The sequence below is a fragment of the Chlorogloeopsis sp. ULAP02 genome, from assembly GCF_038404745.2.
Taxonomy (GTDB): domain Bacteria; phylum Cyanobacteriota; class Cyanobacteriia; order Cyanobacteriales; family Nostocaceae; genus Chlorogloeopsis.
Genome location: NZ_JAYKTT020000070.1, coordinates 1 through 57,671, shown reverse-complemented (window position 1 = coordinate 57,671; position 57,671 = coordinate 1). Strand labels below are relative to the sequence as shown.

Below are 57,671 nucleotides of genomic sequence, written 5' to 3'. Positions count from 1 at the left end.
TTAAATAAGAGCATATGTGGTCGAACTGGATTGGCGCCAGTGTTAGCTGAACATATCTGTGCAGTTTTTCCTGCCAAGTCAATCACGCTAGTGGGCTTCACAGATGAGAGATGCTCGCCCATCAATTCGGAACCCTCATAAATATAAATCTTGCCTCCGTAGGAAACTCCAGGAGAATTAGATTGATCCACTAACCAAACTTCAAAATTATCCTTTGCGATCGCCTGCCCATTCCATCCCGACACTACCAAAACTAGCAAGAATCCAAAAATTAACCAATTTTTCATCTTGAACATGGCTTCAATGATTTTATTCAACATTAGGAACTGATGCCAAAGATTTGACACCACAGTTCACATCATTAATCCTTAGATGTGATGTTGTGGAAGTATAATCTTGGCAATAAAAACTTTGAATAATTTGTCAATTAATCCAGTAAACTTCTTGAATATCAATTCAGATATAAAATTTATTTTGATATTCTTTAATATGCAGCTTTTTACGCAGTTTATTCAAAGATATGATTTTACCAGATTAAGATACAAAATTCTCTCTATAGCTTTTATATCTTAGAGTAAATAACTTTATTTTTTAGGAAAATTATATATCAGTAAATCCATATTTAATCAGCCAATAATTGATGTTAAAAGTCAGTTAAACCCTTTTTTTGCTTTGATATAGTATGTATTTTAGTTATTGAATATGTTTGCGCTAAGTATGTCTAACTTGGGCGAGTTAAGTTATCTTAGGTTAAGTCTTACCTTATTTTGAATATCAATTTCCTATTTTTTCACAATTCTTGATGTTAATTTGCTTTTTTATATAAAAATTTAGACACATGAGAGCGTGTATTTTCATCAAGCCTATGTAACACTTTATAAACAATGTTAGTGATTATTATTTTATTTCCTAAATCAAACATTGTCTGTGATTCATTTCCAAAATAGGAAATTTCATTACATACATTACATAAAGATTGTATTATTTTAGAAAGCTTATCTTGGGGAATTTTATTCTCAGTGTAATTTTCAAGCTGTTCTAGAAATACTCTAAATTGCGTAATACCGTCAGCTCGTTTTTGATGAGTCAGTTCTATAAGTTTGTTGCTAAATGCTTTAGTATCATCAACTAAAGCAAGAATGTATTGAAACTGATTATCGGCTAATTCACCTGTTGTTAAATTCAGCCGAAAATAGATAGGAAATATTTCTGGACAACATATACGACGTTGATTACAGCATTCTAATTGTTGTTGTCTATCGTCACGATTAATATTACCCCAAACATCTTCTAGTTTTGGAAAAAGTTGCATAAGCAAATATTGAATAGGTTGTTTATCTCGTTCGTTAAGTTGAGCTATCCAAGTATTTACTAAACTTTTAATTTTTTCCCCTGAATAGTTATCTTCCTCTATGAAAACAGGAAAATTATTATAGATTGCTTCATAGATGATGGGGCAAAATAAATGCAGTGATTCTATAGCAAGAAAATCAATTGCATTAACTTCTCCTTTCACGACTGGATAGGTTACTGTCAGCGCGTTGGTAAAACTAACAATGTCACTAATATTAGTAATAAAGTGGTCTATACCTCGCAAGTAAATATTACCCCAGCGATTTGATTCAAATAGTTCCTTCGGTGTATCAGCCATGATGGAATTCAGTTTTTCAAACAGTAATCTACGTAGCGAGGTTTTATCTGGAGTAGGAATTTCAAAAGCAAATTGGATGATTTTTTCTAATGATTCTCCAGTTTCTGCAAGTACTTTGACAACGACATCTTTATTGAAAAATAAAAGATAGACAACATTCGTAAAGTGGGGAATTGCTTTGAAAATACGAAAGAGTGTTCTGATATCATCAGCTCTAAGTCTATCAATATCATCGATGGCGATAACTATTCGTCGTGGTTGTTGTGCAACTGTCTGTTCAACTTCTTCTTTGATTTCAGAGGCTTCTTTCTCTTCCTCATCAAATAATTTAGCGACTGCCTTTGTAGCTTTAGTATAAGGAAGCGGAATTTCTGAAATTACATTCGCAATATCTGCTATTCTCTCTTTCAAGCCTTTCGGCACACTTGTGACTTTGCTTAAAACATCTTGTAATTGGTCAAAAAATTGCCTTGTAATGTTTTCATTGCCAGAAAATAACCAAGGATTAAAGCGGACTATGATTGGTTGCTCGTTTTCTGGCTTTTGTTGGAGATAGTTGATGACAAAATGCAGTAATGTAGATTTGCCAGAATTCCAACCACCATACACGGCGATCGCAAATCCTCCCGAAAAGTTCATTTTACAGATACTATCTGCAAGATATTGGGCAAAGGGTGCATATCCCAGCTTGTCTTGTTCGGGAGTAATCAAGGGATTATCGATTGATTGGGAATTTATTTGTGTCTGTGCCATGAGAAACTTCTCCTACTCGTAACGCAATCGTGGCACAGTTAATAGGTGGTGTATTCCCTATCCTAAGATACAATTTTCAACTCTAAGTAGCATTCCACAGTTATGCAAATTGACTGGCAAACTGCCAAAACCTACGAAGACATTCTCTATCACAAAGCCGATGGCATCGCTAAAATCACCATTAACCGTCCGCACAAACGCAATGCCTTTCGTCCTAAAACAGTTTTTGAACTTTACGACGCCTTCTGTGATGCCCGCGAAGATACTAATATAGGTGTAATTTTGTTTACAGGAAGTGGCCCGCATATCGACGGCAAATATGCTTTTTGTGCGGGAGGCGACCAAAGTGTAAGGGGTAATGCAGGTTATCTAGATGACGACGGCATTCCCCGGTTGAATGTGCTAGATTTACAACGCCTAATCCGATCAATGCCGAAAGTAGTAATTGCTTTGGTAGCTGGCTATGCGATCGGTGGTGGACACGTTCTTCACTTGATTTGCGATCTCACCATTGCTGCTGACAATGCCATTTTCGGACAGACTGGCCCTAAAGTTGGCAGTTTTGATGGTGGTTTTGGAGCAAGTTATCTCGCTCGCATTGTTGGACAAAAAAAGGCACGAGAAATTTGGTTTCTCTGTCGTCAGTACGACGCCAAACAAGCACTGGAAATGGGCTTAGTTAACTGCGTTGTGCCAGTAGAACAATTAGAGGCAGAAGGTATCCAATGGGGAAAAGAGATATTAGAAAAAAGCCCAATTGCAATTCGTTGTCTGAAAGCAGCATTTAATGCTGATTGTGACGGGCAAGCTGGTTTACAAGAGCTTGCTGGTAATGCCACGTTACTTTATTACATGACAGAGGAAGGAGCCGAGGGGAAACAAGCGTTTTTGGAAAAACGTCCACCTAATTTTCGTCAGTATCCTTGGTTACCCTAAAATTACAAAAATCGCTCCTTGATATCATGGAGCGATTGATTAAATATTAAGGTCATTTATTGACTTAATACAATTCGACACTTACTCAGGGGAGAGTATTCACGCTTATGTTAATAAAAGTTAAAAGTAAATTTTATCTTAGACTGCCTGCAAAGCAATTTTTTAATAACTAAAAACTCTCTGTGCTGCTTCGCTTTCCAAATGTCAAATTTAAAAAGTTGTCTCTCAAAAATTCTTTGTTTCATTTTTTTGGTTTAGATGTAATTCACCCTGATGATGCATTTAGACACTATACAAATTTGATTTTTGTAACTTAACTGCCCTTGGTCTAACCCCACACAGCTAACTTATTACTACTTTTGCTTTCGGCTGTTCAGTAGTATTGCTAACTGTTCCTTCAATTGAAGTAATAGCTACTTTCTTAATCTCTGAAGGGATCGCTGGTGTGGCATCTGGCAAATTCCAAACATCTTCCAAACTTTCCCATGAAGGAGCAAAGGGCGGAAGTGATAAAGAACAAGCCTTCCAATTAGCTTGAACTGGTGCTCCTAACTGCTGACACATACCACCACGACGACCCTCTGGCTGATAGTAACGACAATATCTACAGGCAGAAGTTAAGTCTTTAATATTTTTCATAATATAGTGCCTTTTACGGCTCACTTACATATCTAATTTTGCATCTAGATATAAATACTGATAAGAGCCAAAAAGCATATTTTTATCTAGGTTATAGCGATCCCTAAGAAATAATTTGCTTTAGAATCTTTTTAGCTTTGTGTTATATATTTCAATTATTTTAGTTAACATTACTATACATACAGTCCAAAAGTTAGACCCTACTTGCTTTTGACTCAAAATTGCTAGGGATCAAGGTTAAAGAGTAAGCTCTCAATTATTTTAATCTTCTAATTTTAGCAAAAAATACACATAAGAGCATTAAGCCAATTGTATATTCTGCCATATTAGTCTTAGAAAAAAAGGTAGCCTGTGTAACGTTTGGATAGACAAAAATTTCTATCCTATGGGAGAAGAACTTGCTTGAGAATAAATTAGCTAATTAAAGTTTTGTTCAACTATTTAGCTAAACTCGGAATGAAGAAGTAATTTACCAACCTTCTGCTTGTAAATAAATTCTTTTAGGAACAAGCTTACGATCAGCCTATTGCAGTTACATAGATTGTGGATGCCTTGCACTATTTTAGTAGTCTTGTTGGCACTAAGCTTAAGTTAATTACATGTAAATCCAAAAAATCAACAATTATAGTTGTAACAAAAATTACAGTTAAGAGTCAAAAGTATTGGAAAACTTTTTAGCAGCACATAGACAACAAACTTGCCAACGTTGGAGTTCACCAGGAGGAGTAGGACACTGGCATTGGGGACACAAGGGTAAGTGGTGCGATCGCGCTTGTACAGTTTTTGCCCAATCAGCAAACGCTGTATTTGCGGTTTTGGCAGTCAACGAAACCTCAGAAAGCAAGGTGATGTCTTCATCCAAGTGACTTGGATGCTGTTGTGGAGGAAGTATTTGTTGTTTATTGGTTTCTGTTTTAGAGTGCCAATAAGCTGTAGAAAAACGAATATCTAACAAAGGAGTAGGCAGCACCCCATTTACTTTAACAAGCAGGCGCTGACGCTCAAAAGTTAAGTTTTGCGCCCAAGCAGCACTAGAAGCAGCCACATACAAAACATCACGTTGTATCGATAGTGGACGAGTATGGGCGGCGATCGCAACTCCGACAATTTCAGCCCAGCAGGAAAGCAAACTTTGAAATGGCTGCTGTTGTAATTTTGCCTGTATTTCTAGACTACCTAAAATATTATTAACTGAGTTCAAAGACATCCTGGTATGGGCGTGTCAAAATAGCATCTAGATAATGGAATAACCTTATGCTAATTTCGCTAGCATTAGTACAACTGTATTTTGAAATTTAAATTAAATTATCAGCGATTAGCTAACAGTTTTTAGCTAGCCGTTTTCAACTTTACTATTATTTCTAATTTTCGGCAGTCTAAGTTTGAGGCAGATAGGCAATGAGTCAAAATCACCTGGAAGACTCGGGTGTACAGTCGTCTAAAACACCTGGCTTGAAGCCAGTTCTAGCAGCAGCACTGGCAAGTTTAGAAGTACAACTAGATCAAGAGTTAACCCGATATCGACGAACGCGGTTAGCTGCATATAGAACACTCAATCAACCCCGGATGCGTGCTTCGATGAGCAATCAAGCTCAGAAGATAGCTGCTGTGAGCGGGGGGGTGACAATTCAACCACCACCCATTGCAGAAGGTGTTAACGAAATTTCCTTGCCTCAAGTTTCATCTGCCATACCGCCAACAGTTGTAGCAGATATTCATGAGGAATCGCCAAAGCTCGAAAAGGAAAACTTGCCAAGACAGCATACTCTTCAAATCTCCTCTGCATCAGTCACAGATGAAAAACCAACATTGCCAACACCAAATTCTGCCAATATTGTTCCTGCGGCGATCAGGGAAAATAAAAGTGATGATATTGTCAAGCCACAGGCTACTCCCAAACCACCAGATGACTATTTAGAATCATCAGAAGCACTGCTGCGGAGTTTGGCACAAGAACAACCCCAAACAACTAAAAGTCGCACTTCCAGCGATAGTCTGCTCTCACCCATAGGTATCGGCTCGATGCTATTGCTATTACTGTCGAGTCTTACCCTTGGTTATGTAATGTTTAATCCAAAAACTTTGCCCCAGTTTAGTTTCAACAATTTGTTTCAACGAAACGCCTCCAACTCAGGGGTAAAAACTGAAAACGTCAGCAGCAATACTAAAGCACAGACGCAAGCACCACTCACCCCCATCCCAAAGTATCCTAATTTAGCTAACAATGAATTTTCAGAAGTGAAAACCCCTGATGATGTAGTTGGTTTAGCGCCTACAGCCACACCAACATTAATATCAACACCTAGCCCAGTTGTTACTCAAAACCCCGTAGTTCCTCCCACAAATACTGCTCAGGCACCACAGTTGCCGATCGCAACACCCAGCCCAGTTATTACTCCTACAACTACAGCCCAAGTACCACAGCCGACTGCTACAGCCACACCCTCTGTCCAACCAACTCCTACTCCACAAAAGTTGGATGATGCAGAAATTAAACCGTTGGCGGATGGCTTCTATCATGTGGTCGTTGATAATCAAGGTAACAATACTTTGACCAAAGCACGGCTAGCAGTTCCTGATGCTTATTTGTCACCTGAGAAAAAATTTATTTATCTAGGAGCTTTTAAGACAAAAGAGCAAGTCAAACAACATTTGCAAATGTTAGAGACAAAAGGAATTAAAGCTAGGGTGCAGCAGCCATAACGAGTCAGACGATAAGATACCATGAGGTAAATATCTACTCACAACTTTGCTGCTGACTAGCAAAATATCAATGGAGGGCCGACATGGGACTGATAGACCGTATCGGGCGGGCAATTCGTGCTAACATCAACAGTTTAATTGGGGCTGCCGAAGATCCAGAAAAAGTCCTAGAACAAGCTGTGATTGAAATGCAGGACAATTTGGTGCAGTTACGACAAGCAGTAGCAGCGGCGATCGCCAGCCAAAAACGCACCGAACGACAGGCGGCTCAAGCTCAGTCTGCGGCTGAGGAATGGTATCGTCGCGCCCAACTAGCACTACAGCAAGGCAACGAAGCTCTAGCACGGGAAGCTCTTACCAAACGTCAAGCTTATCAAAAAACTGCTACAGATCTCTCAAACCAGATTGAAGAGCAAAACAGCGTTGTGGCTAGATTAAAAAAAGATATGCGGGAACTCGAACTCAAAATTACTGAGCTGAGAACCAGAAAAGATATATATATTGCCCGCGCTCGTTCTGCTGAAGCTTCGGTACGGTTGCGAGAAATGCTGGATGGAGTTTCGGGTACAAGCAGCTTGAGTGCCTTTGAGCGTATGGAAGACAAAGTTTTACAACTCGAAGCTCAAAAAGATGCCATTGCCGTTACGGGTACGGATGAACTAGAGAAAAAATTTGCAGTCCTAGAGTCTAGTGTTGATGATGATTTGGCGCAGATGAAGGCACAACTTCCTAGTAGTAGAGAAAATACTCAATCTTCATAGCAGCAAGAGAAAAAATTGGGCAATGACCAATTGAAAAGCATATCTTAATCAATAAAGACTAATACAGGGGAGGACTGAACCAGTCTAGAAAGATTAAATTTAAATAAGTAGGCATTAAATAGTAAAAAAGTAGCGCGTAAATCTCAAAAGGAAAAACAAAGTTATGGGATTATTTGATCGCATTAAGAGAGTAGTCAGCGCCAACCTCAACGACATGGTCTCTAAAGCCGAAGACCCTGAAAAGATGTTGGAACAAGCCATTCTGGAAATGCAGGAAGACTTGGTACAACTGCGTCAGGGAGTTGCTCAGGCGATCGCTGCTCAAAAACGTACCGAAAAACAATACAATGACGCTCAAAATGAAATCAATAAGTGGCAGCGCAATGCCCAGCTAGCTCTGCAAAAAGGTGACGAAAATCTAGCCAGGCAAGCACTAGAGCGCAAAAAGACTTTTACAGAATCAGGAACTGCCCTCAAAGCTAGCTTAGAGCAGCAAACCGTTCAGGTAGAATCTCTCAAGCGCAACTTAATTCAGCTCGAAAGCAAGATTTCTGAGGCCAAAACCAAGAAAGAAATGCTCAAAGCTCGGATCACTGCTGCTAAAGCCCAAGAACAACTCCAAGGCATGGTACGTGGCATGAATACCAGCAGTGCGATGGCAGCATTCGAGCGCATGGAAGAAAAAGTCATGATCCAAGAAGCTCGCGCTCAATCATCGGCTGAGTTGGCTGGAGCAGACTTAGAACAGCAATTTGCTCGTTTGGAGGCTAGTAGTGATATTGATGATGAACTGGCAGCTTTGAAAGCTCAAATTTCTCTACCAGGTGCTACGCCCAATCAACAGCAATTACCACCAGAAACCTCTGCGCCAAAATCTAATCAACAATCTGAAGTGGTTGATGCCGAGTTGGATTCCCTACGCAAGCAACTGGATCAAATGTAAAACTTATAGTTCCTTATTCAAGTTAATCCCACGCCTGTTGGTAGTGGGATTTTGCGTCCGTAAGTGACCATCATAAAAGTTAATAGCTGATCGTAAAAATCACTATTGACTATTGGCTATGGATGATTGACTACTTTGGGATAGAGTAATTTGTGTGTCAATTTATAACGATAAAACGATATCACCTGATGGAGACTGGAATGAATAAGGGTGTAAAAGCCATAACTGATGCTGAGTTTGAAAACGAAGTCATGCAAGCCTCCGGCCCGGTGTTAATTTACTTTTGGGCTTCCTGGTGCGGCCCTTGTCGATTGATGTCGCCATTGATAAACTTAGCTGCTGATACCTATAGCGAACGCTTGAAAGTGGTAAAAATGGAAGTTGATCCCAACCCAGCCACCGTTAAGCAATACCAGGTAGAGGGAGTGCCAGCTTTACGACTCATTCAAGGGGAACAACTCTTAGCATCCACCGAGGGTGTCATTGCCAAAGATAAATTACTTGATTTGTTAGATACTCACTTAAATTAGTCATTGGTCATTAGTCATTGTTAATGACTAATGACAAAGGACAAGTAACACATGCTGTTCGCACAACGTTTACAATTCCTCCAATCAAATGTATTTGCCGATATGGATAAAGCCAAGGCAAAAGCTTTGGCTGCGGGACGGCAATTAATTGATTTGTCTCTAGGATCTTCGGATTTGCCAGCCGAAGCACACGCAATTGAAGCGATCGCTCAATCTCTCTACGATCCAAGTACCCACGGCTACCTACTATTTCACGGTACGCAAGCATTTCGCCACGCTGCTGCTGTTTGGTACGAGCAAAGATTTGGCATTCCCATCAATCCAGAAACCGAAGTTATACCGCTCATTGGTTCCCAGGAAGGAACGGCTCATTTACCCCTGGCTGTACTCAATCCTGGAGATTTTGCTCTATTACTCGATCCGGGTTATCCTTCCCATGCAGGGGGAGTTTACTTAGCTAGCGGTCAAATTTACCCGATGCCGCTACGGGAAGAAAACGGTTTTTTACCAGTATTTGCCGATATTCCCACACCCGTTCTGGCACAGTCACGGATGATGGTGTTAAGTTATCCACATAATCCTACCAGCGCGATCGCACCGTTATCCTTCTTCCAAGAAGCCGTTGCCTTTTGTCAGCAACACAATCTCGTTTTGGTTCACGATTTTCCCTACGTCGATTTAGTATTTGATGATACTAAAGAAGATGCGGAGAGTTCTTTAAATACATCCCCGCGTCTGGGTGTTCCCGCGTCCCCGCGTCCTTCTTCTCTAGCTCCCTCCATTCTTCAAGCCGATCCAGAAAAAAGTGTCTCGATTGAATTTTTCACTTTGTCCAAGTCCTATAATATGGGCGGTTTCCGGATTGGTTTTGGTATTGGCAATGCCGAGTTCATTCGGGCTTTGCGGCAAGTAAAAGCAGCAGTTGATTTTAATCAGTATCGCGGGATTTTGAATGGTGCGATCGCTGCTCTAACTGGTAGCCAAGATGGAGTGAAAAAAACTGTTGCTACCTTCCGCCAACGTCGGGATGCGTTTGTAAATGCGCTACACAGAATTGGTTGGCAAGTTCCCACTCCCAAAGCGACGATGTATGTTTGGGCAAAGTTACCGGAACCTTGGAGCCAAGATTCGATAGAGTTTTGTACTCAACTAGTTGAGAAGACAGGAGTAGCAGCTTCGCCTGGTGCAGGCTTTGGTAAATTTGGCGAAGGTTATGTTCGTTTTGCTTTAGTGCATGAACCAGATATTTTGGAAACTGCGGTGCAAAGAATTGCGGAGTTTTTGTAGGAAAATTATTCGCAAAGTGAAAATCTGGGGGTACACGAATAAAGGCTGTAGTGGATTAAGCTTACGCACGAGTTACTGAAGAATAAAACCGCTCCAGGCGCAGAGGGCACGGAGGAAGAAGAGTTAGAGAGGTATTTGGCGTTAGTTCTGTGGATAAGGGATTAATGTGATCGTGTTTGTAGTTAGTAGGAGTTAGGTTAAATAACGATCGCTAATTCCATCACTAAGACTGCAAAAGCGATCGCAACCTACAGATGCATCATTCCTGTACGATTTAAACGGAAAGCTTTATCTCCACAAGACTGATGATGCCTGTACGCCAAACCTTATCAAAGCCTGATATTCAACTTTCTTATTTAGAGTGGAATCAAGGTCAAGAACCTTTATTATTACTGCATGGTTTAGCCGATCATGCCTTGGTGTGGTCGAGTTTGGGAGATTATCTGGCAGCAGAATATCATATAGTTGCGCCCGATATGCGCGGTCATGGGGAAAGTAGTAAACCTGAGCAAGATTATAGTTTTGAGAGCGCGATCACTGATTTGGAAGCACTGATGGAGCGCTTAGGATGGGCAAGCACTCATGTTGTTGCTCACTCATGGTCTGGTAAACTAGCTTGTATCTGGGCAAGGCAATATCCACAGAGGCTGCGGAGCATGGTTTTAGTCGATCCCATTTTCATCTGGAAAATGCCCGGCTTTTTGAAGGTAACGTTTCCACTGTTGTACCGTGTTTTGCCGTTTCTAAAAGCAATGGGGCCTTTTAATAATTATGAAGCAGCACAACAGCAAGCCCGCCAGTTAAACCAATATCAAGGATGGAGTCTTTTACAGCAGCAAGTTTTCCAAGCTAGTGTAGAACAAAAATCTGATGGTAGCTGGGGTAGTAAATTCACCATTGCCGCCCGTGATGGAATATTTGATGAAGTTATGCGGGTTCCTGGTTTAACAGTTCCTATTCACATCCCTACTCTCTTCGTACAGCCAGAAAAAGGTGTGAACCGCCAAGATTGGCAATTGAAACCTTACAAAACATACTTGAAAAATCTACAATTGTGTCAGGTTCCTGGAAATCATTGGCCTTTTTTGACACAACCAGAAGTATTTAACCAAACAGTGGAAAGTTTTTTGAAAAAAAATAGATAGATGCGCAACTTTTACCTTTTAACATCTGTCTAAAGAGGTATTAGCAAACTACTCACTTGTACTATTCTGGATCGGTTATGAGCTTTTGTAAGAATCCCAACTGCCCTCAACCAAATCATCCAGATCACGATAAAAACTGTTGTCAAAGTTGCGTTTCTTCGTTGGAGTTGGCGGAGAATGGGAATAGAGAAAATTCAGCACCGCCAAATACTACAACTTTACCACCACAACAAATGCCGCGAAAAAAAGTACCGCTATCGGCATTAGTTACCGCGCTGTTAGTCTCACTGGGGTTAATTAGCGTCGCAGCGTTAGCAGCGCGATCGCCTCAATTTGCTGCCTATCCTCCAGATTACGGACAAATTCCCCAAAAAAAAGGTAAAGTTGCTTACTTTCCCTATCAAGAAGGAAAGGATAGTAAGGGCAGAACAGCAGAATTTAATATCGCTATTTTGTCAAAATATAAATGGCTCTTGGGCAGTGAAGAACAAATTAAACATAAGAATAAAATTATTAATATTGACGACTTAAGAGCAAATCTCGAACAAGAGGGAATCCAAACTATTATGGAAAACCCTACTGAAATAATTTCAGTAGGTACAGCGGCTTGTGAAGGAACACCAGAGATTGATGAACGTAAAGCTTTTGAACGTGCGAAACAAACTCAAGTTCTAGTCAAAAAATTATTTTTTCATGTATCTAGTGTCAAAGATTATCGGCTCTTAAATCTCGGCCAATTTCATCGTCAAGATTGTCAATCAAAACGTGATTTAACGGCATATCAAAGGAGTATTATTATTATTGGCGTGCGAAAAGAATCAGAGGGTGTGATATTAGATGAGGCACTAAGAAATAGGCTCAAGAAAAAACCCTTTGCCGATTTTAAGTTAAAGGATTATTCGTTAGGTTCTGCTGAGAAATTTAAAACCATACCCAGCAATTTTTAATCTCCCTTTCTCCTTCTCCAAGTCTTCCCTTCTGCCATCTGCCTTCTACCCATTTGCTTGGGGTTGTTTAAACGCATAGATATCTTTGATAACTTGCACCCAACCATCAGATACAGATTCGAGGATGCGATCGCCTTTTTCTTTTGTTGCAGTTGTAGGATCGCCGACAACCCCGCTTTTACTTAAATCCCGTGTTGCCCAAGCAAAGCTTAATTTACCTTCTACACTCAACAAACTATCTTCTGGCTGCTGTGGAGGATACTCAGCTACAGCTTTTTCCATCTTGACTTGGTTTGGCAAAATCGACAGCATGATGCTAGTTTCGGCATCTCCGGCATGAATACCCAATTGTTTTTCTTGAGGCGAGAGTAATTCCCAAGTAATGTGTGGAACTCGCCAAGTAAACAGCGGAAATACCAAAAAGTCGCTGTAGTTAATGTGCAAGTCTCTAGCGGCAATTTCCATTACCTGTGGTTGCCCTCCGTGGGAGTTCATTAACACCAGTTTTCTAAACCCAGCCCGGTAAACACTTTCTCCTATTGCCACGATTGTTGCCAAAAGAGTTTCAGCACTCAGGGTAATCGTACCGGGAAAGTGCCAATGCTCGTTAGATTTGCCGTAATAAAGAGTTGGTAAGGCATAGGCAGGAATTCTTACATCAAGTTTTTCTAAAGCTCTTCCCAGTACAGCCACACCAATGGCAGCATCTACTATCAACGGTAAATGAGGCCCATGTTGCTCTATTGCCCCTACTGGTTGAATTAATACCACATTTTCCTTGTTTGGCATTGCCTGAATATCAATCCAACTTAAGTAGGGGAAAAAGCGCTCTGGAGGAATAAAGCTGTGCATATTCAAAAAGAATTAAAAATTACGTCTAATCTAAATTAGCCAAACTCACCTTGAGTCGTATCAAATAATAGATTGATTGCAATATCCAATTTTATGGTAGTAACGACCACAGATGCACACAGATAAACACAGATAAATTATCCGTGTGCATCTGTGTTTATCTGTGGTCGATTTCTAAAAATTTCTTCCCTACCAACGGATACGCTGCTGTTGCGTCTACCGCGTCTAGTGCCTCTTTGAAGTTTGGATCGCCGTGCAACGACGCTCCAACTTCTCTGTGACTTTTTCAAGTTAGAAAAATAATCTTTAATTCTAGGTTAACTTAAGGTTAATATCAGGTTATGCTAAATTAGAGGTTTTACTTCTACTAATGTTTGAAGAGGGCGATTGCACACCCCAGAAGAAATTCAAATCGGAGCTAAGGTATTGATTTTAAGTCCGGCTTATGTTGCTGGAAAAATTGGAGTAGTTTGTGGGCGAGAAGTACTCTCAGATAATCTACCAAGCGATCGCTGGCTGATCCAAGTGAATTCCGAAAATATTGTGGTGTCGCTTACCCGAAATGATTTCCAGGTACTACCTCAGTGGGAAAAGGATCTTTAATATTTTTCTATCGACGTGTTCCAATTCCCAAATTTTTTTTGCTCAGTTTTAAATCTTTCCACAGAGTTTTCATTTGAGTATAAGCTTCTTCAGGCGAGAGTTTTCCTGAAGTCGCAAAATTAGTAATATAGCCGACTTGATGAGCAAATTCTTGCAGTTTGGTATTAAAAGCCAAGTTTTCAGGTTGAGGTTTACCGTAGTAGCGACTGCGAGGATAGAAAAAGCTGTGTTTATCTTTTTGATGAAACTGTGACATCGATTTACTGCTTCATGCTTGTGTTTGATTATTTCATACGTTTAACTTTGCAATCATACAAGTCATATTTTTTACAATTTAATCTTATTTAAATCAGTCGCAACCTTCATGTGGTGAGCAATTTTTGTAGGGTGGGCACTGCTTAAATTTCCTCAAATCCTGATTTTACTTTATGGACAGTGCCCACCTTACGGTTATGGAGAGTGGTGCAAGACATTAATGAGCAGAGTTCCAAGCAAAAAATGAAAGTGAATCTATCCCTTATGCCTACTGCCCGGTTGGTGAGCGGAACCGAACCACTGCCCTCTGCCTTTAAAGCTAGTAGTCAGCTGATTAACGTGAAATGGTATTAAATCATCTATTTTGAGTATGAAGCTACAGGTAGATGGGATTTGACATTTGCCAGTCTTATGAAAGATGGATTTACTCTTAATAAAAATTAATACATAGAAAGGAAGAGTGGAAATGATAAACAATGCAATTAAAACCAATTAATCAACAGGTAGTGGCGATCATCGGGGCTTCTAGTGGAATTGGGCGTTTGGCAGCCTTAAAGTTTGCCCAGCGCGGAGCAAAAGTGGTGGTTGCGGCTCGCAGCGAACCTGGATTAAAGTCCTTAGTAGAGGAGATTAGAAGCGCTGGTGGTGAGGCGATATCTGTAGTTGTAGATGTAAGTGAGTTCGAGCAAGTTAAGGCAGTTGCCGAGAAAGCTGTGGCAGAATACGGACGGCTAGATACTTGGGTGCATACTGCAGCGACAGGTATACTAGCACCTTTTGAGAAAATTACGCCAGAGGAATTTGCACGAGTTGTTGATGTTACCTTAATGGGACAAGTATACGGCGCAATGGTTGCGTTACCTTATTTAAAGCGCGAGGGACGCGGGGCATTAATTCATATATCCTCAGTGGAAGGTAGGCGGAGTCTGCCACTGCAAAGCCCCTACTCTACCGCCAAGCATGGTTTGGAAGGTTTCTTAGAAGCCTTACGCGTCGAGTTGCAACATGAACAATTACCCATCAGCGTTACTTCTATACTGCCTTCAGTCATCAATACACCTTACTACAACAAAGTTCGTACCAAACTAGGGGTAAAACCTACAGGAATTCCTCCATACTATCAGCCTGATATTGTTGTTGACGCCATTCTTTATGCCGCCGAACATCCCACACGTGATTTTATTGTTGGGGATGTGGGTAAAATTTTAGATTTGCTACAAAAAGTTTCGCCTTCTTTAGTAGATTCACTGTTGCTACTTGTGGGCTTTGCCGGGCAGCGCACAACTGAACCAAAGTCAGAGGATGCACCAGACAATGTTTTTGCTCCTATCTCAGGCTATGACAGAGTTGAAGGAGATTTTAGTAATCTTGCAATTCCAACTTTCCTGGATTGGTTGGATATGAATCCCTACCTAAAGTGGAGTGCTTTAGCATTCACAGCATTTGCAGTATTTGGTACTGCCATGTTTCTGGATGGATGGCATCCCAGAAATGAAGTTTGATTGTTTCTGCTTTCGCGATCGCACGCTCAATTTCATACCATTTCACAAAAAATCTGATACAAACACAGAGAGTGTACAGACGCTAAATTACCCTACGGCAACCCCTGCGGTGTACGCGTCTCTACAAAATTTATATGTATCCTAATTAACGTGAAATTGTATCAGTTTATGAATAAAATGAATAACCTCCTTAGCATTAGCCCAAGGAGGTTATCGTTAAATTACGTCTGATCAAATTGCAAAGAATAGAATTAAAGTTTTGTTTTATTATATTGTCGGTGTTCTGGTCTATTCTTGGGTAATCCCCGTAAGGGCAATACCTCAGCTTCACTACTCTCCCGTGCTACCCGAATCAATAACCCAGCTGCTACTAGACTAGCCATCATAGAATTACCACCATAACTAAACATCGGTAATGGCAAACCAGTAGTCGGTAAGGCACCTGTAGCAACACCAATATGGAGTAATGATTGTCCTACGATCAAAATTGTCACACCGATCGCCACAAGTCGGTTGATGGGATGAGTTGTTTTGAGAGCAACAATTAGTCCTAAGGTGGCAAACATCGCTAAAATAAACAACAACACCATACTGCCAACAAAACCAAATTCTTCTGCAAACACCGCAAAAATAAAATCGGTGTCTTGAATTGGTAAGTAAAATAGCTTTTGTTGAGAAAGCCCAAATCCAGCACCCCAAGTACCACCAGAAGCTACTGCTAGCAAACTTTGCACTAGCTGATAGCCATCTCCGGTAGCATCAGCCCAAGGATTGAGGAATGACATCACCCGTTTGCGCTGGTACTCTTTGATGCTGATACTGAGTACTGCTAAGGCTACTCCCCCAATTGCTGTTCCTCCCAAGTATTTGTAGGGCAAACCAGCGGCTAAGGCGATTAGCCAAATAGTCATGCCGCAAAGCGCGGTTGTACTCAAGTTAGGTTGCGCTAAAATTCCCAAAATGACAAGACAAAAAATACCCAACCAAGTGAAGCGAACATGCCAACTTAGTCTATCCCATTGACCAAAAAGTCTTGCGCTTTGTAGCACCAAAAATGGTTTAATCAGTTCAGAAGGCTGAATTGGAATTGGCCCAAGGGCAATCCAACGAGAGGCATCAAAAGCTTTTTTTCCTAGCCCTGGCACTAGGGTAAGAAAAATAAATCCCAATAGCAAAAAGACAAACCAATGGGATACACCCAAAAGTTTACGTAGGGGTAAGTTGACTGTGATGTTGAATAATATTAGGGCGACTAAAACCCAAACCAGTTGGCGTTTAAAGTAATACAGCCCATCATCATGACGAGCATCAGCAACAGGATAGGATGCTGAAAATAGTATCACTAAGCCAAAGAATAACCAAACTAATGTTAACCAGCGTAATAGGCGTGCCTCTAATGCCCAGCTGGACACGGTATTATCAAACAATGGAATCAAGCGGCGTAGATTCACAATCTGTACGGATTTAAGTGTGATGTTCCCAATCGACGTTTAATAATAGTACGCTCTAGAGCGATCGCGCTCCTCAAACTTGATCGACATTCAGAATTCCTGCAATTAACCGCACTGCTTGTACAGCACCGTTAATATAATCAGGTACAGACAGAACAACCTTGGTATTTATCCTGTCTAAAATCTTCCTGACTATCTCTACAGCATCTGCGATATTCCGTGCAGGGTATACCACAGAAACCCTTTGATACTGAAGAACGTACAATCGTTTAAAAGCGAATGCTACCAAAGGTACACCTACTGCTGCACATTCGTAAACCGTGTTATAATCACCACCTGCCACTACCACATTTTCCTGCTTCTTTAACAGTGATTGGGCAAGCAAGAAACTATCAAATTAAAACTTTACAGAAATTAGCCTTTAAACTGGAAGTGGCAGACAAACTAATTATTCTAGAACCAATGTCGCAAAGCCAATTGGTAGAATATATTCACGCTTCAAATTTAGTTTTGGCACCACAGCATCGCGCTGCGTGCGAATCCTTGTCAAGGCATTGAGTAGAAACTGCTCTGCTGTCCTTTTTTTTCCGTAATTCTCTACAAAACCCAATATCACTTCCTGTGGAGCAATTCCTAAAGACTCTCTTGCATCACATAACTCAGTGATTCAGCATTATTCACTGTTTGGCTATCAACTGATAGAGGAATTGTGATCCAAAACTCGGTTCCTTGATCTGGTTGTGAAACACAACTAAGTTGTCCCTTGTGTTTTTCTACTACTATTTTATAACTGATTGACAAACCCAATCCTGTACCTTTCCCAACAGGTTTAGTTGTGAAAAACGGATCAAAAATTTGTGATTTAATAGCCTCAGGTATACCTGAACCATTATCAGCAATTCTGATTAAGACCGAGTTATTTTCTAATAATTCTGTGGCGATAGTGATTTTACTTTGAGGAGCATGGTTGTCTCCCATAGAGTTTTTACCTTTATGGCTATCCAGCGCATCAATCGCATTACTAATAATATTCATAAATACTTGATTAAGTTGTCCGGGGTAGCACTCTACTAAAGGCAATTTTTCATATTTTTTCACAATTTCTATACCAGAACGATTTGATTGAGTTTTGAGTCGATGTTGTAAAATTAGTAAAGTACTATCTATTCCTTCATGAATATCAACTCTTTTCATCTCGGCTTCATCCAAGCGGGAGAAGTTACGAAGAGATAAAACTATCTCAGTAATACGTTCTGCACCTATTTTTATAGAATTGATGATTTGTGGTAAATCATCAGTTAAGTATTCTAAATCAATATTTTTAAGATAGTCTTGAATTTCTGATATTTGATTAAAATTAAATTTCTGATATATTTTCACTAAGTTTAATAAGTCTCGTGCATACTCCTCAACATAGTTTATATTGCCATAAATAAAATTAATAGGATTATTAATTTCATGAGCTATTCCTGCCACCATTTGCCCAAGACTAGACATTTTTTCTGCTTGAACCAATTGAGCTTGGGCATCTTGCAATTCCACTAAAGATTTTTTTAATCTTTCAGCCTGCGATTTAGCAATTTTAGCTAAATTTTCCTTGATTTGCAATGCACTTTTTAATTCTATTTGTTGTTGAGTTAGTTCTGCTGTTAACTTTTCAGTATCAGCTAAAGCTATATTCTTAGCTTGTAGTAAAAAGATAAAATCAACAATGGGGTCGTGAATTGCAAAATCTTTGAGTTTAAGACCAAAAGGAGCAAGACTATTAGTATCAGTTAGCCAGGGAGAACCAATAAAAAATACTACGTTCTGCTCTAATTGATAGATCATTTGTCCCTTAAGTTGCATTCCATTGTGGAGAAATTCCAAGATGAAAAGAGCGCGAGACTGTTTAATAACAACATCAAAATCAATAGGAATATTTGGACGATTAATTTGAAAATGCTCTTCAAAAGAGTTACCAATTATTTCTTTATGACAAATCCTTTGTAGAACAGAACCAACCTGTATAATTTCCAATTTGTGGTTAATTACAAAATGAAATGGAAACACTTTTGCAAATGAATCAAACGAAAGACTCAACTGAGTAAGAATCATGTTGTTCTCATTGTGGTTTATATTTCACCAAAAATTCATCATGTTCAGCCCCTTCTTCCCGACTTTGGGTTTGGGTAATATCAACTTCTGTATCGAATCTTGTTCCCAATCCCTTAACTAAACCAATCACCATTGGAGCTAGTCCTTCTCTATTTGAACGATAGTGTAAGCTTAAAGTCTCTTCTTCTGTATCTGTACACTCAAAAGATGGAGGTTGCAGTTTAGGAAAACTAATTCCTACGCGAGCATGAAGGTTATCAAGATTTTCTAGAAATTCAACTAAGTTATCCCCACTCATATCCATCAGTTCACCATAACCTTCCTGTGCTGTATACTGCACCCAATATTCTCCGAAAGCTTGCATAACTGCTTGAGGTGACAGATTAAGTACAGCACTAGCAGCTTTTACTAACCTATGAGTTATGTCATCAGGATAAGCTTCCATTCTGATAAAAACATCTACTTCTATCTCTGCTTTTTGCTTAATTTCTTCCCAAATCTTTTCGTCAAAGCGGCTACACACCATATCTTGAATTGCTTTATTGACTAACCCGTACATTCAGCCTCCTGATTTTTATGTCTAATTTAAATTTTTTACTTGCAATCCGACTTAAGAATAAATTTTACACATCTATTTTGAAAGCTTTTGTCATAGCCAAACTTTGCTTTTACACTATCGTTGGATGACAGAGAAAAATAAAGTAGGCTGGATGCTATTTTAGTTGCTAAATCCAGCACACTTACAACAGTATTTTTACTTTTTATTGCTATACATTCATAAGCATCAATGAATTAACAATCAAGCTAGACTCGTTTATTTGACGCTGAACCCCATTAAAGAATTGCACGCGAGCATTCATTGCTTCTAAAATGGCAAGTTTTATCTTTTCTAATTCTTCATTTGTGGTTAGCCGAGGTTCAATCAATGCTGCTAACTTTGCTGCATGGCTATCATCCACATCAATATGGACTTCAAAAAATATCAGAGATTCTTGTGGTAAAGGTGCAGCGCCAATGATGCCTTGATAAAGTTGAGTATATAGTGTACTTACAATACCTTCTGAAGCGTAACACACTGCACCAACTGCACCTAAAAAACCATACTGGTGTGGTATTTGTAGATAGGTATTAACTAAGGCTTGAGTTTCAAGAGTTGGAGTCTGGATGGCAAGAATTTCATCGTCAATGCCAAGTGCACGTGTGAAGCGGCGAAATAATTCTGGATGAGATTGATTTAAATCTCCCTGCCCCATTTCGTCAAATAGATTTTCTAGGATGACTAACTGAGCACTTTCATCTTTACAGCAAGATAAAATGCTAGCTAGGATACGATTAAATTCTTTGGAGAATTTGTACATTTGAACAGCCAGTACTTGTACCTCTTGCAAGGATAATTGTCTAGCACGACAACGGCTTAAAAACTCATGATTCCAAAGGGGATGATTAGCCGTAATTCCACGTAAAGATTCCTGAACGTTAGCAAAAGAAGATAAGTTTTTCATCGTGATACCTGTATAGCGAGATGAAGTGGTAAATCAATCAAAGGACGGAAAAATAATTCATCGAGTGCTATATGTTCTGGAGTAACTCGTAATTCTCTTAAGATTGGCATCGTATTGAAGCCTGCTTTTTTGAGAGCATCAAAATAGTCTTCTAAGGTTTTATGAACCAATTGCACATTTAGCCAAGAACCGTCTCTTTTCCATATCCGCCCTGGAAATTGCCAATCTCGTTTACTGAAGTAGCCTCTACCTTCAACTTCAAAATAGAAGGGATAAGCAGCTTCTCGCATATAGGGAAAAGATGGATGGGGAACACTGAAAACAAATTTACCCCCACAGCAAAGTACGCGTGCGACTTCTGCTATGCATTGCTGGGTTTGAGCAGTTGTTAAGTAATTAAAAAGGAAAACTGCAACTACCAAGTCAAATGTGCGATCGCCAAATCGTTTGAGTTCGGTAGCACACCCTACTTGATATTGAATACCTAAGGAATCTTCTGCTTCCTGCAAGCTTGCTGCGGCAATCATGCCTTCGGAAATATCCATGCCAAATACTTGTGCTGCACCTCTTTTGCGTAACTCTCGGCTGCAATAACCTTCGCCACAACCAAGATCAAGTACCCGCAAGCCATTAACAGGCTCGCAAAGTTCTAGCACAAACGGGCGTGCTGTAAAGTCAGATAGTGAAGCAGGTTCTCCTCTAACCCACTGTGAGGCTGTACTGTTATAAAGGTTTTTAGTGGAATTTTTATTATTTGAGATTGTCATTTTTTTCAGTTTTTTATTAGTTCAATTCAAGAAATCTATTTGGTTAAGATCCTGACGTTTGCATAAATAGTTGGTTTTAAATCATTCTCAAAAGTTATACAGCATAATTCAGAAACAAAACTGTCTTTATGCTCGTTTTTAATACCTAGATTGTGTACTTAACTAAATTACAATCCTTTGGCATTAAGAATATACAATCTGTCAAATCCGAGAAGAACAGAAACAAACAAGTTTGAGTCCTAAGCCTGAAAAAGCTTATAAGTCATACTTCAACTTAATTACTGATAATCAATCGACTCTTTCTCAAAAGAATAAGCTTTTACCAGCTACCTATAGTTTTAGCAATTGTATATTTTGTTGATAATGTTGATTTTACTGATTTTTATTACTTCGATATCAAGAAGTTGCTAGAGTCAGCCAAAACTATAATGTTCACACTATCTTCTATTTATTTACTAGTAAATTCATACAAAGCTAGATAATACCTCAAGAAAATTTCATCTTTATTCGATTAAGCTTCATAATTAAATATGCTTTAAAATTTTTAAATGATTCTCCTCATACTCTTTATTTATGATTTACAGAATTCATCCGAGTTATTACTCTTTTAAATTCATTTATATTCATTCAATATAAGATTATTGGTTTTCATTAGATTAGATTAGTAAGAACTTTATTATTAATCTATAAAACCAGTAGAATTTATCAGTTAGAAATTATATTTCTCTATTTCTAAACCCAACTGTATTCAATCACAAAAATTGAGTGAGGATAATCATGAAAGGATTGTTAGCTAGAGCAGAACTGAACAAGCATTCAGAATATGAGCGTGCGATCGCATTCTCTCAACTAGGCGATCAACTATTTGATGAACTGAGCGATCGCATTGCTACCAAGCGGCAGTATCGACTACTGTTTGAACACAAGTTAAAGCCTGAACTCTTCCAGCAAATCAAAATTGCAGCAGCAACTTACATTTCAGCTTGTTTAAATAGCCCCATCATTCTCTCAGAAGCACAAATGCTCCAGAGATTGCTAGAAGCAAGAAATACTTTGCCTAACTATACCGGAACTGGACTTTTGATGCCAAAGCGAGAACACACTCTGGTTTTTAACCTTTTTCAAAAGAGCGTTGCTGAAGCTTTTTACCAATTAGGAGCAAATGACTTAATCGATGCAGTAGATTTGCCAGTAAATCTCCGCCTGGTATACGGCAAAACCGATCCAGAAAAATCTCGTTTACCCTTTGCTAGCTCAAAATGCCATAGCGATGTTTGGGCAGGAGTTCCAGCAGATGCAACAGTTGTAATTTTGCCGCTGTTTGGTGACATAGACAATATAACTATTGAAGCTGGTGAAATGCACCGTGAAATGGAACTACAAGCCATGCGGATAATGTCCGACTTTGATGAAGGTAGAGATATTCCAATGGTTGTCTCCTATCCAGAAGCACAACTACAACATGGTACAATGTACTTCAACGATGCCCGCGGTTTGCACCAAACAGTTAGACGTAAAGCAGAAGGATTAAGAATTTCAGTAGATTTTAGATTTCGCAGAAAATTCAACGAAGCATACCGGGCAATGTTACCACCAAGTATTGGTGGTGTAGAAGAAGATATGAGCGTACCTTATCAAGAGTGGTTGAAGGTGGGTAAGGAAACACTAATTATATTTGATGAAACTGTTGAGGAGGCAAAGGCAAGGCAGAAAGTAGGAAGCCCAGTTCCACTGTATACGCGTGGATATCGTCTCTTGAAAATGTTTAATTGAACCTTTTGTACTCTTCCTATTTTCAAACAAACTGATTTTTACAAGAAGGCTATCAAATTTAGTCAGTCAATATAAATGAACTAAAAACACTGATCCCCGACTTTTTAGAAAAGTCGGGGATCTCACATTATTAATAGCTCCTTTTTATACCAAATTGGCATAGGGAGTCTTGTTTCAAAATGTTTTAATCCAAAATCGGTATTAGCTATTATCTCTATCAGTAGTACATGTATATTACCAAATCGGCAAGATGCTTGTACTTTTGATTAATAATACGAAAAAGAGGTCTGTTTGACCTCTTACAACTCCCTACAATAATTTGGTCTATAGCAATTACATTAAGCTAAACCAGTATTTGTTCCTTGCTTACCAGTAGCTAATTCTACTTTAACGATTTTGCCGCCCATTTTTTGAATACGTTGCTGTTCGCGGAACCAGTTTTCATAAGGAACTAACTTAGTGAAGTAAGTATTTTGCAATTCCCGTTGAGTGCGAATTCTAGTTTGGCTGGGAACGCAAGCAGTAATTTTAAATAAGCGCGACATTGTCGTAAATCTCCTGTAGCGAAAGTGAAAACTTTATTTATTTCAAAATCTTGTCTTTTTTGTCTTTATTCATTCCAAGGCTGGAAATCAAGCGTCAATACTAGACAGTTATCACTCATCATTCATTTATTTAGCTTGATAAGCGACATAACACCCTAGCACTCACGACTGATTTCCAGACCTTAATTTAAAGTCGCACCTAAACTCTTAAGCGCAAACTATCTCCTAGCTCAAACCAGAGCTGATATAGTCAAAGTAAACACCCATTTCTTTACCAGCGTCAGGGCCTACCAAACTAGCGGTTACTTCCTTCATTGATTGGATAGCTTGTACAGTAGCACCGATGGGTACACCCAGAGAGTTGTAGGTTTCCTTCAAGCCATTGAGTACGCGCTCGTCCAAAATGGAAGGATCACCAGCCAGCATAGCATAGGTAGCATAGCGGAGGTAGTAATCCAAATCGCGGATGCAAGCAGCATAGCGGCGAGTGGTATACATGTTACCGCCGGGACGGGTGATATCAGAGTACAGGAGGGACTTAGCCACAGCTTCTTTCACGATCGCAGCAGCATTAGCAGCGATTGTGGTAGCAGCACGTACACGTAGTTCTCCAGTTGAGAAGTAGCCCTTGAGCTTCTCTAGAGCAGCAGTGTCCAAGTACTTACCTTGAACGTCTGAAGAATTAATAACAGCGGTAATTGCGTCTTGCATGTTGTTATTTCCTTATTTCCAACTTTATTGCAATACTTCTGTTTAGCACAGAAACAGCTTTACCTACGCCAAAGCACCAGCGACGTAATCGAAGTAAGCGCCTGCTTCAGAAGCATCATCAGCAGACAACAGGGAAGCAGCAACATTCTTCATTGCGCTTACACCAGCTGCAACGGCATCGATGGGAGTACCGAGAGACTTGTACATTTCACGAACACCCACAATACCAATTTCTTCAATTGGGGTGACATCACCAGCTACAACACCGTAGGTAACAAGGCGGAGGTAGTAATCTAGGTCGCGTAAGCAGGTAGCGGTCATTTCTTGACCGTAAGCGTTGCCACCAGGAGAAACAACATCAGGGCGCTTTTGGAAGAGCTGATCGCCAGCTTGCTTAACAATCCGCTCACGGTTATCTGTCAAAACCTGAGCAATCCGTAGGCGCTTTTCACCACCAGAAACAAAGCTCTTAATCCGATCCAGTTCGCCAGGGCTGAGATAGCGGGCTTCTGCATCTGCATTCACGATGGACTTCGTGACGATACTCATTAATGGATTCCTCCAATACGAATAAAACCAGAATTTGATTATACTGGTGCGACTTTTCAGTGGCTGATTTAACTTGTCTTCACTTTTGTTAGACTCAGCAGTTATTTTAAGATGCTTGAGTAATTAAGAGTAAACAAGCTTTATAAATTCAGCTACCTTCCGGAATTATTTTCGGGCATTATGTTGAGCATTTATGACTGCTTTTAACAGTTTGTAACATTACTTTTCATGTTTAAAGTCGCACCACTATTCTGAAAGCAATGTTACGAAAAGTTGCAACAAGAGCCAAAACAAGCTAGAGGAGCCGAGGGAGTGTGCAACTCCCCTCGTTTCCTCTGCTATACAAAAGTTGTTCTGGATCTTTATCCCGACCAAAAGATAGCCAAAGAAAATGACCAGTCTTTAACTTTGGCTATAGCGCCCAGTTAATACAGATGGAGACAAGCTAGACCAAGACTGCTTGACTAGATCTGCTGCTGCCTTGACACTGCCGAGGTAGTTACCCGCAGGTAGGGACGGATAGCGCTGATAAGGCACTACATCCTCACCAAAGTAACGGGTATACTCTGGACTATTCACCATCGCCTCTACAGCTGCTTTCAAGCCGCCATCAGCCAGTAGTTTGTTGTACTGGCGAATTTCTGCCTGAGTAGCTGGTGCACGTCCCAACAGGTGACGGAAGAGGAATTCGATCACCTTGGTGTTGGGATAGGGGGTGTAGAAGCGCTTGCGATAAATTTCGGAGCTAGCTAGATCGCGCACAAACTCGCGTACAGAAATTTCTCCGTTCCGCAGTTTGCTTTCTAAATCAGAACGGCGGAAATACTGAGGAATCTGACCACTAAATACGTCCATTACCTGAACGTAAATGGCGTTCATCACCTGTTGCATTTCTGCTTGGTTTGCCCCTACAGTCATGCGGTAAATACGTGCCGGTTTGCGGCGGGTAGTACCTACACCCACTTCTACCGACTGTCCGCGACCATCGTTAAAGGAACGACCTAGTTCAACAAACAATGGCTTGCTCTTATCGATCACCTTTGCTTGTGCCGCCATGTCTGCGATCGCCTTTGCCATAATTGGCATTTGGGCTACATTCATCCGCGACTTGGTTGGCTCAAAGCTGGGGATGACAATATCCTTGCTTTGCTTGGTCAGCTGGTTGTATAGCTTCTGAGTATTCGGGAAGTTTGCCGCTGGTAAAGTTGCAAAGCGGTTAAAAGGTACGGTGTCTTCACCAAATGCTTGCAGGTATTCTGGAGTATTTAGCATTGCTCGAATAAAGGCGCGAATACCCTGAGTTGCAAGAATCTGATTATACTTCCTTATTTCCGCCTGATCTGCTGGTGCTCTTCCCAAGAAATGCTTGGTACCAAGCTCAATCACCTTAGTATTAGGATAAGGCGCATAGAATTCTTTTAGGTATAAGCCAGAACAACCTAAACCTTCAATGAATTCCTTAACAGTGATTTCACCGTTACTAAGCTTACTTTCCAATACTTTGAATTCTCTGGAAGAAGCAACATAAGGTGCAATATCCCGCTCGAAAATCTGGCGATAGGCAGCGCTAATTACAGTTTGTACGGCGACTTTGTCGTTTGTACCCGCCACCAACTTAAAGATTTTCCTTTGTTCGCGCTTTTTGCTAACGCCTTGGTTGATACGGAATTGAACATCAGGTTCTGTCCGGCTTTCTTTGACAGTACCCAGTTCTACAAAGCGTGGTGTTTCTTCCTTCTCAACTTTCGCACCCACATCTTCGCGGATGCTACCAACGCGGAGTTTCCGCAAAGCCACACCAGATGGGGTCAAATACCGTTCGTATGGAACTGTATCTTCACCAAAGGCCTCACTGTACTCTTGTGAGTCAATGATGGCGTCCACTAAGGCATAAAAGCCTTTCTTGGAGCAAATATCAAAGTACTTATTGTTTTCTTGACGACCATAGGTTGGACGTCCCAACAAGCGACGGTGGATGTACTCGATCGCCTTACACACATATAGCGGCGTCCAGTACAGCTTGCGGAACAGATCTGACTTCGCCAAAGCCCGAATAAACTCACGTACAGAAATTTCGCCGTTTTCTAGCTTAATTTCTTGCACTTTTAGTCGCTGTCCTTCGTAGACATCGCGACCGAAAACTTGCAGGTAAGCTGCCCGAATTAACGCTTGAGTGGAGCTTTCGGAGTATTTAACGCTTGCACCCTTGCCAGTTCCCTTGCTCAGTGTTCTGGGAATTTGATCCAAGCGGAAAACTTTTGCACCCAAAGTGCCAGGAAACTCACCACGAGCGCTGGGGTTGCCAGTCTGGTTGTTAGTCGCTGGCCCCTGGTGAATGAGGATGCGTCTTGTATCTTTACCAAAAGGAGCAGGACGGCTGCTGGGGTTGCGAGTTTCTTTCGGGAAGATTGCTCCGAACTGAATTTCTAGCGGATCGTTACCGGAACCGTAGGGATGTTGATCGGGCAGAGGCTGTTCGTAGTCAGCAAAGGTCGTGATAAACTGAGGTATTTTGCGGAAAGGCGCACTGTATTTAAACAGATCTTGCTGTGGCCCCCAGTTACGACATTCTTGAGCTTCTTGACCCAAACCGCGGATGTAAGGTACTGTTTCTTCGCCAAAGTAGTCAGAGTATTCCTCAGAATCTACCAAAGCATCAATTAATGCTGCTAGACCACCTTTGGAAACAATATCAAAGTATTTTTGTACCTCTTCTCGGCTGCTAGGCCCTCTTCCCAAAATATGACGAAAAGCAAGTTCTAGAGCACGGCTGTTAATAAAGGGTTCGTAAAATTGTTTGCGATAAAGTGGAGATTTGCCAAGGCGGCGAACAAACTCTTTCATTGAGATGTCGCCATTCTTAACCTGGGATTCTAAATAAGATATGGACAAGCTGTAAGCGCGAGTAATGTCACGCTCAAAGATTTGCCTATATGCTGCCTTGACAACCTCAGTTTTTTCGGCTGCAGATAGCCCAGGCTTCATCACAAACTTTTGACGCCTTTCAGCTGCATTGAAGTAAACCTGGGGCAGTTGTAAACCTTGTTGATCACCAGAAGGACGCTGCCGCAGTTTATTAGAAGGGCTGGGTGCTTTGAATTCTGAAATCAAAACATCCATGTACTGAGACACAATGTCTGCTGCCTCAGAATCTTGGCGGAAATAAGAAAGCGCAGCTGCTTTCATTTCCTGCAAAGCCACAATTGTTGCTTCACCAGAGCAGGCGTTTTCAATTATTTCCCGTAGACCACGCGTATTTACAGCGATGATGTTAGGGTCACCAGCAACGATCGCATAAGTGGCATAGCGCAGGAACCAGGATAAGTCCCGCAAGCTCTTCGCCATGTTAGCTGGGCCATAACGGGCAATATTAATTGGCCGGAATCCTGGAGGAGTCGGGCCGCTAGGTGAAGAATTAAAGATGGAACGTAAATTTTCTAGGAAGCCACCACGAGTTTCCACATAGGTGACAGTTCCCAATTTCATTGCATCTCTAACATCCGAGGAAGATGCAGCAGCTGCTACTGCCATCGCTACTTCTGGTTGCCTGGGCTTTTCTAAGAAAGCCATAGGTGAGCCCCCAACAAAAATTCTGTTGGCAGCACGAGAAACAATTATCTCGGAATTGTCAGTTAGAATCTGGGCAATTTCTAAACGTCTTGCACCAGATGCAAAATAATTAGCCAGTTCACTCAGTTCACCAGCTCCCAGAAAGCGATCTTGCTGCTCTGCCTGAGAAATGGTTGATACTGCTAGGGTTTGGTATAGTTGCGGACGCGCAACTGAGCTTCCACCACTTGCCTTAACACTCATCGGATTTGTAAAACTCCCATCATATGCGTTTATGTGTTAAGTCTGGGCCAGTTTTGGGCTTGACACACGGATATAGTTATGCATTCCCGTGCCGCCTTCTCATCTGCCAGAAAAAAATTAACCCAATCAGCTTTTAGATTAGAACGTTTTGCGATTTATCTGGGGCTTTATTAAGAAGTGTGTAGAAACTGTAGTGTTAATGTGTCGGCTCTTTAAGATGATTGCTACAGTTTTCTGAGAGAAAACCTAAGTTTTGTATCTATAGCGAAAAAAGCCTCATGCAAGGACTTGACCAAAAGGGTATTAGCTAACTTAATTTTATCTGACAGCCATAACATCCATGCGATTGAATGTGTCGATGTTTTTGAGGCGATCGCATTTCCTAAGCCATGGTTTAACATCACAAGCTACTGCCAACTCAACAATTCCCTAAATAGCAACTACAAGCGATAAACTCAAAAATACTGCGATTTCAGCTCCAGATATGTCTGACTCACAAACAATTAGCGCTGCTGTTGCCAATTTATACAACACCTACCCTTTTCCCCCTGAACCACTGCTAGACGAACCGCCCCCAGGTTATAACTGGCGTTGGAATTGGCTAGCTGCCTACAACTTCTGCATAGGAAAAAAACCTCAAAAGCAAGACATCCGCATTTTGGATGCTGGTTGTGGTACAGGGGTAGGAACAGAGTACCTAGTCCACCTTAATCCTGAAGCTAGTGTTGTGGGCATTGACCTCAGTGCAGGTGCTTTAGAAGTAGCAAAAGAGCGTTGTCAGCGTTCTGGAGCCAACCGCGTTGAGTTTCATCACCTCAGCTTGTACGACGTAGAACAGCTTCCGGGTGAGTTTGACTTTATTAATTGCGTAGGAGTGCTGCACCACTTACCCGATCCGATTCGTGGTATTCAAGCCTTAGCAACAAAGTTAGCCCCTGGCGGCTTGATGCACATCTTTGTTTATGGGGAATTGGGACGCTGGGAAATTCAACTGATGCAAAAAGCGATCGCTCTCCTCCAAGGGGAAAAACAGGGTGACTACCGCGATGGTGTTCAGGTAGGACGAAAGATATTTGCCTCACTTCCAGAAACTAATCGACTTGTCAAGCGAGAAAGGGAACGTTGGTCGCTAGAAAATCAGCGTGACGAGTGCTTTGCCGATATGTATGTCCATCCCCAGGAGATAGACTACAATATTGAGACTTTATTTGAATTAATTGATGCATCGGGATTAAAATTTATTGGTTTCTCTAATCCTGGTTTTTGGGATTTAGACAGACTTTTGAGCAAAGCACCAGAGTTGGTTGAACGAGCAAAAAAATTAAGTGATCGCCAACGCTACCGTCTTATAGAATTACTTGATCCAGAAGTTACCCATTACGAGTTTTTCCTCGGTCGCCCTCCGCTTGCTAAAGCTGATTGGTCAGACAATAAAATTCTTTTGGCAGCCATTCCTGAACTTAATCCCTGTATTGATGGCTTTCCTAGTCAATGTATATTTAATTACGATTACCAAATAGTCAACTTGTCACCAGTCGAGCTGGAGTTTTTGCAAAAGTGTAATAGTCACTCAACAGTGGCTGAGATTTTGGCAAATTTGCAGCTTAGTTTAGATGAAGTCAGAAAATTCCTCAAGCAGCAGCTAATTTTATTAACACCTGCTTAATTGGTTATTGGTCATTGGTAGGGGCTGGTTTTACTGACTATCTTTACGGTTGAAAAAGACAATTTATGTTTTAAACCCGCCCTATAGTGGTTAGTTGTTCTCCCTATCTCCTGAAGCCCCTCTGCTTACAACAGCCACTAAGCAGAGCCACTAAACCCTCGTTACCAGGTTGAACCTGGTAACAAGAACCAGAAATGGTGCTGCCATTACTTGAGAAAAACACACAGTCCAAAGAAGCATGAGATAGCATAGTAAAGGTACCAGAGGAGAAATAGTTTTCTTCCTCGCTCATTCCAGCTTGCTATCTTGCACTCTCCACACTCCGTTCCCATTGGTTAACAGTTAAGTGAATTGTTTTTTTCTAAAGTATTGTTACTCAATCGTGATATGATTTAGCTGGCTGAATGTGCAGTCAACATAATTAGCTGTACTGGTTTCGAGTCCCGTGAGCTTGTCTGATGAATCAACTGATCCCACACCAACAACACGACAAGATACTCAATCTGGTTTTGAGGACACAGAACCAGTAGACTCCATGCAGGAGTTTTATAAACTCTATCAGGAGTTTTTGGTAATTACACTTGTCTTGACGGGGATTATTTTTATCTCTGTGTGGATTTTTTATTCCCTAAACATTGCCCTAAATTATCTTCTTGGGGCAGCTACTGGCATGGTTTATGTAAGGATGTTGGCAAAAGATGTTGAGCGATTGGGTCAAGAAAAACGGCAGCTGAGTAAAAATCGGTTTGCTTTACTAGTAATCATAATTCTAGTGGCATCTCGGTGGAATCAGCTACAAATATTGCCCATATTTTTGGGTTTTCTCACTTATAAAGCAACGCTCATCTTCTACGTCATCAGGGAGGGATTTCTCTCTGCTTTACCGAATCCTCGACAACCTTGAAATAGCTCAATGTGAGGTTTTTGGAAAGAAAATCCACACCAGGCTCCTGTTCCTGCTCTCCAGCTAAGATTGGAGAAATAATTGATATGGGAAGGAAATGCTGAATTTTCTGAACTTCTTCAATTCTGTTCCCCTTGCCGAATTAGAAGTCGGTCAACATTTCTACTGGCAATTGGGCAATCTAAAAATACACGGGCAAGTTTTTCTCACCTCTTGGTTTGTGATTGCCGTTCTAGTAGTGGCTTCACTTGCTGCGACTCGGAACATCCAGAAAATTCCTAGTGGCATACAAAACTTGATGGAATATGCCTTGGAATTTATTCGCGATCTGACAAAAAACCAACTTGGTGAGAAAGAGTACCGTCCTTGGGTGCCATTTATTGGCACACTGTTTTTGTTTATCTTCATCTCAAATTGGTCGGGTGCTTTGGTACCGTGGAAGATCATCAAACTCCCATCGGGTGAGTTAGCTGCTCCGACCAATGACATCAATACGACAGTAGCACTAGCGTTGCTGACATCTTTGGCTTACTTTTACGCCGGTTTTAGCAAGCGCGGTCTGGGATACTTTAAAAAGTATATCGAGCCGACACCGATCCTGCTACCGATCGCGATTCTAGAAGATTTCACCAAGCCTCTGTCCCTAAGCTTCCGACTTTTTGGTAACATCTTGGCGGATGAACTAGTGGTGGCAGTGCTGGTTCTTTTAGTTCCTCTATTCGTGCCTCTGCCGGTAATGGCTTTGGGGTTATTTACTAGTGCCATTCAAGCCCTGGTTTTTGCCACATTAGCAGGCGCGTATATTCATGAGGCGATGGAGGGACATGGTGGTGAAGAGCATGAGGAACATTAGATACAGTGAACAGTGAACAGTAAAGAAAAACTGATAACTGATCACTGAATAACTGGTAAAGTCCTCAGTTGATGTAATTTTAGATTTTGGCAGCTCGAATTTTGAGTTTGATTCAAAATCTAAAATCTCAAATCAAAAACCGTTCGTTTTGTAGTCGAAGTAAGGAAAATCAAAATGGATCCATTAATTTCTGCTGCTTCAGTTCTTGCTGCCGCTTTGGCAATTGGTTTAGCTGCAATCGGCCCTGGTATTGGTCAAGGGAATGCTGCTGGTCAAGCAGTAGAAGGTATTGCCCGTCAGCCAGAAGCAGAAGGAAAAATTCGCGGTACTCTACTGTTAACCCTAGCTTTCATGGAATCACTGACAATTTATGGTCTAGTGATTGCGCTGGTGTTATTGTTTGCTAACCCATTTTCCTAAGACTTAAAACTCTTTTGTTGATGAACAGACGTGAACAATCACGTCTGTTGTCTAGAGTGACCCTTTATATTTATTGGGTCTCTAGTCACATAATCAAGGGTTAACTGAAATATTGCCATGAAAACTGCTGTCCCAGCCAAAGAGGAGAGAAATGTTTGATTTCGATGCTACCTTGCCCTTGATGGCATTGCAGTTCCTGCTGTTGGCAGCTGTATTGAATGTGATTTTCTATAAGCCACTGACCAAGGCATTGGACGATCGCGATAACTACATCCGAACGAATAACCTTGAAGCTCGCGAACGCTTGGCTAAAACTGAGCGATTGACAAAGGAATATGAGCAGCAGCTTGCGGATGCTCGTAAGCAAGCCCAAGCAGTTGTAACTCATGCTCAGGAAGATGCTCAGAAAATTACTGCTGAGAAAATCGCCCAAGCGCAAAGAGAAGCTCAAGCTCAACGAGAACAAGTGGCTCAAGAAATAGAACAGCAAAAGCAGGAAGCTTTACGTTCTTTAGAACAACAGGTAGATGCCTTTAGCAGGCAAATTCTAGAAAAACTATTGGAACCAAGTTTAGTTGGGAAGTAGAGCTATTTTGATCAAGCTCGCAAAATCGGTTCCAAAAAAGGCATACGCGCAGCGGGGCGTAGTCTCTGTAAGCGCTGAATTAAGTGTCACGCATTGACACTTTTTTCCCTTTTTTCCTTTGGGGAAAGTTCTAAACTTACTAGCAAGGGAGCAGCGCAGTTGTAGATGGGTATCATAGGAACTGTCTTATTACTAGCCACAGAAGCATTGGCAGAAGCAGAATCAGCAGAAGGCGGTTTCGGTCTCAACTTAGACATTTTAGAAACCAACATCATTAACCTAGCGATTCTGATTGGCGTATTATTTTACTTTGGGCGTAAAGTTGTAGGCAACACTTTGAGCGAGCGGCGCTCAAATATTGAAACAGCAATTCGGGAAGCAGAAGAGCGCTTAAAACAAGCTGCTGAACAGCTTTCCGACGCACAGCAGAAGTTGACTAAGGCACAAGCAGAGGCACAACAAATTCGTAAATCTGCTGAAGAAAACGCTCAGGCAACTCGTGAAGCAATTTTGGCACGAGCAGCAGAAGATGTGCAACGTTTGAAAGAAACCGCTGCCCGTGATTTAAGTGCGGAAAGAGAGCGAGCGATCGCTCAACTACGGCAGCAGGTAGTCGCGATGGCATTGCAAAAAGCGGAGTCAGAACTCAAAAGTGGAATTTCTGACAATGCCCAACAAACATTAATTGATCGCAGCATCGCGCTACTGGGAGGCAAGGGATGAAAACTAATATCGCAACAGCCGAAATAGCCCAGCCTTACGCACAGGCTTTAATGTCGGTAGCGCAATCAAAAAACCAGACAGAAGAGTTTGGTGAGGATATACGCTCTTTGCTGAACTTGTTGTCTGAAAGCGAGCAACTGCGGAACTTTTTTGGCAATCCTTTTATTCCACCAGAGGATAAAAAGGCAGTCATCAATCGTATCTTCGGTGAAGGTACTAACACTTATCTCCGTAACTTTTTGATGCTGCTGGTAGATAGACGGCGCATTCTTTTGCTGGAAGATATTTGCCAGCAATATTTGGTGCTGTTGCGGCAACTCAAACAAACAGTGTTAGCAGAAGTAATATCTGCCGTACCTCTGACCGAAGCGCAGTCCTCAGCAGTGAAAGAAAAGGTCATTGCTATGACCAAGGCTCGCGAAGTAGAACTAGACACCAAAATTGATCGTGACATCATCGGTGGTGTCATTATAAAAGTGGGTTCTCAGGTAATTGACGCAAGTTTGCGAGGTCAACTGCGTCGCCTTTCTTTGCGCCTAACCAGTGCCTAGAAAGTTATGAGTGATGAGTTATGAATTCTGGGTTATGAGTAACAGATTTTGGTTCTGAACTTGTAACTCTCAACTACTAAGTAGAAGGCAGAGAGAAGTTTGTAGACGCCTCCGGCGTCTTCCCGTAAGGGTGCGGAGGTTTCCTCCGTTAGCAAAGCTCCTCCGAAGGAGGCTCAAAGCTTCAAAGAGGCAGAAGGCAGTAGGCAGAAGGTAAAAAGCTTCTCCTATTTAGTTTCTGACAATAAGCATTTTACGTTTAGCTCTGTCCACCTACTAAAATTTAATTCTTAACTCCTAACTCTAAACTCCTAACTTTTGAATCTTTCCGTCTCGACAGCAAGAAAATAGACAAATGGCAATTAGCATCAGACCTGACGAAATCAGCAGCATTATCCAACAACAAATCGAGCAATACGACCAACAAGTCAAAGTTGCTAACGTTGGTACGGTTTTGCAAGTAGGTGATGGTATCGCCCGCGTTTACGGCCTAGAAAAAGCGATGGCGGGTGAGCTATTAGAATTTGAAGATGGCACCATTGGTCTCGCCCTCAACTTAGAAGAAGACAACGTGGGTGCGGTGTTGATGGGTGAAGGTCATGAAATTCAAGAAGGTAGCACCGTTACCGCTACTGGCAAAATTGCTCAAGTGCCAGTAGGAGAAGCCTTAATTGGACGCGTTGTTGATGCTTTGGGTCGTCCCATTGATGGCAAGGGAGAACTCAAAACCAATGAAAACCGTTTGATTGAATCTCCAGCACCTGGTATTGTAGCGCGCCGCTCCGTACACGAACCCATGCAAACCGGAATCACTGCTATTGACGCGATGATTCCCATCGGTCGTGGTCAGCGAGAGTTGATTATTGGTGACCGTCAAACTGGTAAAACAGCGATCGCAATTGACACCATCCTCAATCAAAAAGAAGAAGATGTAATTTGTGTCTACGTAGCGATCGGTCAAAAAGCCTCTACTGTGGCAAACGTCGTCCAAACACTGCAAGACAGAGGCGCGATGGACTACACCATCGTTGTTGCTGCCAATGCCAGTGACCCTGCCACCCTACAATACCTTGCTCCTTATACAGGTGCGACACTAGCTGAGTACTTTATGTACAAAGGCAAAGCCACCCTAATTATTTACGATGACCTTTCTAAGCAAGCCGCAGCTTATCGACAAATGTCCTTGCTGCTGCGTCGTCCTCCCGGACGGGAAGCTTATCCTGGAGACGTGTTCTACATCCACTCTCGCTTATTAGAGCGAGCAGCTAAACTGAGTGACGAATTGGGTAAAGGTAGCATGACTGCCCTGCCAATCATCGAAACTCAAGCAGGTGACGTATCTGCTTACATTCCCACCAATGTAATTTCGATTACCGACGGTCAGATCTTCCTTTCTGCTGACTTATTTAACGCTGGTATTCGTCCTGCGATTAACCCCGGTATTTCCGTCTCACGGGTAGGTTCTGCCGCTCAAACCAAGGCAATGAAAAAAGTTGCCGGTAAGTTGAAGTTGGAGTTGGCACAGTTTGATGAACTGCAAGCCTTCGCACAATTCGCTTCTGACTTAGATAAAGCCACCCAAGACCAGTTAGCACGGGGTCAGCGTTTGCGGGAACTCTTGAAGCAACCGCAAAACTCACCTCTAGCAGTGTATGAGCAAGTGGCTATTCTTTATGCTGGTATTAACGGTTATTTGGACGATATCCCCGCCGATAAAATTACTGTTTTCTCTAAGGGTTTACGCGAGTACTTAAAGACTAGCAAACCTCAGTATGTTCAAGGTGTGCAATCACAGAAAGTACTGGGTGATAGCGAAGAAGCTGCCCTGAAGGAAGCAATTAATGAATACAAGAAGACCTTCTTGGCAACAGCATAATTAGGGGATAGGGGTTAGGGACTAGGGGCTAGGGTTGTAGATTAAATCCCCTAAATTCTGGTAATACTCATCTTCCCAATCCCTAACCTCTAATTCTTAATCTCTCTAGTCCCTAGCCTCTAATCCCTAGTCTCTAATCAAAGATTATGGCTAACCTCAAAGCAATACGCGATCGCATTCAATCGGTTAAAAATACCAAAAAAATTACAGAAGCTATGCGGCTAGTGGCGGCAGCGAGGGTACGTCGCGCCCAAGAACAGGTACTATCCACTCGCCCCTTTGCCGATCGCCTCGCCCAAGTACTCTACGGTTTGCAAGCCCGTCTGCGGTTTGAAGAAGCAAACCTGCCCTTGCTCAGAAAGCGGGAAATTAAGTCAGTGGGGCTGTTGGTAATTTCAGGCGATCGGGGTTTGTGCGGTGGTTATAACACCAACGTCATCAAGCGTGCGGAAAATCGTGCCAAGGAACTCAAAGCAGAAGGTGTAGATTACAAATTTGTGATCGTAGGGCGCAAAGCCACACAGTACTTCCAACGTCGCGATCAACCAATTGATGCTGTCTATACCGGCTTAGAGCAAATTCCCACCGCAGCTGAAGCTTCCAACATTGCTAACGAACTCCTTTCTTTATTCCTTTCAGAAAGCGTAGACAGAATCGAGTTAATTTACACTCGCTTTGTCTCTCTAGTTAGCTCTCGTCCGGTAGTACAAACTCTGCTTCCCCTTGACACTCAAGGTTTAGAAACCGCAGATGACGAAATCTTTCGTCTGACAACTCGCGGTGGTCAGTTTGAAGTAGAAAGGCAGAAAGTAACTGCTCAAGTTCGGTCTCTTCCCAATGACATGATTTTCGAGCAAGATCCGGTGCAAATTCTGGATTCTTTGCTACCTCTTTACTTAACTAACCAGCTATTGCGAGCGCTGCAAGAATCAGCAGCAAGTGAACTGGCAGCGCGGATGACAGCCATGAGCAATGCCAGTGACAACGCAGCTGAGTTAATTAACACCCTTACTCTGTCTTACAACAAAGCCCGTCAAGCTTCAATCACTCAAGAAATTCTTGAGGTTGTTGGCGGTGCTCAAGCCTTAAGCTAGGACAGGGATACGACGAAGACATGGAGAGGCAAAGACACGGAGACGCGAAGACAAATTTCGCCTCCCTCCCTCTTCATCTCCTTACTAAAAATCGAGAAAATTTCTCAATATAGTGTCTAAGTTTAAAACTGCACACTATAATGAGAATATAAGAACCTCATGGGTCCGCACCGGTTTCGACAGGCTGGCGAAAGCTACTCTGTGATTCAGGTCGAGAGTGAGTCATCTCTCGCAAATACAAGGCTCAAAAAAAAGTAAATGCGAACAACATCGTAAAATTTGCTCGTAAGGAAGCTGCTGTAGCAGTTGCCTAAATACCTCTAACGGTTCGAGCGCTTCTAGTCTGACTCCGTTAAGGGCTAGGGGCAAACCCCAACGGATGCGTTAACAAGTTTCCTCTGGTAGGCTTGTTGACAAAGACTTCACCAGAGAATCCTACCGTTCGGGATAATGAACGTTCCCCGCCTTGAGGGTAAGAAAGGCTAAACCTGTGAATGAGCGGGGGGTCAATACCCAGTTTGGACAGCAGTTCGACTCTGCTCGGATCCACTAAGAATCATCAAGTCCACCTGACACTGAGATGTGTAGGTGGATTTTGTTTTATGGTAGGAACGTAAACTCTACGATAGGTATCATCGATTATAATGAGAAGCCTTTAGGTGAAACTAGGGGCGGTGACAGAAAAAGTAAAAATAATCATTCCTAACTAACAATGAAAAGTGAACAAGAACGCGAACAATTAATTAAAGATATTAACGTACTGCTAAACCAAGCTTACGACAGCACTTTAGATGAAATTTATGCTTTCTTGAAAAAAATTGAAGATGAAGAGGATGAAGAAGATTTAAAAGCCTACGAGCAAGCTAAAAAATCTGCTGAGATTGACGGCTCGATGTCATGGGAAGAAGCTAAAAAAGAACTGGAAACAGAAAGAAAAAAGGAAGTAGCGTGAGTTATAAAGTTGAAATCTTAAAGGGGGCATTAAAACAACTAAAAAAATTATCGCCAGAACTTCAAGAACGTATACAAGTTAAAATTGATGATTTAGCCATAGAACCCCGCCCCAACGGGGTAAAAAAGCTAAAATGTCAAGAAAATGCTTATAGGATTAGAGTAGGTGATTATCGCGTTATCTACGAGATTTTTGATGATGTTTTACTAGTAAATGTTGTGGAAATAGGTCATCGAAGTAAAGTTTATAAGGATGAAAGTTGACTAGAAGAAATTCTACAACTTCAGTGATACCCTTTTTTTGACTTAATCCATTCGATTTTGCACTAAATTGGCTCTGTTGCTAGAGCAAGACGGTTATAAATGCTCTTTAGAGAAAATATCCAAGGCAAACATCAAGCTTGATAAAACCATTTGTGTTTAAACGTTATTGAAACTCTTTAGTTCAAACCTTTGTTTTTGGCTAAGTGCAAGATTTTAATTAATCGATGAACGTAAATCAATACTAATAAACACGAGAACGTGATACAAATCAAGCCCGTCCGCACGGGTTATTCAAAAAGGGGGTTTATACTCGGATTTCGTATTCAATGAAATCAATGCAATCTCAAAATTTTTCGACCCACAAACAATAAGTTGTGGGTATAAGTGTTGTTATTTACAGATTTCTATGCTTGTTATGTATGGTTTTTCCAAGGGATTGCGGTGAAAAAATTTGCCAGTTCCCTAAGTACGGATAAAATGTACTCAACATATTCTCTAGAAGCTTTATCATCATTTGAGCATAGCTCGCGAAGGTGTTGAATATAATCTTGAAAGCTTTTTTCTACAGCATCCGCCCCCTTATCAAAGGCTTTACCAGTGTCCTGCCAGTACTCATCAACTCCTTGAAGAAACTTGTTGAGTACTTGTTGTTCTTCAAAATGACTAACAATTTTCCTGGCTAGACGACGCTGCCATGATTCTCCAAAAAGTGACAATCCAATCATTGTAGCAGCTGCAATTAATCCTATTCCTAACGTTATAGGGCCTCCAATGCCAGCAACAAAAGATACGACAGTTGCTACGCCTCCGCTAATACTAATTCCTAAAGCAGAAAGAAGACTGACAAATTTGGCAACCAAGATATAAGCACCAAGATTTCCTAATGAAGTTGCCCACAAAGCAAGCGCACCAACTCCACCAGCACCTGCTAAACCACCAAGAAATGCTCCCTTTGAGTCAAAAGGAATAGAGACAGAACCAACGTTGAGTTTAGGTAATTTGAGAAACACCTCTTCATAAGTTTCCAGGAATTTATCGATTTCTGCCTTCAAATCTTCAGAATTTTGTTTAATAGTATTTTTTAGCTCACCTTGAAGTTGTTCTACTAAGTAACCTGCTGCATATTCCTTTGCATCTCTCTTATTGTTGTAGCGATTCCGTATCATAGTCTCAACAGCAGCAAGATGAACCATATTGTTGTAAGTTTGCCGAAACGAGTCTTTAGTCTGACTATGCAAATTAGAAATTTTTTGATAGACTCTATCTCTTCCCTGTTTTACCTGAGATACACGCTTTGATTCTTCTTGTTCTAATTGCTGAAGTTCTTTTTGTCGCTGCTCAATTTCTGATTTTGTTTGTTCGTAGGCTTTAATTTTGTCTGCTATCTGCTGAGGAACTTCATGCTTTAAATTACAAATGTCTTTATCAATTTGGTATTGACGTGTATTTGGAAGATTTTCTCCCAAAACAGCTAGAAGTTCATCCTTCAACCTTTTCCAACGTAATGGTGTTTCTTCCCAAAAAGCAAAGAAACGTTGTTGTAAGTCTTGTTGAGTAATTGGGCGATTAATTTGCTTACTGCGTTCTTTCAAAACTGTAGAACTTATATGTTCGTATAATCTGACTGCTCCAATCCTTACAAGAGACTCAAGTTGTGGATCTGTAATATGAGGAGCAGCATGAGTTGCTACTACAAAAAGGTTGCCAAGCTTAGGAAACTCATGATAATAAGCTTCGGGTATCGGCAATACCTCTATTAAATAGCTAAGGCGGCTTAAGTCCTCAGCATTCATAAAACCATTTGCTGGTGAAGTGTATAAAATAATATCTGCAATTTGAACTGCACTATTGGCTTTTTTTACATCTTCAGATGTCTGGTCAGATTTGTCTGAATAACCAGGAAAATCTACGATGTTACAAGACCTAAGTAAAGGAGCATCTACATAGACAACTGCTGAGTGTCCTTCAACATTATTCTGTCGCAGATAGTCATGTACCCCATGCTGTCGTAAAACTTCTAGAGAACCAGCTTGAATACAATGTCTTTTGCACCATCCTTCTGAATTTAGTAATGTCAAGTCAAAGATTTGATTTCCTTTCTCATCCTTGGGCCAAAATTCTTCAGATAAAATACAGACTTGCTCATAAAACCATGCTGGTCGGTCATCTATGTGGCGCACGAATGTGATAACTCTTGTCGCAGGTTGATACTGAGAAGGCAAAAATTTCCCGCCTATAAGAATGTTTGCTAGGTGAGACTTGCCTGAATCGAACCGCCCTACCAATACCAAGTTAGGTTTTTGACGATACCGCTCTAGTTGTTTCCTTAAATTATCAGGTGTAGGGGGTTTACTTGGAATATCTAATTCTTCCAACGAAGCAGCATTATCAATATATTGTTCCAGTAAGTTTAAGTTGCAACGCAACTGCGCGTATGGGTCACCTGCATTAAGCGGAGGAGGTGCTGGAACTGCACTTGCCATGAGAGTAGCGATATCAGTTCCTAAAGCCTGTGCCCATCTCACTAAGAGTTCAGCAGGAATAGACCCTGGTTCCTGTTCATAGCGACTTACTTGCGCCTGAGACAAACCAAGGATAGCACCTAATTCTACTTGGCTCAAACCTGCTTTTTCCCGAAGGCTTTGTAAATTAATTTGCATAGAAAAATTTTCTGATACTTTTATTTTGATTATGCAGGTAGTGCATAATATCCATATTTAAAAACGATAAAAACATATTCGTTTTATGCATAAATTGCACAAAATTTTCTTAATCAAATCTTCATACTTTTAGATAAAACTTTATACCCGATAAAGCTAACTTTCTTGGAAAAAGTATTCCTTACTGTATTTATCCGGTTTTGTTCGTTGCAACAGTACTACAGGAAACAGGGATATAAATCTACTCTCTCATTTTGCAAATTTCTTTGGCGGAGTAGCAGTAAAAACTTGAAAATCAGAAGAAGTTCCTATTATCTGATTTTCTATGTTTATTTTGTGACAAACTCACTCTAGTTAATAACAATTAAAATTAGATACAACGGTTGCAAAATTTATGCTTTTCGTTACAAAATCATTAGCAGCAATAACATTGCTATGATTTTACTGTTGTAATTTTTTATAGAATTAGCCGTCAATTTTTGCTATAATTCGCAACTTAAAAAACGAGCATTAACTACACTTTTTCAGTAACAGTGTATGCCAAACAATAGACATTTTGGCTACATATTGACTTTTGAAAAAATAGAGTTTTGAACAACTTTACAAAAATAATTATGAGCAAAATAAGAAGTGAAAAGCAGACTGATGATTTGTGCTCGGAGACTCCTAATGGCAGCGCTCACAGAGAACGTCCAAAAACGACTTACTATACAAACTGTTGAAATTGCTCCCAACACGACGGCAATCCGTTCTCTTGATTGGGATCGCGATCGCTTCGATATAGAATTCGGGCTACAAAATGGTACAACCTACAATTCATATTTAATTAAAGGCGATCGCATTGCTTTGGTCGATACTTCTCATACGAAGTTTCGCGACTTGTATTTAGAGACTTTGAAAAAACTGGTCAATCCAAAAGCGATTGATTACATTATTGTCAGCCACACAGAGCCAGATCATAGCGGCTTGGTGGAAGACGTTCTCCAATTAGCACCCAGAGCTACTGTTTTAGCGTCTAAAGTTGCACTCCAGTTTCTGGAAAATTTGGTACACGATCCGTTCTCAAAGCGGATTGTCAAAAGTGGCGATCGCGTCGATTTAGGACAAGGACACGAAATCGAATTCGTTAGCGCCCCAAATTTACACTGGCCGGATACTATCTTCAGTTTCGACCATAAATCCCAAACTCTGTTCACCTGTGATGCCTTTGGGATGCACTATTGCAGCGATGACACCTTCGATGTCAACCTAGAGGCAATCGAACCTGATTTTAGATTTTACTACGATTGCTTAATGGGGCCGAACGCTCGTTCGTTGCTGAATGCAATGAAGAAAATGGGCGAACTCGGAAACATTAAAATCATTGCTAACGGACACGGCCCTTTACTTTATCATCATCTTGATGTTCTGAAAGAGTGTTACCAGAGTTGGAGCCAAAAACAAGCGAAATCAGAAACGATAGTTGGCTTGTTTTATGTCTCTGACTATGGATGTAGCGATCGCCTCGCCCAAGCCATTTCCCAAGGTATCCAGAAAACTGGTATCGGTGTGGAAATGATGGATTTGACTACTGGGGAAATTCAAGAAATCCAAGAACTAGCGAGTAGATCATCTGGCATTGTGATCGGTATGCCTCCAACGGCAAACGTTGCGGCTCAGGCTGCAATAAGTGCACTATTGGGCGTTACCAAAGAAAAGCAAGTCATTGGATTTTTTGAATGTTACGGCGGCGATGATGAACCAATCGATCCGCTACGCAGAAGATTTGTTGACTTCGGTGTTAAAGAAGCCTTCCCAGCAATTCGTATTAAAGAAACACCCACCCCAGCCACATACCAACTGTGTGAAGAAGCGGGTACTGACTTGGGACAATTGCTAGTCCGCGAGCGCAACATTAAGCAAATTAAGTCTATCGACGTTAATTTGGAAAAAGCCTTAGGTAGGATTAGCAGTGGGCTTTACATCATTACCGCCAAAAAGAATGAAGTCAAAGGAGCGATGCTTGCTTCATGGGTAGCACAAGCGAGCATCCAACCTTTAGGATTTACAATCGCCGTTGCTAAAGATCGTGCCATTGATTCATTGTTGCAAGTCGGCGATAAGTTTGTCCTTAACGTTCTAGAAGAAGGAAATTACCACGAACTGAAGAAACATTTCCTCAAGCGTTTACTTCCTGGAAGCGATCGCTTTGCCGGAGTGAAAACTCAAACAGCTAAAAACGGTGCTCCAATCCTCACAGACGCTCTTGCTTATATGGAATGCGAAGTCAAGAGCAGCATGGAATGTAGTGACCACTGGATTTTATACTGCAACGTCACTGATGGTCGAGTTGCCAAAGCCGACGGCTTGACAGCTGTTCGCCATCGCAAGGTAGGCAACTACTACTAAAGAAGGCAGGGGACAGGTGACAGGTGATAGGGAACAGGGGATAGGGGATAGGAGTATATTCTAAATACTTCTTCCACCCTCCCACTCCCCCATCTTCCCTATCTCTCCCTCTCCCCATCTTCCCCCTATCTCTGGAAATTCCCTCTCCTCACACAAAGCCTATGAATAATCCCAATCCTCGTGACGTGCAGGTTTTACCAATCGCCACAAATACGACTGTACTGAGAGCGCGTAGTTGGACACGTCTGCGCTTTGAAATTGAATACGCACTTGCTAGAGGTACTACCTCGAATTGCTACTTAATCAAAGCTGATAAAACTGCTATTATCGACCCGCCGCCGGAAACTTTTACTCAAATTTACCTAGATGCATTGCGGCAATGTCTCAATGATTGGGAAGGTTTGGATTATGTAATTTTAGGTCATTTTAATCCTAACCGTGTCGCTACCCTCAAAGGACTTTTAGATTTAATTCCAAAACTCACTTTTGTTTGTTCAGTTCCCTGCGCTACCAATTTACGTGCTACTTTTCCTAACCGTGAGTTGAAAATTATCACAATGCGGGGGAAAGAAACTCTGGATTTGGGACAAGGCCATGTTTTGAAATTTATTCCTATTCCCAGTCCGCGATGGCCGACAGGACTTTGTACTTACGACGAGCAAACCCAAATACTTTACTCTAATAAATTATTTGGTACGCATTTGTGTGGCGATGAAGTTTTTGATGAAGACTGGGATTTGTTAAAGGAAGATCAGCGCTACTACTTTGACTGCTTGATGGCTCCTCACGCAACTCAGGTGCAAGCAGCTCTGGAGAAAATATCAGAAGTGCCGGTGAGAATGTATGCTCCTGCTCATGGGCCTTTAATTCGCTATGGCTTGTTAGAGCTTACTAAAGACTATGAGATATGGAGCCGATCGCAAACCGATCGCGAGATTAGGGTTGCCTTACTTTATGCTTCAGCTTACGGCAATACGGCAACTCTCGCCCAAGCTTTTGCTTTAGGACTCACTAAAGGAGGAGTGGCTTTAGAGACTATCAACTGCGAATTTGCTGAACCTGATGAAATTCGCTCTGCCATCGAAAAGTGCGATGGCTTTATCATGGGTTCTCCCACGATTGGTGGTAATGCGCCTACTCCCATCCACACAGCCCTTGGTATTGTTCTATCCGTTGGTGATAACACTAAACTAGCTGGTGTCTTTGGTTCCTATGGTTGGAGTGGTGAAGCATTTGACTTAATAGAAGGAAAACTCAAAGATGCTGGTTTTAAGTTTGGGTTTGAAACCTTGAAGGCAAGGTTTAAACCTACAGATATTACTCTCAAAGAGTGTGAAGAAATGGGTACAGACTTTGCCCAAACACTGAAAAAAGCTAAAAAACAGCGAATCCCTCAACCAGCTGCTACTCCTGTTGAACAGGCGATCGGTAGAATAATTGGTTCAGTTTGCGTTGTCACTGCCAAGCTTGGTGATGTCTGTACCGGAATGCTTGGAGCTTGGGTATCACAAGCAACTTTTAACCCTCCAGGTATTACAGTTGCGATCGCCAAAGACCGTGCTGTTGAATCTTTAATGTATCCAGGGGGTAAGTTTGTTCTAAATATTCTGGGTGAAGAAAATTATCAAGATTACATGAAGCACTTCCGTAAATCTTTTGCCCCAGGAGAAAATAGATTTGCAAGTTTTCCCACAGCAATTGCAGATAACGGCTGTACAATTCTCACCGATGCTCTAGCATATCTTGAATGTTCGGTCAACAAACGTATGGAATGTGGCGACCATTGGGTTGTATATGCAATTGTTGACAATGGAAAATTACTCAAACCAGAAGGCATTACTGCTGTCCATCATCGCAAAGCGGGTAATCACTATTAATCATTACCTTAAGTCGTGTCGCCTTGCTGTATGATGTAGAGACTGAGAAAAATTTTACTTGATCGAAAAGGTTCAATAGTTCCTCAAGCCCACAGAAGTGGGTTTTTTTTATAATGAATCGCGTAGTAACAAGTGTTGATTTCACCGATTTGATAACTAAGCTTGCGAACTTTGTTTGATAGTAATTTCACTGGCTCTTAAAATAGCGATCGCCCTGCAATCTATAAGCAATTTTCGCATGATTTGGAGATTGATCACGTTTAAATATTTGAAATTCCGGATTGAATTTCCCAAACCAGAATAATCACTCAGTTCATTTAATTTTTCTATTCTTTAGGATGTTATATTCTATGCTTTTTTGGAGTTTTATACATTTAAATCGTTACTTTAAATACCGATAAAAAGATAACATAAAATATTGAGCAATAGAGTTACTCAATTTTCCGCAATTGCCCTAAGGACAATTGAATATATATTGTGTACGGTTTAACTAGGGAATCAGTAACAGGCACCTTGAATATCAGATGCCGTCTACTGCTACGACAGTTTTATAGTTTTTCATGCTCTTATGACTCCAAAACACACCAAAATCAGATTTCCTCTCTGGCAGTATCTGAATCAGCCCCTTTTTAGTAGTGATACTAAATTAGTATTAGATCCTCGTCGCTTCGCATATCTTTACAGGATTGAACTTCTTAAAAGGTGCTGGACTAAGGAATGTGACGCAAAAGGGCCTTTTTAAAACTAATATAGCCGCGATTTTAAATTGACGATTTTCATTGTCATAACATTAATGCCCCTAGTACAAACTTTGGGGTGTTAAGCAAAAATTTTAAATTTTATAAACCTGTAGCGTTGGCAAAGGCATCAATATATTTAACCTCGTCCAGAGAACGAGGTTTTTTGCTGTCGAGCACGGCACTCACAGTTATATCTCCCATCACATTAACTGCTGAGTGAGATTGAGATGCAATCCCAGTTTTGAGCCACAAATAATGCAGACATGGCTTCATGCAGAGTACGCAATATATTGTGTATAAAATTTTGCAGACTTAAACTAATCTTTAAATTTTTTCCTTAATAATCTTAGTGTTTATTATAGATATTACGCAATAATACGTATAATTTATAAAATTTTTATACAAAAATTTATATTTAACCTTTATATCATTTTTATTTACTTTTTAATAACCTTCTGTTAACCTAATTTTTATGTATTTTAACAAAATGGTTAGCAATCGGCTTAGATACAACATTTAAGAATAATATATCAATCATGACTAATATAGAGAGTAGACAAGACAAGCAAAAATTTCTAGGAAAGTGTTTAGTTAAGGCAGGATTGATAACACCAGACCAATTAAAAACGGCACTTAGTGAGCAAGTTTCATCTGACAGAAAGCTACAAGAAATTCTCACAATGCGTGGCTGGGTTGAGCAGCAAACTATAGATTTTTTTATGGAAAATTTGGTATTTACCAACCTATTAATAGCCAAGGAAAAACAGTTATTTCAAAATCGAGATAATAGGCAAGATAACAATTTTTTAGAACAAACTAAAAGTAGATATATTGATTCAGTGAATAGTGGTTTAACATTGCAGAAAGTTTTATTGTGTCTCTCTCCTCAAAACACCTTGCGATTGCTGTTTTTGTTGATAATATTTCTTTGCACAATTAATCTTGCTGGACAGTTTTCTTTATACTTCCTACCTGACTATCCTTTGAGGGATTTATTAGTATATTTATTTAATGTCGATCAAGAGAGAAATTTTCCTAGCCTGTATTCAGGGATTGCTTTGTTATTTTGTTCTATTCTTCTGTTTTTAATCACCTCTGCCAAAAAAATAGCTGGTGAAGCCCATATCTCTCACTGGAGAGCATTAACAATTATTTTTGTATGTTTGTCCATAGACGAACTTATGAGCTTTCATGAACTTCTGATTGCGCCAACGCAAAAGTTATTCAATACTAGTGGCTTTCTTTACTTTGCTTGGGTGATACCTGGTGCTATATTCGTACTCATGTTCCTATTAGCGTTTTTAAAATTTATCACTGCTCTTCCCAAAAAAATAAAACGCTTATTTTTAATAGCTGGGACAATCTACATAAGTGGTACTATTGGGATAGAAATGTTGGGTGGCTACCAAGCAAATTTGTATGGTCAGGACAATATAATTTATGCTGTCATCACAACTATTGAAGAGTTTTTAGAGATGCTGGGTATAGTTATTTTTATTTATGCCTTAATGTCGTATATTAGTACACACATTAAAGGTATATCTCTAAATATTATTATTAATCACAATCAGAAAATAGTTAATAATTAAACTACTAATTTGAAACCTATAATGGGTGAAGCAGATGTTAAAGTTATACATCTAAACAGTAATTTATCGCTTGTTATTTGTTGACTCTGTCATCAATACTTCATGAGCAACCACCTCAATCTGCTATCTGGCAGTCATAGCGAGGTGGTTTGAACTTTGAGATAAAAGTGCGATCGCTTACCTACAATCAGCAAAATTTGCTTGCTAGTATACATAGAGGCTGCACAGCTGTAGTTTAATGGAAAACACTTGTGTTGTTCGCTCACTGTAGGGAAAACGTATGTCCTTTGTTCCTTTGCACATTCACAGTGATTACAGCCTTCTAGATGGTGCGAGTCAATTACCAAATTTAGTTGATCGCGCGATCGAGTTAGGCATGAAAGCGATCGCCCTAACAGATCATGGGGTGATGTACGGGGCGATCGAACTAATTAAAATCTGTCGCAGCAAGAATATTAAGCCAATTATCGGCAATGAGATGTATGTTATTAACGGCGATATTACCAAACAAGAACGCCGTCCGCGTTATCATCAAGTTGTTTTAGCGAAAAATACAAAAGGTTATAAAAATTTAGTAAAATTAACGTCACTTTCTCACCTCCAAGGTGTACAAGGCAAAGGAATTTTTTCCCGCCCTTGTATTAATAAAGAATTACTCAAAGAATATCGCGAAGGCTTAATAGTTACTAGTGCTTGTCTGGGCGGTGAAGTACCTCAAGCAATTCTTGCTGGCAAACCAGATATTGCTAGAAGAGTAGCACAGTGGTATAAAGATGTATTTGGTGAAGATTATTATTTAGAAATTCAAGATCACGGCTCTCCAGAAGACCGAATTGTAAATGTAGAAATTATCAAAATTGCACAGGAGTTAGGGATTAAATTTGTCGCGACAAATGATTCTCATTACATTTCTTGTTATGACGTAGAAGCACACGATGCTTTGTTATGTATTCAAACTGGTAAATTAATTATTGAAGATAACCGAATGCGTTACAGCGGCACAGAATATCTAAAATCCGCTGAAGAAATGAAGCAGTTATTTCGCGATCACCTACCAGATGAAGTCATTGAAGAAGCAGTAAGTACTACTTTAGAAGTAGCCGATAAAGTCGAACCTTATAATATTCTGGGTGAGCCTCGCATTCCTAACTATCCTATTCCATCAGGACATACAGCAGATACCTATGTAGAAGAAATTGCTTGGCAAGGACTTTTAGAAAGACTGAATCGCAAATCTCGTAATGAAATCGATTCAGTTTACAAAGAAAGGCTGGAATACGAATTAAAAATGATTCAGCAAATGGGTTTTTCTACATATTTTTTAGTTGTGTGGGATTATATCAAATTTGCTAGAGATAATGATATACCTGTGGGGCCTGGGCGTGGTTCAGCGGCAGGTTCTTTGGTTGCCTATACGATGGGAATCACCAATATTGATCCGGTACATCATGGCTTACTCTTTGAAAGATTTCTTAACCCAGAACGGAAATCCATGCCTGATATTGATACGGATTTCTGTATTGAAAAACGAGATAAAGTCATTGAGTATGTTAATGAAAAATACGGTACAGAAAGAGTTGCCCAAATCATCACTTTTAACCGCATGACTTCCAAGGCGGTGTTAAAAGACGTCGCCAGAGTTTTAAATATTCCCTACGGTGAAGCAGATAAGATGGCGAAGATGATTCCTGTATCGCGTGGGAAGCCAGCGCCACTCAAAAAGATGATTTCTGATGAAACGCCAGAACCAGAATTTAAAGCAAAATACGACAACGATCCAAAAGTTCGTCATTGGTTAGATATGGCGATTCGCATTGAAGGAACTAACAAAACTTTTGGTGTCCATGCAGCAGGTGTGGTGATTTCTGCTGAACCTTTGGATCAAATTGTGCCGTTACAAAGAAATAATGATGGTTCTGTAATTACTCAGTATTTCATGGAAGACCTAGAATTGCTAGGTTTGTTAAAGATGGATTTTCTGGGTTTAAAGAACTTGACTATGATCCAGAAAACTATTGAATTAATTGAAGAAAATCATGGATTTAAAATTGATCCTTATGTAATTACTGCTCAGGAGAGAAAAGCTCAAAAAATATTAGCTAAGGGTGGAGAAAGCGCCAAACTTCCTCATGACGTGAGAAAAACTTATGAACTGTTAGAAGCAGGTGAACTAGAAGGTGTATTCCAGTTAGAATCTTCTGGTATGCGCCAGATAGTGAGAGATTTAAAACCTTCTAATATAGAGGATATTTCTTCAATTTTAGCGCTTTACCGACCTGGGCCGTTAGATGCTGGATTAATTCCTAAATTTATTAACCGTAAACACGGTCGTGAGAATATTGATTATGAACATAATATTTTAGAACCAATACTAGATGAGACTTATGGAATCATGGTCTATCAAGAGCAAATTATGAAAATTGCTCAAGATATGGCTGGATATTCTTTAGGACAAGCTGATTTGCTACGCCGGGCTATGGGTAAAAAGAAAGTTTCGGAGATGCAAAAACAGCGAGAAAAATTTATCGATGGTGCCGCTAAAAATGGTGTTAAACAACAAATTGCTGAGGATTTATTCGAGCAAATGCTGAAATTTGCTGAATATTGCTTGAGCTATGATACGGAAATTTTAACAGTAGAATATGGTTTTTTACCTATTGGAGAAATTGTAGAAAAAGATATTGAGTGTACGATTTATACAGTTGATAGTAACGGTTATGTATACACGCAACCTATAGCTCAGTGGCATAATCGCGGCGAGCAAGAGGTATTTGAATATTCCTTAGAAGATGGTTCGATTATTCGAGCCACTAAAGACCACAAATTTATGACAATTGATGGGCAAATGTTACCAATTGATGAAATATTTGCACGGGAATTGGATTTAATGCAAGTAAAGGGATTGCCGGAATAACTTAACTTTGCCGGAGAGTATCTCGGTAAGCTTTTACTGCCTGGGTTTGACTAGGAAATTTGACATACTTTGCCAAAATAGATAAATCTAATTCTGGTAAAAATTCACTGTGAGGAATGAGTTCATATCCTTCCTGGCGCAACCTGTAAACAGAAAACTGATTATTCTGCCAAAACCAAACTTCAGGTACTCCTAAACCCTGGTAGACAGATAATTTATGAATACCACCACTGGAGAGAACAACCTCGATCGCAATATCAGGGACTTCCTTGAGTTCACCAAAACAATAACATTCATCCGGCTCTAGTCCCCTGGCTTTGACTTGTTTGCAAAAGGTGGTAGAACCGTAACCAGTTAAATCAATGTCTTTTTCCAATGCGTAGATTTCGATTAAACGTCCAATTGTTGTTTTGTCTAGCTCATGTTCTGGCGATGGACTCATAATTTCCAGGGTTCCATCAACATAAGTCATCCGCAACCCTGGGATATCATCTAAGGTTGCTCGCAAGGTTTCGTATTGTTCCCAACTAACATTATTGAGTATGAGGCGTTGTTCTCCGGTACTTAGACTGCCTAGTTGTTGTACAAGATTGCTTGTCATGGCTGTAATTGATTTGCCGTAGAAATGTTTGTAGAGGATGATTCTATTTTCACGTTTATAAGCTGTGAGTGGTAAAGTTCACCTCCTCATCTGAAATATCTTGCACGCTTATGCAACAGCCTGAAGGCGGCAGCCCACCATTCTCGTTACCAGGTTGAACCTGGTGACGAGAATTAGAGCCTCTGGCTCTTGTTTATCGGCAATAAGGCAAGTTCCTTTGATTTATTGCCGATTAATCCGAATCAATTCCGTCAAAATGCTATCCAAGCTCCCATTAACTTGAATTTTTTCAATCTTCTCTGCAATTCGCTCTAGTACTTCCAATTCTTTCAAACGTAAGGCAACAGGGTTATCCTCCATCACCTTAGCTGTATTCAACATACTGCGAGTAGCAGCAGTTTCTTCACGGCGACGGACTACATTTGCTTGGGCTGCTTTTTCGGCTTCTACTACCTTGCTCAAAATTGTCCTAATCTCACCAGGGAGAATAATATCTTTAACCCCAACTGAATCTACTTCAATTCCATAGTCTGTAGTTTTTTGACGAATGTAATCAAAAATACTCCTATCAATTGCACCTTTATCCTCAAGCAACGCATCTAAAGTTCTTTCACCTACTGCGCCACGTAGCGCAAATTGTAGTTCTTTGTATAAGTAGCTAGTAATATCCGATAAACCGTTTTTGGCTCTGAGTGGATCGAGGATGCGGAAGCCAGCAGTTAAGTTTAAGCGCAAAGGCACTTTATCTTTAGAAAGAATATCTTGACCAGATACTTCCATAGTTTGCTGGCGAAGGTCAAATACTTCGGTTTGTAAAGAACGCCCAAACACCCACCACGCGTGCTTTCCTGGCTGGAGTTGGGTTTGAAACTCTTGATTAACGTACAGCAATCCAATATGCTGCGTGGGTACTTCGCAAATATGCAAACAATAACGGCTCAAAGCAAGAGCCTCTGGCAAACCCGTAACTAACTCAGCAATTAAGCGAGAGGGCAACTTAGCATCAGTGCTAATGTCAATCACCTCTACTTCCACACCTTGCCAAAATAGCTTGCGACTGCATGGCGGTAGAATGGCGATGACTTTACCTTGATAGCGGGCGATCGCTACTTGTTGATTTTGTAATTGAACTATTTCACAGTAAGAGGCGACAAACTCAGGGTGCCGCTCAATTAGCACATCCTCCAAAGGAAAGTCTGGATTGGGTACAATCCGGCTGAGGGTTCGGACTGAAACCTCTCTATCAACAACCCAGAAAGCATACTCACCAGGTTCCAAAGGTCGGATAAAATTATTCTGCACGTACAGCAAACCAATCTCATACTCCGAGATTTGAAACTTCTTGATTCCACTCAAGGCAATTCCACGCAGTTGCTGTACAAACTCCGCAGGTAATTCCAAGCTTTCATTCAAATTGAAAAGATGAGATTCTACCTCAATAAAACCACGCCAAAAAGCTCGCAATTGATTTGGTGCAATACTGATCCAATTTTGTCCGAAGCGTACTAAAGCGGTTTGATTAAATGCAGTCCTTACTACCAAAAGATATTGCTGTAACTCTGAACGATGATTTCGCAGCAACAGTTCCAAGTTCTCAATTTTGGCTTCTGGTTGGTTGAGATCGTAGGTTTTGACTTGCCAATGACGACCAAAATAAGTGTAAGTACCAGGCTGCAAAATTTTTTTAAAATCACTGCGATGATACAAAATACCAATTTCGTTAGGTTTAATATAAAACGTTTTCCACATGGAAATTTGCATAGATAACTTAGGCGGTTGTAGCCGAAGCAGAAGGTTTGATAAAGACATTTATATATTTGGCGTCAATAATTTGTCCCTGTGTTTTGTGAAAGGGCTGGGCATTGTGTATTACAGACTCTGACATATCTTGCACCAGATTTTCCTTTCGTCAATAAATAAATTTATTGGCTAATAGCCAAAGTCAGATTTATCTGACTAAAACAGTCTTTGAGTCCGTTTGAACGGACTTGTGATATGAGCCAGAGAATTAATTCTCTGGTGTACTAGAGATGAGATGCAAGATATCAAATAGCCTTTTAATACTTTAGATATTACATATACTACATTATATTTTTAAACTCTGCAAATGCAGGTGTTTGCAGTTCATTTGCGGGCAATTGCATCTCCAAAACTGGATTAAGGAGGCAGCGCGCCCTTGGAGGTTTCCCCCGTTGTAGCGACTGCCGTATTACTATTACTTCCCCTAAACTACCCAAGGGCAATCTAGAAAAAGAAAACAGCACTCAAATATGCCGTTCAGTTTGCCAGATCCAGAAAACTGGATGTAGAAAACGAAGGGACATACTCAAGTTAGGGAGAAAACAATTGCACTAGCTCCTTTACTGTTACTACCGACATTACTAGGTGATGTTCAGTAGTAAGCACCTACATCGCAGAGTTTTAATTAAATTTGAATTGGCTACCCTTGACAGGGTAGTATCTTTTAACCCGGATAGGGTTGGAGAAAGTATAGGAATCGAACCTACAACCAATCGATTATGAGTCGATCGCTCTACCAGTGAGCTAACTTTCGGGGAGTTTGATGTAGGAATTGAACCTACGTCCAGCCGATGACTTCGGATGCTCTGCCACTGAGCTAATCAAACAATGGGGTAGTGACGCATTGCTGTGCGGTATACGCTCAATCCAGAGGTTGGCGCACCAGTCGGATATATTGAACCCGAACTATAGCTTGGCAAATGTATTACTACTTATTACTATATGTAGCACAAGTAGGTATGAGGTGGTAGTGGAGAATTACTTACTTAGCTAAGATGTTTATATCGGTAGTAGTTTTTAGGAAAGGTAAAGGCTGGGACGCTTGTTAAGCCAGCAGTGATCGCTATTGCTAAAGCTCCCTATTCAGCTTTGGATCTTTATTGCTCACAGAGTTTTTTCGATAATAGGACAAATGGTTTGCTCAGGATTTTCAGGAATCCTTTCCCAGCCAGAAAGGAGTCCTTCCAACTCTTGTTTTAGGATGAGTAATTGCTGAATTTGTTTATGAATGTCTATTAGTTTTTCTTGCAGTTTAATTTTTATATGATCACAAGGTAATTCACCTTCGTCGTGAACATTCAAAAATTCCTTAATTTCTGATAAGCTTAATCCCAAACTTTGGGCGCGTTTGATGAAATTTAAGCGAGCTAAAACATCAGAGCGAAATAATCTAAATCCACCTTCTGTCCTGCCTGATGATTTAAGTAAACCTAGCTCTTCATAGTAACGAATCGTTTTAATTGGTACGCCACTTTCTTTAGCAACTAAACCAATAAGTTTTTGCTCTTGTTGAACTAACATATCCAGCTCCTATACCATGCAGTAAAAAATATAGTAATTTAGTTAATCTTGGTTGCAACACCTTTATAGAAATACCCCATAATTTTTGGAGTTTTTTCAGCGTAAAACTCTTCTAGACTAACAATATCAAATTGACTCTCTATCAACTGTCGAATATTGCGATTAAAGTGACAACCACCTGCAATTCTTTTTTGTAATGGGGTTAATCGGTTTTGCCAAACTTGAACTTCAGGTTCATGACTGAGTCCATGATCCACAAAAAAGAATTTTCCTCCTGGTTTGAGAACGCGGTAAATTTCTCTGAGAGCTTGTTCAACATTCTCAATACTACATAATGTCCAAGTACTCACCACGCTATCAAATGTGTGATCTGTCATTGGCAGGTTTTCACCATTTAACACTTTATGGTCTACAGTAATTGAGGATGTTTGAATCCGCTTTTGAGCTAGCCCATGAATCCCAGGGTTTACATCGACTGTGATAATCTTGTGAATGTGTTCAGGATAGTAAGAAAGATTCAATCCCGTTCCAAAACCAATTTCCAGAACTTCTCCTTTCACTCCTGCTAAAACCTCTTGACGATATTTAGCGAGGCTAGAATCGGATAATGACCAATCAAGCAGATAGGGAAGGATTCTTTGCGAGTAAAATCCCATTTTTCCTCCTATCAATGTGCAAATTATCAACTTGCCTACTTGATCTAATCTTAAACTCTCCAGCTAAATGGAGAGTCAAGGGTGATCAGTATCGTATTTTTAAATACAGGACTTACGTAAAATCTCTCTAGATCTTATTCCTCTATGTTCTCCGTGCCTGGAGCGCTTCTATTCTTCCATGATGTGCGTGGCACCTTTAGTAAACTGAAATCTTTTACCTTCTCAATCACCAGATGGAGCATTTTCTAGAACGTAAAATAAGGATTGGAGAAAAGTTAAGCAGTACTCAGCCTACAAAAATTGGTGGTGTACCCTAAGTGCCATTTTCCGTACTATTTACTGAAACATATATGTAGTGCATTTTGATTTGCCTTTCTCAGGGAATACTAGGAGAATGAAATTTTATCGATCAGTGAGATTATGCGTACATTATTTTCGTTGGTTGGACAACTTTTGCAACGGTTACTTACTCTGACAGTAATAGCATTGGTGTGTTTAGTTTTGGTTTGGTCATTTCCAGTACAAGCTGCTAGCCGTATTAATCCACAACTAGAAGAACAAGTTATACAAATTATTCGTAATCACCCAGAAGCAATTCTAGAATCAGTCCAAGTTTATCAACAGGAACAGCAGCAGCAATTACAGCAAACACGGCAAGCATTTTTGCAGGACTTAAAAACTAATCCCCAACAGGTAATAGGAGACTCTCCTACCACTGGAGCAACTACACCAAAAATTTTGTTGGTAGAGTTTTCCGACTTTCAATGTCCTTATTGTGCTGAGGCTCATAAAACTCTCAAAAATTTAATAGCGAAGCATCAGGATAAGGTCAAATTAGTGTATAAAAATTTTCCTTTAATCTCAATTCATGCAGAAGCTATGCCAGCCGCCCAAGCGGCTTGGGCTGCTCAACAACAGGGCAAATTTTGGGAATATCATGATGCACTATTTAATAATCAAAAGAAAATTGGCGAGTCTCTATATATAGATATCGCTAAAAAACTGAACTTAGATTTGGAAAAATTTGAAGAAGATAGACAAATTGCTAATAATTATATTCAGAAAGATATACAGTTAGCAGACAATTTGGGTCTTTCGGGAACACCATTTTTTATAATGAATAGTGACACTGTTTCTGGTGTAGTTCAGCTATCTAAGATAGAGGAATTACTGACAAGTGCTAAGTAAATAAGTCGGTGTTAATAATCATAATTAGTTTGTAGTAGCGCTTTAGCGATACTACAAGCCAAATACAGATATTTGACTTTTCGTCAGATAGTTTGGTTTTTCTCACCAACTTACTTAAGTAAAATTTTAAATATATTATATTCCCTGTTCTTCCTATTTAAAAGAATTATTTTGGCAAGAAAGAGCAGGGAATTTTTGTTTGCAGTTTCAGTATTTATACAGGTAATTTCTCATAGGATAGACATCACTTAACGCTTATCTAATATCAAATCGGTAAACTTGCTGTTTACGATGTTTTGCATTCAAGGTTACAACCAATGCATCCCAACGATTAGCTTTTTTAGCAGATTTTAGCAATTGTAAGGTGAGCACTGTTCACAAGTTAAAAATCAGTCTTTGAGGAAAGTATGTAGTACCCACCCTACAAAAATTGCTGTTGTCAAACTCACAAGCAAGCTTTTATCAAAAATGATGCATTGCATTTACTCAAAGTAACCTTCAAGTTTTTTATCACCTTTGGAACAACAGGTGATTAATGAAATGAACAAAGTGCGGACAAATCCTAAGATATACATTCCTATATTAGAAAACTATAAAAAACGCTTTCAAGGCAGTCGAGTAAAAATCTCCGATCGCTTATATTTGCAAACACAAGAGGGTATTCCTGCTGTGGATGAGGCGATCGCTTTTCTTAAAAAAGCCCGCCCTATAAGTACTCTAACTGCATCTAAAGGAATGTCTTTGGGTGCTAAAGACCTTGTTAAAGACCAAGGCTCTAAAGGTACAACAGGTCACTATGGTGCTGATGGCAGCAATCCCTCTACTCGCATCAATCGCTATGGCAAATGGCAAATTACTGCTGGCGAAAACATTAGCTATGGGCCAAATACGGCTCAGGATATCATTATGCAATTGATTATTGATGATGGGGTTAGCGATCGCGGTCATCGCAAAAACATCTTTAACTCTGCTTTTAAAGTCACAGGAGTTGCCTACGGAAATCACACTCGCTACAGAATGATGTGTGTAATTACTTATGCTGGTGGATATCTAGAAAATAGGGTTGGGGGAACAGGGAACAGGTGAAGAGGTATTTTCATGTATCTTGGAGAATGCAGTTCAGTAAGATACATGGTT

At 40.5% G+C, this 57,671-nt stretch carries 49 protein-coding genes, 2 tRNA genes, 1 other RNA gene and 1 pseudogene (1 of these 53 running past the window's edge); 29 read left to right on the top strand and 24 right to left on the bottom strand.

From position 1 onward, the window contains the following. Both U2718_RS24575 and U2718_RS24570 read right to left on the bottom strand, forming a co-directional pair. On the bottom strand, window positions 1-320 hold the 5' end (the start) of the coding sequence (locus tag U2718_RS24575) for a hypothetical protein (protein ID WP_342002689.1). Its footprint begins 1,021 nt before the window's first position; only the first 320 of its 1,341 coding nucleotides appear in the window; the start codon lies at window positions 318-320; its stop codon lies beyond the left edge, outside the window. Between the two features lie 485 nt (window positions 321-805). Further along, window positions 806-2,404: a KAP family NTPase gene (locus tag U2718_RS24570; protein WP_342002688.1), complete on the bottom strand. Its 1,599-nt coding sequence runs from the start codon at window positions 2,402-2,404 to the stop codon at window positions 806-808. Window positions 2,405-2,506: 102 nt separating this feature from the next. On the opposite strand from U2718_RS24570, the gene menB reads away from it, so the two are divergent. Then, window positions 2,507-3,340, top strand: coding sequence for a 1,4-dihydroxy-2-naphthoyl-CoA synthase (gene menB, locus U2718_RS24565; protein ID WP_342002687.1), 834 nt, complete (start codon window positions 2,507-2,509; stop codon window positions 3,338-3,340). A 342-nt stretch (window positions 3,341-3,682) separates the two neighbouring features. Here menB and U2718_RS24560 read toward each other — a convergent pair whose 3' ends face one another. Further along, window positions 3,683-3,979: a hypothetical protein gene (locus U2718_RS24560; RefSeq protein ID WP_342002686.1), complete on the bottom strand. Its 297-nt coding sequence runs from the start codon at window positions 3,977-3,979 to the stop codon at window positions 3,683-3,685. 646 nt (window positions 3,980-4,625) lie between these two features. Next, on the bottom strand, window positions 4,626-5,186 hold the full coding sequence (locus tag U2718_RS24555) for a DUF721 domain-containing protein (RefSeq protein ID WP_342002685.1): 561 nt from the start codon (window positions 5,184-5,186) through the stop codon (window positions 4,626-4,628). A gap of 191 nt (window positions 5,187-5,377) precedes the next feature. On the opposite strand from U2718_RS24555, the gene U2718_RS24550 reads away from it, so the two are divergent. The 7 genes from U2718_RS24550 (at window position 5,378) to U2718_RS24520 (ending at window position 12,295) form a co-directional block, all read left to right on the top strand. Then, entirely contained in the window at window positions 5,378-6,682 is a 1,305-nt protein-coding gene (locus U2718_RS24550) for a hypothetical protein (protein ID WP_342002684.1), read from the top strand. 83 nt (window positions 6,683-6,765) lie between these two features. Continuing rightward, a complete protein-coding gene (locus U2718_RS24545) occupies window positions 6,766-7,443 on the top strand; it encodes a PspA/IM30 family protein (protein ID WP_342002683.1) in 678 nt (225 codons plus the stop codon). A 163-nt stretch (window positions 7,444-7,606) separates the two neighbouring features. Further along, window positions 7,607-8,386, top strand: coding sequence for a PspA/IM30 family protein (locus U2718_RS24540; protein ID WP_342002682.1), 780 nt, complete (start codon window positions 7,607-7,609; stop codon window positions 8,384-8,386). A 200-nt stretch (window positions 8,387-8,586) separates the two neighbouring features. After that, window positions 8,587-8,916, top strand: a complete 330-nt coding sequence (locus U2718_RS24535) for a thioredoxin family protein (RefSeq protein WP_342002681.1) — start codon at window positions 8,587-8,589, stop codon at window positions 8,914-8,916. A 51-nt stretch (window positions 8,917-8,967) separates the two neighbouring features. Beyond that, the gene (locus tag U2718_RS24530) at window positions 8,968-10,203 is read left to right on the top strand and encodes an LL-diaminopimelate aminotransferase (protein ID WP_342002680.1); all 1,236 of its coding nucleotides are present in this window, start codon (window positions 8,968-8,970) and stop codon (window positions 10,201-10,203) included. 308 nt (window positions 10,204-10,511) lie between these two features. Further along, on the top strand, window positions 10,512-11,348 hold the full coding sequence (locus tag U2718_RS24525; protein ID WP_342002750.1) for an alpha/beta hydrolase: 837 nt from the start codon (window positions 10,512-10,514) through the stop codon (window positions 11,346-11,348). Window positions 11,349-11,425: 77 nt separating this feature from the next. Continuing rightward, entirely contained in the window at window positions 11,426-12,295 is an 870-nt protein-coding gene (locus tag U2718_RS24520) for a serine/threonine protein kinase (protein WP_342002679.1), read from the top strand. Window positions 12,296-12,340: 45 nt separating this feature from the next. Here the strand turns inward: U2718_RS24520 and U2718_RS24515 are convergent, their stop codons facing one another. Next, window positions 12,341-13,147 carry a creatininase family protein gene (locus U2718_RS24515; protein ID WP_342002678.1) on the bottom strand — a complete coding sequence of 269 codons (807 nt, stop codon included), beginning with the start codon at window positions 13,145-13,147 and terminating at the stop codon, window positions 12,341-12,343. A 387-nt stretch (window positions 13,148-13,534) separates the two neighbouring features. On the opposite strand from U2718_RS24515, the gene U2718_RS24510 reads away from it, so the two are divergent. Continuing rightward, window positions 13,535-13,750 (top strand): hypothetical protein, encoded by a 216-nt coding sequence (locus U2718_RS24510; RefSeq protein WP_342002677.1) that lies wholly within the window; start codon window positions 13,535-13,537, stop codon window positions 13,748-13,750. 7 nt (window positions 13,751-13,757) lie between these two features. Here U2718_RS24510 and U2718_RS24505 read toward each other — a convergent pair whose 3' ends face one another. Further along, window positions 13,758-14,006, bottom strand: a complete 249-nt coding sequence (locus U2718_RS24505) for a hypothetical protein (RefSeq protein WP_342002676.1) — start codon at window positions 14,004-14,006, stop codon at window positions 13,758-13,760. Between the two features lie 475 nt (window positions 14,007-14,481). Between U2718_RS24505 and U2718_RS24500 the strand changes: the two genes are divergently transcribed. After that, window positions 14,482-15,507 carry an SDR family oxidoreductase gene (locus U2718_RS24500; RefSeq protein ID WP_342002675.1) on the top strand — a complete coding sequence of 342 codons (1,026 nt, stop codon included), beginning with the start codon at window positions 14,482-14,484 and terminating at the stop codon, window positions 15,505-15,507. A gap of 251 nt (window positions 15,508-15,758) precedes the next feature. Here the strand turns inward: U2718_RS24500 and U2718_RS24495 are convergent, their stop codons facing one another. The 6 genes from U2718_RS24495 to U2718_RS24470 form a co-directional block, all read right to left on the bottom strand. Next, window positions 15,759-16,958 carry an FtsW/RodA/SpoVE family cell cycle protein gene (locus U2718_RS24495; protein ID WP_342002674.1) on the bottom strand — a complete coding sequence of 400 codons (1,200 nt, stop codon included), beginning with the start codon at window positions 16,956-16,958 and terminating at the stop codon, window positions 15,759-15,761. 73 nt (window positions 16,959-17,031) lie between these two features. After that, window positions 17,032-17,343, bottom strand: a complete 312-nt coding sequence (locus tag U2718_RS24490; protein ID WP_342002673.1) for a hypothetical protein — start codon at window positions 17,341-17,343, stop codon at window positions 17,032-17,034. 248 nt (window positions 17,344-17,591) lie between these two features. Continuing rightward, on the bottom strand, window positions 17,592-19,055 hold the full coding sequence (locus tag U2718_RS24485) for a sensor histidine kinase (RefSeq protein WP_342002672.1): 1,464 nt from the start codon (window positions 19,053-19,055) through the stop codon (window positions 17,592-17,594). Window positions 19,056-19,062: 7 nt separating this feature from the next. After that, window positions 19,063-19,614, bottom strand: a complete 552-nt coding sequence (locus U2718_RS24480) for a heme NO-binding domain-containing protein (RefSeq protein WP_342002671.1) — start codon at window positions 19,612-19,614, stop codon at window positions 19,063-19,065. Window positions 19,615-19,822: 208 nt separating this feature from the next. Then, window positions 19,823-20,557, bottom strand: a complete 735-nt coding sequence (locus U2718_RS24475; RefSeq protein ID WP_342002670.1) for an iron-containing redox enzyme family protein — start codon at window positions 20,555-20,557, stop codon at window positions 19,823-19,825. Further along, the gene (locus U2718_RS24470; protein WP_342002669.1) at window positions 20,554-21,324 is read right to left on the bottom strand and encodes a class I SAM-dependent methyltransferase; all 771 of its coding nucleotides are present in this window, start codon (window positions 21,322-21,324) and stop codon (window positions 20,554-20,556) included. Before U2718_RS24470 ends, U2718_RS24475 begins: the two co-directional genes overlap by 4 nt. 777 nt (window positions 21,325-22,101) lie before the next feature. Between U2718_RS24470 and U2718_RS24465 the strand changes: the two genes are divergently transcribed. Next, the gene (locus U2718_RS24465; RefSeq protein ID WP_342002668.1) at window positions 22,102-23,097 is read left to right on the top strand and encodes a hypothetical protein; all 996 of its coding nucleotides are present in this window, start codon (window positions 22,102-22,104) and stop codon (window positions 23,095-23,097) included. A 338-nt stretch (window positions 23,098-23,435) separates the two neighbouring features. On the opposite strand, the gene U2718_RS24460 is transcribed toward U2718_RS24465, so the two are convergent. The 4 genes from U2718_RS24460 to U2718_RS24445 form a co-directional block, all read right to left on the bottom strand. Beyond that, window positions 23,436-23,642, bottom strand: coding sequence for a phycobilisome linker polypeptide (locus U2718_RS24460; RefSeq protein WP_016874647.1), 207 nt, complete (start codon window positions 23,640-23,642; stop codon window positions 23,436-23,438). 225 nt (window positions 23,643-23,867) lie between these two features. After that, window positions 23,868-24,353, bottom strand: coding sequence for an allophycocyanin subunit beta (gene apcB / locus U2718_RS24455; RefSeq protein ID WP_289792635.1), 486 nt, complete (start codon window positions 24,351-24,353; stop codon window positions 23,868-23,870). Between the two features lie 63 nt (window positions 24,354-24,416). Beyond that, window positions 24,417-24,902 (bottom strand): allophycocyanin subunit alpha, encoded by a 486-nt coding sequence (gene apcA / locus U2718_RS24450; RefSeq protein WP_026087462.1) that lies wholly within the window; start codon window positions 24,900-24,902, stop codon window positions 24,417-24,419. Window positions 24,903-25,304: 402 nt separating this feature from the next. Next, window positions 25,305-28,715: a phycobilisome rod-core linker polypeptide gene (locus U2718_RS24445; protein ID WP_342002667.1), complete on the bottom strand. Its 3,411-nt coding sequence runs from the start codon at window positions 28,713-28,715 to the stop codon at window positions 25,305-25,307. 484 nt (window positions 28,716-29,199) lie between these two features. Between U2718_RS24445 and U2718_RS24440 the strand changes: the two genes are divergently transcribed. From U2718_RS24440 to U2718_RS24385, 12 genes are all read left to right on the top strand, one after another. Next, the gene (locus tag U2718_RS24440; RefSeq protein WP_342002666.1) at window positions 29,200-30,381 is read left to right on the top strand and encodes a class I SAM-dependent methyltransferase; all 1,182 of its coding nucleotides are present in this window, start codon (window positions 29,200-29,202) and stop codon (window positions 30,379-30,381) included. A 445-nt stretch (window positions 30,382-30,826) separates the two neighbouring features. Beyond that, window positions 30,827-31,285 carry an ATP synthase subunit I gene (locus tag U2718_RS24435; RefSeq protein WP_342002665.1) on the top strand — a complete coding sequence of 153 codons (459 nt, stop codon included), beginning with the start codon at window positions 30,827-30,829 and terminating at the stop codon, window positions 31,283-31,285. Between the two features lie 97 nt (window positions 31,286-31,382). After that, entirely contained in the window at window positions 31,383-32,138 is a 756-nt protein-coding gene (gene atpB, locus U2718_RS24430; RefSeq protein WP_342002664.1) for a F0F1 ATP synthase subunit A, read from the top strand. 174 nt (window positions 32,139-32,312) lie between these two features. Beyond that, window positions 32,313-32,558 (top strand): ATP synthase F0 subunit C, encoded by a 246-nt coding sequence (atpE, locus tag U2718_RS24425; protein WP_016874655.1) that lies wholly within the window; start codon window positions 32,313-32,315, stop codon window positions 32,556-32,558. A 151-nt stretch (window positions 32,559-32,709) separates the two neighbouring features. Then, window positions 32,710-33,144 carry a F0F1 ATP synthase subunit B' gene (locus U2718_RS24420; RefSeq protein ID WP_342002663.1) on the top strand — a complete coding sequence of 145 codons (435 nt, stop codon included), beginning with the start codon at window positions 32,710-32,712 and terminating at the stop codon, window positions 33,142-33,144. 165 nt (window positions 33,145-33,309) lie between these two features. Beyond that, window positions 33,310-33,867, top strand: a complete 558-nt coding sequence (locus U2718_RS24415; protein ID WP_342002662.1) for a F0F1 ATP synthase subunit B — start codon at window positions 33,310-33,312, stop codon at window positions 33,865-33,867. Next, a complete protein-coding gene (gene atpH, locus U2718_RS24410; protein WP_342002661.1) occupies window positions 33,864-34,418 on the top strand; it encodes an ATP synthase F1 subunit delta in 555 nt (184 codons plus the stop codon). Before U2718_RS24415 ends, atpH begins: the two co-directional genes overlap by 4 nt. 352 nt (window positions 34,419-34,770) lie before the next feature. Next, window positions 34,771-36,291, top strand: coding sequence for a F0F1 ATP synthase subunit alpha (atpA, locus tag U2718_RS24405; RefSeq protein WP_342002660.1), 1,521 nt, complete (start codon window positions 34,771-34,773; stop codon window positions 36,289-36,291). 146 nt (window positions 36,292-36,437) lie between these two features. Then, window positions 36,438-37,385, top strand: a complete 948-nt coding sequence (locus U2718_RS24400; protein ID WP_342002659.1) for a F0F1 ATP synthase subunit gamma — start codon at window positions 36,438-36,440, stop codon at window positions 37,383-37,385. 161 nt (window positions 37,386-37,546) lie between these two features. After that, window positions 37,547-37,937: a transfer-messenger RNA gene (ssrA, locus tag U2718_RS24395) on the top strand. 160 nt (window positions 37,938-38,097) lie between these two features. Next, window positions 38,098-38,337: a hypothetical protein gene (locus tag U2718_RS24390; protein ID WP_016874661.1), complete on the top strand. Its 240-nt coding sequence runs from the start codon at window positions 38,098-38,100 to the stop codon at window positions 38,335-38,337. Further along, a complete protein-coding gene (locus U2718_RS24385) occupies window positions 38,334-38,600 on the top strand; it encodes a type II toxin-antitoxin system RelE/ParE family toxin (protein WP_342002658.1) in 267 nt (88 codons plus the stop codon). The genes U2718_RS24390 and U2718_RS24385 overlap by 4 nt, the downstream gene beginning before the upstream one ends. A gap of 413 nt (window positions 38,601-39,013) precedes the next feature. On the opposite strand, the gene U2718_RS24380 is transcribed toward U2718_RS24385, so the two are convergent. Continuing rightward, a complete protein-coding gene (locus U2718_RS24380; RefSeq protein ID WP_342002657.1) occupies window positions 39,014-41,260 on the bottom strand; it encodes a dynamin family protein in 2,247 nt (748 codons plus the stop codon). 669 nt (window positions 41,261-41,929) lie between these two features. Between U2718_RS24380 and U2718_RS24375 the strand changes: the two genes are divergently transcribed. Together U2718_RS24375 and U2718_RS24370 are read left to right on the top strand one after the other, a co-directional pair. After that, window positions 41,930-43,648, top strand: a complete 1,719-nt coding sequence (locus U2718_RS24375) for a diflavin flavoprotein (RefSeq protein ID WP_342002656.1) — start codon at window positions 41,930-41,932, stop codon at window positions 43,646-43,648. Window positions 43,649-43,809: 161 nt separating this feature from the next. After that, window positions 43,810-45,525, top strand: a complete 1,716-nt coding sequence (locus U2718_RS24370) for a diflavin flavoprotein (RefSeq protein WP_342002655.1) — start codon at window positions 43,810-43,812, stop codon at window positions 45,523-45,525. 839 nt (window positions 45,526-46,364) lie between these two features. Here the strand turns inward: U2718_RS24370 and U2718_RS24365 are convergent. Then, window positions 46,365-46,538 (bottom strand): hypothetical protein, encoded by a 174-nt coding sequence (locus U2718_RS24365; RefSeq protein WP_342002654.1) that lies wholly within the window; start codon window positions 46,536-46,538, stop codon window positions 46,365-46,367. A 263-nt stretch (window positions 46,539-46,801) separates the two neighbouring features. Between U2718_RS24365 and U2718_RS24360 the strand changes: the two genes are divergently transcribed. Next, window positions 46,802-47,854: a hypothetical protein gene (locus tag U2718_RS24360; protein ID WP_342002653.1), complete on the top strand. Its 1,053-nt coding sequence runs from the start codon at window positions 46,802-46,804 to the stop codon at window positions 47,852-47,854. A 280-nt stretch (window positions 47,855-48,134) separates the two neighbouring features. Then, entirely contained in the window at window positions 48,135-50,768 is a 2,634-nt protein-coding gene (locus tag U2718_RS24355; RefSeq protein WP_342002652.1) for a DNA polymerase III subunit alpha, read from the top strand. Window position 50,769: 1 nt separating this feature from the next. Here the strand turns inward: U2718_RS24355 and U2718_RS24350 are convergent, their stop codons facing one another. The 6 genes from U2718_RS24350 to U2718_RS24325 form a co-directional block, all read right to left on the bottom strand. Beyond that, the gene (locus U2718_RS24350) at window positions 50,770-51,369 is read right to left on the bottom strand and encodes a Uma2 family endonuclease (RefSeq protein WP_342002651.1); all 600 of its coding nucleotides are present in this window, start codon (window positions 51,367-51,369) and stop codon (window positions 50,770-50,772) included. A 222-nt stretch (window positions 51,370-51,591) separates the two neighbouring features. Beyond that, on the bottom strand, window positions 51,592-53,118 hold the full coding sequence (locus U2718_RS24345) for a slipin family protein (protein WP_342002749.1): 1,527 nt from the start codon (window positions 53,116-53,118) through the stop codon (window positions 51,592-51,594). A 733-nt stretch (window positions 53,119-53,851) separates the two neighbouring features. After that, window positions 53,852-53,923, bottom strand: a tRNA-Ile gene (locus U2718_RS24340). A 3-nt stretch (window positions 53,924-53,926) separates the two neighbouring features. Then, a tRNA-Asp gene (locus tag U2718_RS24335) sits at window positions 53,927-53,996 on the bottom strand. 277 nt (window positions 53,997-54,273) lie between these two features. Further along, window positions 54,274-54,690, bottom strand: coding sequence for a heavy metal-responsive transcriptional regulator (locus tag U2718_RS24330; protein WP_342002650.1), 417 nt, complete (start codon window positions 54,688-54,690; stop codon window positions 54,274-54,276). A 38-nt stretch (window positions 54,691-54,728) separates the two neighbouring features. Continuing rightward, a complete protein-coding gene (locus tag U2718_RS24325; RefSeq protein WP_342002649.1) occupies window positions 54,729-55,346 on the bottom strand; it encodes a class I SAM-dependent methyltransferase in 618 nt (205 codons plus the stop codon). A 420-nt stretch (window positions 55,347-55,766) separates the two neighbouring features. On the opposite strand from U2718_RS24325, the gene U2718_RS24320 reads away from it, so the two are divergent. Beyond that, window positions 55,767-56,534 carry a DsbA family protein gene (locus tag U2718_RS24320; RefSeq protein ID WP_342002648.1) on the top strand — a complete coding sequence of 256 codons (768 nt, stop codon included), beginning with the start codon at window positions 55,767-55,769 and terminating at the stop codon, window positions 56,532-56,534. Window positions 56,535-57,032: 498 nt separating this feature from the next. After that, window positions 57,033-57,620 (top strand): annotated as a pseudogene (locus tag U2718_RS24315) (CAP domain-containing protein); the annotation flags it as partial. Window positions 57,621-57,671 lie beyond the last annotated feature (51 nt).

What these genes read in the sequence shown, in the direction of transcription:
- U2718_RS24500 (WP_342002675.1), top strand. Translation starts at nt 14,482, where the DNA reads ATGCAATTAAAACCAATTAATCAACAGGTAGTGGCGATCATCGGGGCT.
- menB (WP_342002687.1), top strand. Translation starts at nt 2,507, where the DNA reads ATGCAAATTGACTGGCAAACTGCCAAAACCTACGAAGACATTCTCTAT.
- U2718_RS24485 (WP_342002672.1), bottom strand. Translation starts at nt 19,055, where the DNA reads ATGATTCTTACTCAGTTGAGTCTTTCGTTTGATTCATTTGCAAAAGTG.
- U2718_RS24370 (WP_342002655.1), top strand. Translation starts at nt 43,810, where the DNA reads ATGAATAATCCCAATCCTCGTGACGTGCAGGTTTTACCAATCGCCACA.
- U2718_RS24375 (WP_342002656.1), top strand. Translation starts at nt 41,930, where the DNA reads ATGGCAGCGCTCACAGAGAACGTCCAAAAACGACTTACTATACAAACT.
- U2718_RS24320 (WP_342002648.1), top strand. Translation starts at nt 55,767, where the DNA reads ATGCGTACATTATTTTCGTTGGTTGGACAACTTTTGCAACGGTTACTT.
- U2718_RS24550 (WP_342002684.1), top strand. Translation starts at nt 5,378, where the DNA reads ATGAGTCAAAATCACCTGGAAGACTCGGGTGTACAGTCGTCTAAAACA.
- U2718_RS24480 (WP_342002671.1), bottom strand. Translation starts at nt 19,614, where the DNA reads ATGTACGGGTTAGTCAATAAAGCAATTCAAGATATGGTGTGTAGCCGC.
- U2718_RS24445 (WP_342002667.1), bottom strand. Translation starts at nt 28,715, where the DNA reads ATGAGTGTTAAGGCAAGTGGTGGAAGCTCAGTTGCGCGTCCGCAACTA.
- U2718_RS24420 (WP_342002663.1), top strand. Translation starts at nt 32,710, where the DNA reads ATGTTTGATTTCGATGCTACCTTGCCCTTGATGGCATTGCAGTTCCTG.
- U2718_RS24325 (WP_342002649.1), bottom strand. Translation starts at nt 55,346, where the DNA reads ATGGGATTTTACTCGCAAAGAATCCTTCCCTATCTGCTTGATTGGTCA.
- U2718_RS24555 (WP_342002685.1), bottom strand. Translation starts at nt 5,186, where the DNA reads ATGTCTTTGAACTCAGTTAATAATATTTTAGGTAGTCTAGAAATACAG.
- U2718_RS24540 (WP_342002682.1), top strand. Translation starts at nt 7,607, where the DNA reads ATGGGATTATTTGATCGCATTAAGAGAGTAGTCAGCGCCAACCTCAAC.
- U2718_RS24515 (WP_342002678.1), bottom strand. Translation starts at nt 13,147, where the DNA reads ATGCACAGCTTTATTCCTCCAGAGCGCTTTTTCCCCTACTTAAGTTGG.
- U2718_RS24470 (WP_342002669.1), bottom strand. Translation starts at nt 21,324, where the DNA reads ATGACAATCTCAAATAATAAAAATTCCACTAAAAACCTTTATAACAGT.
- U2718_RS24440 (WP_342002666.1), top strand. Translation starts at nt 29,200, where the DNA reads ATGTCTGACTCACAAACAATTAGCGCTGCTGTTGCCAATTTATACAAC.
- U2718_RS24460 (WP_016874647.1), bottom strand. Translation starts at nt 23,642, where the DNA reads ATGTCGCGCTTATTTAAAATTACTGCTTGCGTTCCCAGCCAAACTAGA.
- U2718_RS24505 (WP_342002676.1), bottom strand. Translation starts at nt 14,006, where the DNA reads ATGTCACAGTTTCATCAAAAAGATAAACACAGCTTTTTCTATCCTCGC.
- atpB (WP_342002664.1), top strand. Translation starts at nt 31,383, where the DNA reads ATGCTGAATTTTCTGAACTTCTTCAATTCTGTTCCCCTTGCCGAATTA.
- U2718_RS24560 (WP_342002686.1), bottom strand. Translation starts at nt 3,979, where the DNA reads ATGAAAAATATTAAAGACTTAACTTCTGCCTGTAGATATTGTCGTTAC.
- U2718_RS24545 (WP_342002683.1), top strand. Translation starts at nt 6,766, where the DNA reads ATGGGACTGATAGACCGTATCGGGCGGGCAATTCGTGCTAACATCAAC.
- U2718_RS24360 (WP_342002653.1), top strand. Translation starts at nt 46,802, where the DNA reads ATGACTAATATAGAGAGTAGACAAGACAAGCAAAAATTTCTAGGAAAG.
- U2718_RS24355 (WP_342002652.1), top strand. Translation starts at nt 48,135, where the DNA reads ATGTCCTTTGTTCCTTTGCACATTCACAGTGATTACAGCCTTCTAGAT.
- U2718_RS24475 (WP_342002670.1), bottom strand. Translation starts at nt 20,557, where the DNA reads ATGAAAAACTTATCTTCTTTTGCTAACGTTCAGGAATCTTTACGTGGA.
- U2718_RS24520 (WP_342002679.1), top strand. Translation starts at nt 11,426, where the DNA reads ATGAGCTTTTGTAAGAATCCCAACTGCCCTCAACCAAATCATCCAGAT.
- U2718_RS24535 (WP_342002681.1), top strand. Translation starts at nt 8,587, where the DNA reads ATGAATAAGGGTGTAAAAGCCATAACTGATGCTGAGTTTGAAAACGAA.
- atpH (WP_342002661.1), top strand. Translation starts at nt 33,864, where the DNA reads ATGAAAACTAATATCGCAACAGCCGAAATAGCCCAGCCTTACGCACAG.
- atpE (WP_016874655.1), top strand. Translation starts at nt 32,313, where the DNA reads ATGGATCCATTAATTTCTGCTGCTTCAGTTCTTGCTGCCGCTTTGGCA.
- U2718_RS24390 (WP_016874661.1), top strand. Translation starts at nt 38,098, where the DNA reads ATGAAAAGTGAACAAGAACGCGAACAATTAATTAAAGATATTAACGTA.
- U2718_RS24345 (WP_342002749.1), bottom strand. Translation starts at nt 53,118, where the DNA reads ATGTGGAAAACGTTTTATATTAAACCTAACGAAATTGGTATTTTGTAT.
- apcA (WP_026087462.1), bottom strand. Translation starts at nt 24,902, where the DNA reads ATGAGTATCGTCACGAAGTCCATCGTGAATGCAGATGCAGAAGCCCGC.
- U2718_RS24350 (WP_342002651.1), bottom strand. Translation starts at nt 51,369, where the DNA reads ATGACAAGCAATCTTGTACAACAACTAGGCAGTCTAAGTACCGGAGAA.
- U2718_RS24365 (WP_342002654.1), bottom strand. Translation starts at nt 46,538, where the DNA reads ATGAAGCCATGTCTGCATTATTTGTGGCTCAAAACTGGGATTGCATCT.
- U2718_RS24465 (WP_342002668.1), top strand. Translation starts at nt 22,102, where the DNA reads ATGAAAGGATTGTTAGCTAGAGCAGAACTGAACAAGCATTCAGAATAT.
- U2718_RS24400 (WP_342002659.1), top strand. Translation starts at nt 36,438, where the DNA reads ATGGCTAACCTCAAAGCAATACGCGATCGCATTCAATCGGTTAAAAAT.
- U2718_RS24525 (WP_342002750.1), top strand. Translation starts at nt 10,512, where the DNA reads ATGCCTGTACGCCAAACCTTATCAAAGCCTGATATTCAACTTTCTTAT.
- U2718_RS24530 (WP_342002680.1), top strand. Translation starts at nt 8,968, where the DNA reads ATGCTGTTCGCACAACGTTTACAATTCCTCCAATCAAATGTATTTGCC.
- U2718_RS24415 (WP_342002662.1), top strand. Translation starts at nt 33,310, where the DNA reads ATGGGTATCATAGGAACTGTCTTATTACTAGCCACAGAAGCATTGGCA.
- apcB (WP_289792635.1), bottom strand. Translation starts at nt 24,353, where the DNA reads ATGCAAGACGCAATTACCGCTGTTATTAATTCTTCAGACGTTCAAGGT.
- U2718_RS24570 (WP_342002688.1), bottom strand. Translation starts at nt 2,404, where the DNA reads ATGGCACAGACACAAATAAATTCCCAATCAATCGATAATCCCTTGATT.
- U2718_RS24330 (WP_342002650.1), bottom strand. Translation starts at nt 54,690, where the DNA reads ATGTTAGTTCAACAAGAGCAAAAACTTATTGGTTTAGTTGCTAAAGAA.
- U2718_RS24380 (WP_342002657.1), bottom strand. Translation starts at nt 41,260, where the DNA reads ATGCAAATTAATTTACAAAGCCTTCGGGAAAAAGCAGGTTTGAGCCAA.
- atpA (WP_342002660.1), top strand. Translation starts at nt 34,771, where the DNA reads ATGGCAATTAGCATCAGACCTGACGAAATCAGCAGCATTATCCAACAA.